This is a genomic window from Streptomyces sp. MspMP-M5, from assembly GCF_000373585.1.
Classification (GTDB): domain Bacteria; phylum Actinomycetota; class Actinomycetes; order Streptomycetales; family Streptomycetaceae; genus Streptomyces.
In genome coordinates this window covers 1-42,361 of the sequence record NZ_KB891921.1, presented here as the reverse complement: position 1 = coordinate 42,361, position 42,361 = coordinate 1, and the positions used below count along the sequence as shown (strand labels likewise).

The following is a 42,361-nucleotide window of genomic DNA, read 5'->3' as shown; positions in this document are numbered from 1 at the left end:
GACAGCCGGTCCGCCCCTGGTAGAGGATCGCGTTCACGATCTCCCGCATCGCATAGGCGCCCTGATGACCGCTGACCGAGCGGTGCCGGTCCTTCCACGCGGTGATCACCGGCTCGATCAACGACCACTGCCCGTCCGATAAGTCGCTGGGATATGACTTGCGTTCACTCACCCCGCCAACCCCAGCAGACCCCACACGACGGACCCGCGGATTCCGCCCACACCTCACACCATCGGGCGACCACAGAACGACTCAAAGACTCACGAACCGCCCACTAACACCGGACGGCGACCAAACCGAGAACGGCCCCAGCTGGCCCGCCACCTGGCCAACCAAGCCCGGAGCCGGGCCAGCATGCCCAAAACCCCACCCGGCTCTTTAGGCTGCCCGCCCGGCGCACCACTAACAAGACCTGTTCGAATTCGTGGTGCTGTCGGAACTCGTGAACAGAATCAGGTAGGGGAGCTCCAGCAACGAAGTGGCTGTCCTGTGAAGGCGAACCTTGCGGATTCCAGACTTACTTCGCGGAGACGTTTGCGGACGGACGAGCCTACCTTGCGGGCACCTGCGGGTTTGAGCGCGGAAGGGCCTGTCGGACGACGTCAGAACGTCAGTGGGAGACGACACGAGATGTCAGTGGCCGGCGACATGAGGTGTGACAGTAGGCGCCGGATGCGCGCTTCGCTCCGGGGAATTGCCAGTGGTGGGTGCCAGACTGACTTTTGGCCGGGACATCCCCGGCGACCACTCTGCTGAGGGGGTACCTCACCGTGCTCACGACCGATTTCGTCACCGGTTCGCCCAACTGGCTCGACCTGGGGAGCGTCGACCCCTCTGCGGCCGCCGCCTTCTACGGCGCGGTCTTCGGCTGGGAGTTCCAGTCCGCGGGTCCCGACGCTGGCGGCTACGGGTTCTTCCAGAAGGACGGCAAGACCGTCGCGGGGGTCGGCCTTCTCATGGAGGAGGACGCGAGCTCGGCGTGGATGCTGTACTTCCAGACACCGGACGCGGAGGCCACGGCCAAGGCCGTGGAGCAGAACGGCGGGCGGGTGCTCAGCACGCCGTGCGACGTCTTCGAGGCCGGGCGGATGGCCAAGTTCACCGACCCGGGCGGCGCGGACTTCGCCGTCTGGCAGCCAGCCGCGGTCAAGGGCCTGGAGAAGACCTCGGAGCCCGGCGCCCTGCACTGGGCCGAGCTCCACACCTGGGACCCGGCGGCAGTCTTCGACTTCTACCAGGCGGTGTTCGGCTGGCGCTCGCAGACGATGGACATGCCGGGCATGACCTACACGGTGCTCTCCACGGGCGAGGGGGACCAGCAGGACGCGTCGTTCGGCGGTCTCCCCGGGCCGCAGGACGATCTGGAGAAGTCGCGCTGGATCCCGTACTTCTCGGTGGACGACGTGTACGAGACCATCGCCAGGGTGCAAAACAACGGCGGTTTGGTCCTGATGCCAGCGGCCGACGTCCCGGACGTCGGCCTGACGAGCTGGCTGGCGGACCCGTTCGGGGCCCCATTCGCCGTGATCAAACCAGAGCCGACGCAAGCGGTGTAGGGACCACGGCCCTCAGTGCTCCCCACGTTCGCGGTGGTCCACCGTCCGGGAAACGACCGAGCCCGGCGCCTCTGCGTCGACCGCTCCACCCTGTACCGCACCCTCGCCGCGTACGACGAAGCCACGGCCACCACTGCCACACCCTTGCGGGCACCTGCGGGTTTGAGTGCGGAAGGGCCGTTGGCCGAGTCGCTGTCCGTCGAAAACTCGCCGCGCGCCGTGAAGACGCACTCTTCGTCTCGCTGGTCAGCCGCCCCGGGCCGCGCAACCTCCAGCCGCACCAGACAGTGGGGGCTGGGCACCGTGGATCCCTGTCACAAAATCCGGCGACGTGACGTTCCCCCCGATATGACGACCATGCCCGGCCTTCTGTCCCTGGCCCGCCACTACTACGAGACCCGCCGCGAAGTCCTGGCCGCCGCCGGCGCGCAGACCACGCCCTGGTACCGGCTCACCGCTGATGAACTCGGCGTCGCCGTCGCCGAGGCCCGGATCATCCTCGAAGCGGTGCGCAGGGCGAACGAGGAACACGCCGTGCTCCTGGACGGGATTTCCGGCTACCCGCTCGCGCCCGTGGGCAGCCCGCCGAGCCAGGTGTAACAGGATCCGGTTTCCGACGTACTACTAGTGCCGCATCAGGCAACGTTCGCCCTGTATGAGGCCCGGTTTGTCAACGGCTTCGGCCGCTGGCAATACTCGGCCGGTGACCACCATCGAACGCCGCGTGCCGCCCCTGAACGCTGACGAGCGCACTACCCTCGAAAGCTGGCTTGACTTTCACCGCACCACGCTCGCCATGAAGTGCGAGGGTCTGGACGATGAGCAGGCCGCCGTCGCGTCGGTGCCGCCGTCCGCCTTCACTCTGATCGGCCTCGTCCAGCACATGGCGGAGGTGGAGCGGAACTGGTTCCGCCGAGTGCTCGCTGGAGAACAGGCCCCGCCCATCTACGACCCGCAGGCCGACCCGTCTGCCCCCGACGGCGGTTTCGAACTGGCTGAGGGCGCCACCCTGCGCGACGCCCTCGCCACCTGGCACGCGGAGGTCGCCCGCGCTCGCGAGCACTGCGCTGATCGCGCTCTGGCCGACACCGGTCGCTTCATGGAGCAGGACGTCAGTCTCCGCTGGATCTACGTCCACATGGTCGAGGAATACGCCCGCCACAACGGACACGCGGACCTGATCCGGGAACGCATCGACGGCGCCACCGGTGTATAGCCCCGGAATCAGGCGAGTCCGCCGTGTTGTGGTGTGACGCGCCGCTCAGGTGACTACTCGGGCAGCGTCGTGCCGTCAAACTATGCGGATGGCCGAGCGAGTTCGGGTGCGGGAGATCGATGACGACGAGGGCAGACGTCTGCTGCGGATCGTCCGCCGCGGTACAGGGTCGGTGGTGACCTGGCGGCGCGCGCAGATGGTGCTGCTGTCCGGGTACGAACGGAGAGAGGCGGGCCACGTCCTCGTCGCGGACGTCGAAGCCGTCCGCGCGCAGCTGGTTCACCGCGGCGTCCATGTACCGCGTGGTGAACAGCACGAGCGCGTTGAGGACCAGTCCCAGGGCGCCGATCTGGTCTTAGAAGCCGTATCTCCATCGATCACGAGGTCGGTTCTGATCGAACACGGTCCTTGGTCGGGTGATCTCGGCCGGGTGGATGCATGAGTACAGGGCCCCTTGGTAGCTCGGGTTTGCGACCACTCGAGTGCCAGGAGGCCCTGTTGTTCCAGTCTTGCGTGCCGGTCCCTGTCTCGTCCAACTCCCGCGTGTCATCGTGCGATTGCCTCGCGCACAGGTTCGGGAATGCGGCCGACCGCCCGGAGAGGGTACCGGTGTATCCGTCGGACATGACGGACGCGGAGTGGGCGGTGGTGAGGGATGCGATGCCGGTGCGGCCTGGCTGGAGGGCCGGGGCGGGCAGCCGGAGGGCTACTGCCACCGCGTGATGCTGGATGCGATCCGGTACGTCACCGACAACGGCATCAAGTGGCGTGCGATGCCTGCCGACTTCCCTGCCTGGGAGCGGGCGTATGCCTTCTTCCGCAGGTGGCGGGAGCGCGGCCTGGTCAAGGAGTTCCATGACCGGCTGCGCGGCCGGGTCCGCGAGGCCGAGGGCCGGGATCGGGAACCCACCGCGGCGGTCATCGACTCGCAGTCGGTCAAGGGAGCGGCCTCGGTGCCCGCCGCCACGCGCGGCTATGACGGCGGGAAGAAGATCAACGGCAGGCGCCGGCACGTCATCACGGACTGCCTGGGTCTGCTGCTGATGGTGCTCGTATGCGCCGCCGACGTCACCGATCGCCAGGCCGCCCACGTGATGCTGCCGCGCCTGCGGTCACGGTTCCGCACGATCACGCTGGTGTGGGCCGACGGTGGCTACACCGGCCGCCTGGTCACCTGGGTGAAGGAGAAACTCCACGATGGTCAAGCGAAGCGACGACGTGAAGGGGTTCGTGGTGCTGCCCAGACGCTGGGTGGTGGAGAGAACGCTGGGGTGGCTGATGCGTTCGCGCCGTCTGGTGCGGGACTTCGAGACGTTGCCCGCCAGCAGCGAGGCGTTCATCTACTTCTCGGCGGCCATGCTCATGAGCCGCAGCCTCGCCCGCCTGGTCCCGCGGCCGAAGCCAGAGCGGTCCCGACGGGCTGCCGCGGCGTGAACAGTCCAGACAGCGACACGGCCAGCCAACTCCTTTCGGTCAGGCGCCTCGCTTTGGACCGCACGCCCTCGATCTTCGCCGGCACCAACTCCAGCGCCAGCCCGGACGTGATCTCCTTCGCCGACACCCCCTCACCACCGCCTGGACTGGACTCGACCAGCTCCACGATCCGCCGGTAGTCCGGCGCGAGCGCCTCCACCGTCATCCCCTCCCCGAAGTACGGCACGATCGACCCCGCGACCGGGACCTTCACCGCTTGGCCGCCGACACCGGCTCCGCCGCCTCCCGCACGGCCGCATCACTGGGGGCGGCCAGGGCCTCAGCCAGCTCCACCCGAGCGATCGCCCGGCGTTCCAACACCGCCTCAGCCGCGGCGAGTTCGAACAGGATCCGGTCCGCCTCCGCCTGAAGCTCCTCCACCCGGACCCGGGCCGCGGCCTCCCGCTCCTCCAGCAAACCCATCACCGACGCCATCGGCCACCTCCGCATCGTCGAGGACGAACTGATCGCCCAAACAGTCCCACGACGACACCGGAACCATGCCTGAGCAGCGGAAACTCAGTCATAACAACCGGTAAGACAACGGCTTCTGAGGTAACCGCTGTGCATGCCAGCGGAGTTGAGGGAAGAGGTGGTCCCAGCGTGTGATCAGGGCGCCGAAGACCGTGTTGATGTAGGTGGTCGCTTCGGCGCGGGGAGGGGCGGGGAGGAGTGTGGAGGAACACCGGACCCGACGAGCGGCCTCAGACCCGTCGAAGGTCTGAGGCCGCTGTCCTGTCGGGGTTGGACGGTCCGGTCAGGAGGCGGGGCCGAGGTCCTTCCAGGGTTCGTGGTCGGCGTCAGGGCCGGTTCCGGGGACGTTGTTCTGGGTCCACCACTTCGCGCGCCAGTAGTGGCCGTTGTACTTCACGGTGACGTCTTCGGGTGACTGTGTGGCCGGGTCGTATGACTTGGCGGCGTCCCAGTCGGGGGCGTTGCAGCCGGTGTCGGTGACCTCGCCGGCATCTTCCGCGCCGCGTCGGTTGTCCGAGGCGAGGGCGTAGGTGCCGCCGGAGGTGGTCAAGGTGGCGTTGGCCGGGCCGGTGATCGGCAGGTAGTACTTGATCGGGATGTCGATGCTCTTCCCTGCGGGGATCACCTGACAGTATTCGATCTTGGTGGTGACGCGGTGGAAGTCGCCCTTCAGTCCGGTTCCGGCATTGGGGCCGGTGTGTCCGGGAGTGAGTCTCCACAGGCCGTCGGGGGTGTCGCTGCCCTGCCAGTTGCCGTCTTTGACCAGCGGCGAGGTAGAGGTCGGGATGTCGAAGGAGAGTTCCGCACCGCCGCCGATCGGTTTGCCCGTGTTGTTGGTGACGCGGACCTTGGGCTCCAACGGGTACAGCTTGGCCGCCCCGGCCGGGTAGTCGACCAGGTTGACCTCAAGGTTCGCGGTCCGGGCGGGGAGTTGGGCCGTGCTTCCGGCGGCACGGGAGTTGCCGTAGTCACCGGCGTGGCCGAGCTTATCGTCCAGGCGGCTGGTCATCGTGTAGCCGATCCCGCACGGGTTGTCGGCGGTGGGGGTGGCAGGGCAGGAATAGTCGCCGGCCAGCTCCCAGACCATGACGCCGCCGGCGCCGCTGCGGGTGACGTAGTCGGCGACCGCATCGACGGCCTGGGTGTCGGTGGTCGACAGGAAGGTCTTCTTCTGCTCGTTCCACAGCCACGACGTCTTGGTGGTGTCGTCCCAGTGCCGGGCGTAGCTGCCGGTCAGCCTGTCGGACGCGTTGCGCTCGGGGTCCAGCCCCACCTGGGAGCCGTAGTTCGGCTCGATGTCGGCCTCCAGGTTCTTGGCGTGCCACATCGGGTTGGTGCCGGCCGGCAACTCGCCGCCGGCGTTGGTGGTGTCGTGCCAGATGTTGTCGATCCCCCGAGCACCCTCCCCGCACGGTCGGGTGCCGGGCGGCGCGCCGGGTCCGCTACCGGTCCCGGCCGGGCACTGGGACTGGTCGGGCATCTTCGAGGTGCCCCACAGGCCCTGGTTGCCACCGGACACCTCGCTCCACCCACGCGTGTAGTAGGGGACGCCGATGTTGATCCGGCCCGCCTGGAGCGCGCCGCGGAAGTGCTTGAACGCCCAGTCGGTGTTGAAGTACCCGATGCCTCCGTACTCCTTGGTGGAGTACACCCCGGCATCGGCCAGCTCGGTGTCCTTGCCGTCGTCGTACAGCGGGGCGTTGGGGCCGACATACCCGTTCCAGGTGCCGTGGAAGTCGTACGCCATCACGTCCACGTAGTCCTGGTACTTGGCCGGGTCGTGGTTCTCCATCCCGCGCACCAGATAGCCCGAGGAGGACACTGCCGAGGACAGCAGGTAGTACGCGCCGTCGGCCGCACTGGCCCGGTCCAGCTTCTCCCGCAACGTCTTCATCAGCTTGCCGTATCCGGCCATCAGCTCCCCACGCACCGGGTTGGACACCGGCCAGTCCTCGGGGTTTCCGGTGTTCTCCAGCGACGTCGGGTACTCGAAGTCGATGTCGACGCCGTTGAAGTGGTTCTGCCGGATGAACGCCACCGCGGAGTCCGCGAACGTGTCGATCTTCGACTGGGCGTCGCTGCCGGTCACCAGCGTGTAGAGCCCGCGGGTCTGCGACCAACCACCCACCGAGATCAGCGTCTTGACGCGCGGGTGCTCGGCCTTCTGCTCGTTCAGCAGCCGGATGTTCTCCACGTCCTGGTCGCCGACCGCCAGTTTGTTGTCGGTGACGTGCGCGAACGCGTAGTTGAGATGTGTGATCTGGCCCCAGGGGACGTTCTGCGGCCGGTAGGCCGGGCTCCCGTCCTTGCCGGTCCGCCATCCGGCGAAGTATCCGATCACCCGCCGGTCGTGAGTCTTGCCCATCCACTCCCGGCCCTCACCGGTATAGGCAAGGCAGTACGGCGTATCCACCCCCGGCGTGCGCGGCATCCCGTCCGGACGGCACTTCTCGTTGTCGTCCGACGCTCCCGGCGGCGGCCCGATCCTCGGCTCTCCGTCACGCGGCACGGGCGCGATCCCCACTCGTCCGTTCCGCCGCGGCGGGGGCTTCAGCGTGGCAATCCGCCTGGCAATGTCCAGGTAGGAGAGGAAGTAGCGGAACGTGTGTCCGTGCTGGGTGTTTTCAAAGGTGCGCCTCTGGGTGAACTCTGCTCCCTCGGCTCTGGGGTCGTTCTGAGCAGTCTGCCGGACGAGGTCGGACAGGGTGGCCCAGTTGTGGATCAGGTACTCGACCCAGGTGTCCCCGGCACGCGCTGCGTCCAGGCGGAACGTCTGGTCCCCGCCCCGCATCGCCTGGGCGATACGGCCGGCGAAGATGCCGAACCTGGCGCCCTCGGCGATCGGCATGATCACACGCTCGAAAGACTCCCGAAGGTCGTCCAGGGTCCCGCCGTTGAATGCCGCGATATACCGCACCGCATTGCGCAGCGGTGTTGCGCCCAGCTCGATGCCGTACACGTTGCCGTATCTCTCGGCGAAGGACAGGCGCTGCAGCGTTGGTTGCGGATCGAAGGAATCCCGGATGACATCCCGCGGGATATAAACTTCCCCGTTGGTCTGACCGTTGCGGGTATAGGCATACAGCACGTTCCGCTTCCGTACGTAAATGCCCCGGACGTAAAGGTCGTTGGGATCGATGACCAGTTGCACCGCGTTCTGATCCAGGCCCCCGAGCGCTCCGATGCCGATGACCTGCCAGTTCGGCTGCTGCATCACCCGCCCGGCGCCCGGAGTGTCCGCGACGGGCTGGGCTTGCCCGTTGCGGTTCCGGGTCATGGTGTTGCGCAGATTCCCGACGATCTCCAGATACCGGTTCGCCGTCTCATGCCCGTCATCTTGCTGGGCGTGGGGTTGTGTGGGTGTGGCTGCCTGTGCGCTATCGGGTCCCGAGCTCACAGCCAGGGACACCAGCAGGGCACCGATCGCAGCCCACGCCGCGCCGCGCCACCTCGCCCCGCGCCGCCAGAGAGACTTTCGGGAACGGTGTCTCACCATGTCAAGGCTCATGTGGTCACGCCCAGAAGGTGTAGGTCGCGCGCAGTGTTCCGTTGCTCGAGGATCCGCCGTCGGAGTAGTAGGCAGCCGTGTATTCCTTGCCGTGGGTCAGTTTTCCGGTCGCGACCACCGTGGCGCCGAACGCCTCCCCGCATTGCTCCTTGTAGTCGGAGCTGGGGCAGGTCCAGTCCCAGTAGACGCGCGTACCCGAGGTGCCGTCCCCCTCGTAGACGCCGATCCAGTCGTTCTTGTGCTTGTCGTAGGCCGCGCGTTCACTGGGGATCTGCCAGATCACCGCGACCCCCATGTCCGTGAGCCGGAACGGCGGCGCCGGGACCGTCTTGTACCAGACCCGCGAGGTGGTGACGGCGGTGTTGACGATCGAGTAGTCAGTGTTGACCGTCCCGTCGTCCGCGGCGGCGAGTCTCGGCGACCGCTGCGAGGTCAGCCGCCGCGCGTCCGCCTGTCTGTCCTTGCCAGTTGGACCTGACGTAGCGTCAAGAGCCGACGCAACGCTCACAGTTGTCGGAGTCGAACCTGATGAAGTGTCGGCGAACGTCGTCACCCCCACGGTTGCCAGAGCGGCCAGTCCGGCCATCACCGCCGCGGCACGCGAACGGAGCCCCATCGGACGCATGGATGGTCTTCCTCTCAGCGAGTTGAAAGCCGGTCCTGCCGCGTGTCCGCTACCCGGAGCGTGTCTGGGACAACGTCACACAAACACGTTGAATGCATGACAATTCTGTGGCCGGACCGAGGCGCGGCGTCCTGCCGCCGCACCCCCACCAGTCCGCCAGAAAACGATGAATTTCCCATAAACATTGAATCAACGCGGCGTAGGGCGACATCACGTGTATCTCGGTCATCCGTACGGCATCGCACGCCGGCTGCGACCATCACACGACAGGGCACACGCCAGCGATGCTCGTGAAGGACATACCGCCGACATACGGGTGCCCGCGCGCCCCGGCCGGGTTCACCGGTCCGCGGCAGCAGCGCCGCCCGCGGTGACGGCAGTGCCGGTGCTTCGTATGCTCGCGGTGCGGGGAACCGGAAGCCGACCACCTTCGGAGGCGAACATCCATGTCAGAACAGCGAGTTGTCCTGGTGACGGGCGGCGGAACGGGAATCGGGACCGCCACCGCCCGGCTGCTGCGCACCGCCGGGCACCAGGTCGTGATCTCCGGACGGCGGCCCGAGCCCCTGCGCCGGGTGGCCGAGGAGACCGGAGCGCTGGCCCACCCTTCCGACGCCGCCGACCCCGAGGCCGTGCGCGAGCTCGTCGAGACGACGGTGACGGCCTACGGGAGACTCGACGGTATGGTGCTCAACGCCGGAATCGGGCGGGGCGGCGCGGTCGGCGACACCTCGGTCGAGGACTGGGAAGAGCTGACACGAACCAACCTCACCGGCCCGTTCCTGCTGCTGCGTGCCGCGCTGCCACATCTGCTGGCGGCCCGCGGCGCGGTGGTCGCGGTCGCCTCGGTCGCCGCACGCCGCAACAGCGTCGGCAACGCCGCCTATGCGACCTCCAAGGCGGGTCTGCTCCACCTCTGCAGCTCCCTCGCCGTCGACTACGGACCGCAAGGGTTGCGGGCCAACGCGGTGTGCCCGGGCTGGGTGCGTACGGAGATGGCCGACCAGCGGATGGCACGGTTCGCAGCGGAGGCGGGGCTGGCGGGCGGTACCGAGGCGGCCTACGAGGAGGCGAACCGGTTGACTCCCGCCAGGCGGCCGGGCGATCCGGAGGAGGTCGCCGAGGCAATCGACTGGCTGCTGTCGCCCGCCGCGTCCTACGTCAACGGGGCCGTCCTCACCGTCGACGGCGGGGTGACCCAGGTCGGCGTCGGCGGCGCCGCATTCGACTACCGGATCGAGGCGCGCACCCGCGCCCGTAGCGGACTACCGGACGGGCCCGTTCCACAGGCCCCGTAGCGGGGCTGCAACCCGTGACGGGGCCAGAGCCCCAGAAAGACGAACCGCGAGCAGGATGCCTGTCAGGGATTTGGACCACACCTGGTCACCGGCGTTCGGGCGGGCCAGAAGCTGTGTCGGGGTGTCTGGGAGCGGAAGCTGTGGCCGAGTTCCGGCCCGAGTCCGTAGTAGTGGCGGAAGTTGTAGATCAGCGGACTCCAGGCGCCGGGGTCGACGTGCTGGGAACCAGGGATGACGATCGCCGGATCGGCGTGGACCTTGAGCACATGGGCTTCGACGATGAGGAACGCTCCGGTCGCGTCGGTTCGGACCTGGACTGCGCGGGCTTCCAGCTGGATGGGGCATTCGGCGACCCGGGGCGGCCGAACCAGCTCGGACGGCTCAGGCCGCAGGCCGGCAGCGGCGAACTTGTCCGGCTCGAAGCGGAAGGTGGCGCGCTTGTGCCGGGGTATCGGCGTGCGCCCGGTCAGCCGCGCGAGCCGTTCCACCGCCGGCCACTGAGCGGGCGCGGGGAGGCTGACCACCAGATCGTGACGGCTGCGGAGACGTCATCCGCCCTGGCCTTCCATGGATGCTCACCCGCACGCACCGATATTTGGCCACCGCGACGGCGGAGATTCGGGACCCCGACGGCTTCGCGCGCCTGCACCGACTGGCCGAGTCCAGGCAAGCCGGCTCCGGCAAAGATGCCCAGATCGCCGCGACGCGGATCGCCACCCTGCTGGCGTGCAAGGGCGGGCTGATCCACGACATCACGGTCGGCGACTGCGTCGAACTCGTCGACGTGCAGCGCCAGGTCCACGCCCGCGGTGGGCAGAAGAAGGTCGACTTCTATCTGCGACTGCGAGCCCTGGGCATCTTTCCAGAGGATGCCCCGACGACGATTCGGGCGTTCGGGCAAGCTCTCGGCCAGCTGAGCATCGAGCAACTGGTGGACCGCTACCAGCTCCAGTACCAGCCGGTCCGCGACCTGATCGTGGACTACCTACGCGAGCGACAGCCATCGCTCGACTTCGCCAGCCTGGACGCCATCTCCCGCACCCTGGCAGGGCTGTTCTGGGCCCGGATCGAAGCCCTGTCACCAGGAATCGACTCACTACGGCTGCCGCCAACAGTGGCCCGCGCCTGGAAGGAAGACCTGAAGACCAAGAAACGCACCACCACCGGGCCCAAGGCCACGAAGTTAAGCGGGATCAGCCAACGCCAAGTGGGTCGGTGGGATTGTGTGGAGGATTCCGTCATCGGTGCGGCATGGGTACACCCGCAGCGCGGAGCTTGGCCTCGGTGAGCGCAGTCAGCCGGGCCGCGACCGGCGCCTGGTCCTCGCGGTGGTTGTTGATCAGCTTGTACTGGGCCGAAGCCTTGGTCCATGCCCGCAGGCTGGCGTGATCCCCCTGCAGCGCCGGGTTGGCGAGGTAGCGGTCGGCCATGGCGGTCGCGAGTTCTTCGATCCTCGGGTCGTCCGGTTCCCAGGTCTCCGCCTCCCTGCCGCGCTTGATCAGATCGACGTGCTCGGGGTCGTCGAGCCCGTGTTCGAGCTGGGCCAGTAAGCCGTCGAAGCCCTCCGGCACCAGCGCCCGGGCCAGTACCAGGGCCTCGCGTTGCGCGGCCACATAGTCGGGGCTGAAACCGAGGCCGGGCATCCGGTCCAGGATCGCGCAGGCACGGTCGGGCAGCAGCGCCCGGTCGCCGTCAGCGAGCCGGTGCAGCGTGTCGCGGCGGGCGACCAGCTCATCGATGCGCTCGGTGAGCTGCCGCCCGACGTCGGCGAGCGCGGCGCCGAACTGCGCGGCGCTGGCGTTGAGCATGGGCCCGATCTCGGCCAGCGGCACGCCCGCGGCGGCCAGCGTCCGTACCTGCACCAACTGCAGCAACTCACCGGATCCGTAACGCCGGTAGCCGGAGCTGTCACGTTCTGGCTCCGCTACGAGGCCGAGCTTGTGATAGTGCCGCACCGTCTTCACCGTGACGCCGACGAACGCCGCCGCCTGCCCGATCGTGACTCCGTTCCTCATCAGCCCAGCTTGCCGCAGAACACCTGGTCGACGAACCGCTGTTGGGCGGTCTGAAATGCTGGTGCTATCGACAGGTCGGCGTCGTCCACCCAGGTAAGCCCGGCGGTCAGGGTTTTGGTGCCGTCGGGTGTGCCGTACATCAGCGCCGCGGAGCCCATGGTGGCGCCGTTGTGGTGGAAGACGGTGCCGCCCTCCGTTTCCTGCGCGAACACCCCCAGCCCGTAGCCGACGGTCGCCTCCGGCGTGCGCATCTCGGCCAGCAGCTCGGCCGGAAGGAGCTTGCCACCCATCAGTGCGGAAAAGTACATGTGCAGGTCCCGAGTGGTCGAGATCATGTCACCACCGGCTCCGACCCAGGAGGGGTTCTGACGGGTGACATCGACCGTCCACTCCTGCCCGGCGTCCTCAAAGCGGTAGTAGCCGTGGTTGTGCGGCTCGGGGATCTCCGGCGTGGCGCCCGGCGCCACGGTGTCGGTCATCCCCAGCGGCCCCAGGATCAGCCGCTGCAACTCCTCGGCGAACGAACGGCCGGTGACCTTCTCGACCACCAGCCGGGCCAGCACGTAGTTGGTGTTCGCGTAGCTCCAGCCCGTACCCGGCGCGAACCGCGCCGGCTTGGACAACGACAGCCGTACCAGCTCTTCGGGCAGGTAGGTCTTGAACCGGTTGTCCACCCACTCCTTGCCCTGCCAGGGGACCCCCAACACGATCGTCCCGTCCTCGTAGAGCTCGCCGGTGTGGTTGAAGATCCCGCTGGTGTGCTGCAGCAGCATCCGCACCGTGATCCGCCGGTCGAGACCGAACTCGGGCAGGTAGTCATCGGCCGGGGCGTCCAGACCGATCTTTCCCTCGGCCACCAGCATGAGCACCGAGGTGGCGACGAAGCTCTTGGTGCTGCTGCCGATGCGGAAGTGGCCGTTCGTCAGCGGCTTGGCGCTCTGGCCCAGCTCGCGCACACCGGCGCTGCCGGCCCACTCGCCCTGCTCGTCGTTCACCCGGAGCTGGACCCCGATGAAACCGGACTCGACCAATTCCTCGATCGCCTTCTGCAGCTCCGCGCGATCCTGCCCCTGGCCGGAAACAGTGGTGGACATGCTGGTTGGCTCCTTCACATCGGTTGTGCCCAAGTCGGCGTCATGCCGATGCGACGAGCCTCCACCCTGCCCCAAGGTCAACCTCAACCGTGACCTAGCCCACAGTCGGCACGGCTGACAGCGAGAACCCCTGGCCCCACTCCGGATCCTGGCCGCCCGCCTCGCGGACCCGCGATGCGATTCACCCGACCAGGGCCTCACGGGGACACCTCTGGTCACATGCCCATCCAGCACCCTGCGGGCCAACTCCGACGCCAAGCCCGGTCAACTACAGCGCTCAGGGGCGCTCGGTCACAGATTGGCGGTTGTTCCGGTGGAATCGACGGAGCCTCTGGTAGGAGGGGTGATCCGCCAAGATCAGTCCATCCTCCGAGGCTCCCTTGCGCCGCCAGTCCGCCACCAGCACGCTCACACGAACCCTGACCGTCGCCGCTGGGGTCTTCGCCCCGGGCCACCTGGGCGAGTTGACCGAGTACCTTCCCTTCGAGCTGGTCGACGCCGTCCTGGCGGAGACCGGGGCCGTCCAGCGCCGGTTACGGTCTCTGCCCTCGCGGGTGGGCGTGTACTTCGTGCTCGCCCTTGAGCTGTTCCCGCACCTGGGCTACGCCAAGGTCTGGGACAAGCTCGTCGTCGGTTTGACCGGACTGACGGTCCCCGCACCGTCGGAGAAGGCACTGCGCGATCTGCGCCGACGCCTCGGGGCAGCACCGGTGAAGGCCCTGTTCGAGGTCGTGGCCGGGCCGCTGGCTCAGCCGCGGACACCAGGAGTGCGCTACCGGTGCTGGCGCACTGTGGCGTTCGATGGGTGCAGCTCGATCACGGTGCCCGACGCCGAACGCAACCGCGGCTGGTTCGGCCGGCCCCACAACCGGTACGGCTGGACCGGCTACCCCCCTCCTGCGGCTGATGGCGCTGGTGGAGACCGGAAGCCGCGGCCTTCTCGGCGCCGCGTTCGGTACCAGGAGTTACGGCGAGAACCACTACGCCCAGCGCCTGCTGCACTCGGCCCCGACATGCTGGTTCTCGCTGACCGCGGCTTCGACGACGGCAAGTTCCTGGCCAAGGTCGCCGGCACCGGCGCGCAGTTCCTGGTCCGGCTCACCTCCAACCGCCGGCCACCGACAGTGGGCCGGCTGCCACACGTGCACATAGCGAAAGTGCCTCAGAAACAGGCTCTGACCTGCATGTTTTCTGCCCCACCTAGGAAGATCGTAGGGTCCCCCAGGGGCATGCAGGTCTACGGCCGCGGTGGCGCACTGGCCTACCTTGCCGCCTACGACGTCCACCGCGCCCGCGTGTTCGGCCGCACCACGATCTGCTGGCCAGGATCGACCGGCACACCGCCGATCACCCGGAAGAATCCTCTTTCCTCCTCACCGCGTGATCAACCCCCGGGTGCAAAGCGGGCTGGCTCGATACCGACGTCCGTCACCAGCCGATGCCGATCTGCTTGCGCTGCGTGCCGGAGTAGGTGGGGCCGCTATAGCGGTACATGATCTTAGTGGTGGCGTTGGTGGCGAGCAGGTCGGTAGTGCCGATGCCGGGGATCGCGACGAGGTTGGTCATGGTGTTCCAGTTGGTGCCGATCTGCTTGCATTGCGAACCGCGATAGTGCGGCGCGTAGTAGCGGAATAGCTTGCCGGCGCCATCGACAGCGAGGATGTCGGCGGTGCCATTGCCGGAGATATCGCGTATGCCGACGATGGTCTTCATGGTGTTCCAGTTGGTGCCGATCTGCTTGCGCTGCGAACCGCGATAGTGCGGCGCGTAGTAGCGGAACAGTTTGCCCGAGCCATCGACAGCGAAGATGTCGCCAGTGTCGTCGCCAGCAGCGGTGACCTGGGTCATGGTGTCCCAGCCCGTACCGACCTGGGTCCTTTGGGAACCATAGTAATTCGGGCCATAGTAGCGGTACATGTTCCCAGAACTGTCGATCGCCAGGATGTCCTCGGCTGAGTCCCCGATGGCGACCAGCTTCTTCATCACTTTCCAGCCGGTGCCGACCCGAGTCTTCTCTGAACCGTAGTAGTTCGGCGCCAAGTACCTCCACAGATTCCCCGACTGGTCCATTGCGAGGATGTTTCCCCCACCCACACTGACCAGGTTCGACATCGACTGTGTCGGCACCTCGTGGTACAGGTTCCCTGCATGCGTCTTCAGCGCCATCTTCAGTTCAGTCCGCTGTCGGTCCGTCATCGGTCCAAGGACGCAGACGGGGATTCGCCCGGCTCGCCCGCTTCTGCGGATCGCAATCTTTCCTGGATGCGATGGGGGCCACCCTGCCGGACGAGATGGGGACGAGCTCGCCCCATCGGTGGTGAACTGGATGTGGATGCCGGTGTACTTATAGAGCTTCACGGTGAAATCGGCGGCATCGAAGAATTTCATGGGTGCGACGATCTCTTCAATGGTGACCCCTCGCACGTGGTTCCACCGGTATTCACACCGGCCGGAGGAGCTGGTGGTCGCGATGCCCTGGGGCCCAACACGCAGGGACCAGCCGTTGGTCCTGAGCCGGTACGTCACTGTAGAGAGCCAGAGGAGAATCCCAAGCGTGAAGAGTCCGAGGACAATTGACAGCACGAACCATGCCATCCAGCCGTCGTCCTGTCCGGTCCCGGACGTGATGCGGTGCATCAGCAGCGGTATGAGAACGCCCGGCGAGGAGACCGCCAGCCCAACCTTGGCAAAGCCATTGAGGCAACCCATGCCCGAGGAATTAGTGTAGGCGGACAGGGGATCCTTTCCCGTCCACGAGATGGTGAACGGAGCTGCTGGTTTGGACGGATACTGTGTGACGTCCGAGGTGCCCGTGTGCGGTGGAGATGGCGGCTTCCGCACCGTGGTCGGCGGGATCGGTTTGCTTGTTGCCTCTTGCCGGGCAGCTGATGCATCCGTCGAGTCACGGCCATGCCCCGTCGTAGAGGGCTCATCAGATACGTTCCTGGCAACCGGGCATTGATCGGCGGTATCCGTGCCGCGCTGGTTGGGATGCGGCAGGTTGCGGGCGATCAGCCTCTGCCGCAGGTGGGGGTACAGCTCAGCGAAGGTCAGCACAGGCGGGCCGCCAGCGACGCCCGTCCCAATCAGGCCGAGCAGTTCGCCGGTGAAGGCGGTGTAGGTGTCGGCTTGCCCCGCGTGAGCGAGGTGGTCGGCGGCGGTGAGGGTGTAAGTGCCGCGTATATCGGCGATATCGGCCAAGTCCTGCCGATCCCCGGCGAGCACATCGATGGCGCGCCCGGAGTAACAGCAGTCCAGGACAACGGCTTTGACCTTGGCGGGGCTTCCCAGGAGCGCACTGCGGATCTTGGAATACTCCAGTCCCGTAACGTCCGGTTCGTCGGCGACGGTGTCGCTCACCGCCAGGACGAGATCCCCAGTCATGGTGACGGTGCCGTGGCCAACGAAGTACAGCAGCAGCACACCGCTAGTGCCCTGGGCGAGGCGACGCAGATCACTCATCACACGGCGGCAGTCGACAGGGTTGGAGATGGGGGTGACTTGTTCATCTGACCAGCCACCCAGTTCCTCGTCGACGAGCATCCGGTACACGCCCCGCAGGCTCTTTTCCGCGGCAGCAACCTTCGGGAACGACGGATCCTGGTAGGCAGAAACACCGATCAGCACCGCATGGGAGCCGGACCGGTCGATTCGCTCAGTCCCCGGTGCCATCGTCGCCGCCCAGCACCCGAGTAATGAGGCCGACGGGGTCGCTGACGCGCCGAGCGTCGACCTCGACCGTGCGGCCGTTGGCAGTGACGGTCACTTTGACGTCCGAACGCCGAGTGCGCAGCCATGCGGACAGCGACTGAGCCAACGCCACGCCGACACCGCCCGAGCCCACAGCGACACTCAGCACGTCAAGCCCACTGCCCAGCTCAGTCTCTTCAACGTCCCTGCGCACGAGCCGGACTACGCCCTGCAACTCGCGCTCCCGGCGGAGCCATCCGACAAGCGCCGCTAGCTCCCCAACCCTGTCGCCACCCTCGATATCGATAAATGCGTCCACGACCGTCCATCATTTCAAGGAGATCGCCCGCTGGTGGGAACTTGGCCTCTTTGGGCCCCCGATGACCTCTCGGCTGCCGCAGTAAATCCGGATTTACTGCGGCAACTCTGATACGGCCCCCCTCGACACTCCATCCATCCGGAGTCTCCTCCACACGGCCGTGCCCCTTGAGCTGAGTGGTCGCCTCGGCGCGGCGTCGTCCCGCCCCGCGCGCAGCGCCGTCGGGGGCTGACCGCGATGCTCAGCGCCCCCGAAGGACTTCCGGAGCCGACCACTTAGCTTGACATTTAAGGTCGGGCGTCCAGCAGTGCCTCGGACTTGACCAGGCTCGTTGCGGTTGGCGGAGCTATGGGCGCTTGTTCCACCCGGCTGCTGGCCGGATTCGCTGGTTGACGCACCTGGCAGCATGGCTGACATGCCTGCTTACGTGATCTCTGAGGTTGAGGTGCTGGACGAGGAACTCGCTGACGCCTACCGGACGTTGGCGGAGGCTTCCATCCGTCGCTACGGCGGTCGCTATATCGTCCGCGGTGCTCTGCCCGAAGCGGTGGAGGGTGCCTGGCCCTCTTCCCAGCGGGTGGTCGTCGTCGAGTTCCCGGATACGGATCGGGTCAAGGAGTGGTACGCGTCTGCCGAGTATGCGGAGGCGCTTGAGGTCCGGAAGACGGCCCTAGAACGGCGGCTTCTTCTCGTCGAGGGGGTGTCTGAGTAGCGGTCGCTATCGTCCGGCGTCGAACGTTGCGTCGAACTTGATCAGTTTTTTTGCAGTTCAGAGGACATGAGGGCGGCCTTCGTCTGATCCTTTGCTTCGTCACAAGGCACAGGAAGAGCGCGAAGGCGTAGTCATGAGTGTGAGGGATCAGCGCGTCCCGCGGGAGGCGTTCGCGGAAGTGTCACGCTTCCGGACGGAGTTGTACGCGTGTCTGATCACGTGGGGCGACGCGTTGTTTGAGTTGCGTGACGCGGTGCTGTGCACCGATGGCCCGGTCCGGTCGCTCGTCGAGCTGGCGCTGGCACCTGAACACCGTCGTGGACACGGCTCGCTGTATGGCGGCCTCAACGACGGTCATATCGACGTCACCAGGCTCCGACGAACCTTGGCCGGGTTGCCGCTGCCCAGGGCGGCGGACGGACGGCTGGTCCTGGCGGTGGATGTCTCGCCGTGGCTACGACCCGATGCGGGGACCTGCCCGGATCGCTCGTTTTGCCATACCTACGGCCGCGGGGAGGCGAAGCATCAGATGATGCCCGGCTGGCCCTACTCGATCGTGGCGGCCCTGGAGACGGGCCGGACCTCCTGGACGGCGATCCTTGACGCCGTTCGCCTGGTACCTGGCGCCGACCTCGCCGCCATCACCACCGCCCAGATCCGGGAGGTGGTCCAGCGACTGATCGCCGCCGGCCACTGGCAGGAGGGTGACCTGGAGATCCTCATCGTCCTCGACGCCGGTTACGACGCGCCCCGCATCGCCCACCTGCTGGCGGAGCTGCCGGTGGAGATCGTCGGCCGACTCCGCTCAGATCGGGTGATGCGGCGGCCGGCACCGCCCCGAGTCTACGATCCCAAAGGCGGCCGACCGCCCAAGCACGGCAGCGAGTTCGTTTTCGGCGACCTGGCCACCTGGGGAACAGAGCAGGCGGTGACCGTCACGGACACCCGCCTCTACGGCACGGCGACGGCACGGGCATGGGACCGGCTCCATCCGCGGTTGCCCCGCCGGGCCGCCTGGATCGACCACGATGGCCCGTTGCCCATCATCGAGGGGACCGTCATCCGCCTGGCCGTGGAGAGGCTGCCGTCCGGCGGGGTGAACAAGCCGGTGTGGTTGTGGTGGTCAGGCACCGGCGCCACCGCAGCGGATGTCGACCGCTGTTGGCAGTCTTTCCTGCGGAGATTCGACGTGGAGCACACGTTCCGGATGCTCAAGCAGACCCTCGGGTGGGTCCGACCGCGGCTTCGCGATCCGGCTGCGGCGGACTGCTGGACGTGGCTTGTGGTCGCCGCACACACCCAACTCCGGCTCGCCCGACCGCTGTCGGGTGACCTTCGCCGACCGTGGGAGAAGCCCGTCCCACCGAACAAGCTCACGCCGGCCCGGGTCAGGCGGGGGTTCAGGAACCTCCGCGCGAGGACGGGGAGGCTGTCGCAGGACTCTTGCTCGGTGGACGTCAAGAGCGGCTCCGGGACGCGTGTTTGATCAGCTTGTTGAGGTTGTGGACCGTTCCGAGGAGCTTGATCTCGGTGTCCACGGCTTGGCGGCCGCGGTAGTTGAGGTGGCGCCCGAAGCGTTGGAAGAGCTGGGCGAACCCCGGCTCGACCAGGGCACTGCGTTGACGGTATTGAGTCCGGCCGGTCGGGGTGGTGAGGCGGGCTGCCATGTCCTGCTGGCCGGCGGGTGCCTGTTGGCGTTTCGCAGGGAAGCCCCGCCTGGTGGGCTTCGCTGGTGACGAGACCAGCAGGGGGAGATCGGCGAGAGCCTTGAAGGCGTCGGCGGACGCGTATCCGCTGTCGGCGAGCCACAGTCGGATCTCATCTGGAAGTTCGGCGGCCTGGTGATTGTGCTGGGTCTTCTTCACTATCGGAACAAGGGCCGTCCTGTCCGAGGGATTGTCGTGCGCTTCGATGGCGAGCAGGAACTGACGGCGGGCACAGACGATCTGGATTTGTATCCCTGCAGGTAGCCGCCACGTTTGCCGAGGATGAGACGGGAGTCGGGATCGCTCAGGCACGCACGAGCTTCCTGGGAAGGCACCGGCCGGGGAGTACGGGCCCGTTCAAGCCAGGCACGTGCTTTCACCAACCGGTTCCGCTGCCGGACGAGGACGGTCTTGTGGTCCGTCGAGACCGGTGGCCGTCCGTTCGCTCCACGACGGCCTGCCGCCCGGTCTTCCCGAGCGCGGGCTTCGTATCTCCTGAGCTTCTCCCGGTGAGCCGCGGTCTCGGCAGCCAGGCGTTTCTCCGCGCGGGCCACCATCCGCTTGGCGGCTTCGACCTTGATCCGGATTTCTGAGGGCGAGGGCATAGCCCGTTCATGCAGTCTGTCCCTGGCCAAGTGGGCCCGGGTGAGCCGGTCACTCAGCCGGGACAGGCGAGGCCAGTCATCACCCGCATCCTCGCCGTCGCAGTGGGCCGAGGTGTCGGCCTCGACGGTCCGCGTGTGGGCGAGTGCATCCTCCATCAGCGCCTGGATCTCGTTCTCGCACTGGGAGATGGTCTCCTCCAGGCGCGGGAGCCGGTGGTTGGCGTCGCGCGAGGCGTTCGCCTCCATCGGTGAACCGTCCACAGCCACAGCCGAAAGATCCACCAGGCCACGTCGGCCGCACAGCGACAGCACCTGCACGAACAGCGCATTCAAGGCGGCACGGTGGCGTCGCACGAACCGCGCGACGGTGGAGTGGTCCACTCTGCGGTTCACGGTGATGACCCGGCAGCCCACGTCGTCCCAGCATGCCTGCTCGATCCGACGCGAGGAGCGCATTCCTTGGGTCTGCTGCACGATCGGGTGACATCTGAACTGGCTTGCCCTGTGGGGCGGGTGGAAAGGATGCCGCTGTGCCCAAGCCTTATCCGGAAGAGTTCCGCCAGGACGTCGTGCGGGTCGCGAAGAACCGCGGCCCGGGTGTCACGGTGGAGCAGGTCGCCACCGACTTCGGGTCCACCCGATGACGTTGTGGAAGTGGATGCGCCGGGCGGATGCCGAGGACGGGACCAAGCCCTCGGTGACCAGCCAGGAGAGTGCGGAACTGAGGGAAGCACGTCGGCGGATCAAGCTGCTGGAGCAGGAGAACGAGGTCCTGCGCCGGGCCGCGGCCTATCTGTCGCAGGCACATCTGCCGGGAAAAGGATCTACCCGCTCGTGAAAGAGCCGGCCGTGGACGGGGTGCCCGTCACGGTGACGTGCCGGGTCCTGAAGCTCGCCAGACAGCCCTACTACCGCTGGCTGGGCAAGCCGGTTGCCGACGCCGTCCTGAAGGAGGCACATCGCGCGAACGCGCTGTTCGACGCCCACTGCGACGACCCGGAGTTCGGCTACCGGTTCCTGGCCGATGAAGCGCGTGGCGCCGGGGCGGGCATGGCCGAGCGCACCGCGTGGCGGATCTGCCGGGACAACCGCTGGTGGAGTGTCTTCGGGAAGAAGCGTGGCAGGGCAAGAAGGCCGGCCCGCCGGTGCACGACGATCTCGTGAGCCGCAACTTCACCGCGACCGGCCCGAACCGGCTATGGCTCGCCGACATCACCGAACACGCCACCGAGGATGGGAAGTTGTATCTCTGTGCGATCAAGGACGCCTTCACCAAAAGGATCGTGGGCTACTCCATCGATGCGCGGATGAAGTCCCGCCTGGCCGTGGCCGCTCTGGACAACGCCGTGGCCCGGCGTGAACACGTCGACGGGTGCATTCTGCACAGCGATCGCGGATCGCAGTTCCGGTCCCGGAAGTTCGTCCGGGCGCTCGACCGGCACCGCATGGCCGGCTCGATAGGGCGGGTCGGGGCGGCAGGCGACAATGCGGCCATGGAGTCCTTCTTCAGCCTGCTGCAGAAGAATGTCCTCGACCGCAGAAGCTGGACCACCCGCGAGGAACTGCGGATCGCGATCGTGACCTGGATCGAGCGGACCTATCACCGACGCCGCAGACAAGCCTCGCTCGGCCGGCTGACCCCCGTCGAATTCGAGACCGTCATGACCACACCGGCCCTCCAGGCCGCGTGACCGAACCTGTCACCCGAACCTGCATCAGACCCAAGTGCTGGCGCGCCTATGGCCGCCCGGTACCGCTGTCAAAGGTCCATGCTCCACGAGTCGTGATCCATCGGAATCCGCCGATCCTGTTGACCACCGTCGCAAGGAGGGGACAGAGTTCAGACGCGAGGAGTACATCACCGGCCAGGCATGCGTCGCCGCGCGGATCTTCCGCCTGGGGCCCCGCCGGCCGCGCTGTCGGGATCCGGGCCAACGGACCGGGTCGACACAGCACTGATCAAATAGCTCCTGTGCCGGGCCGCAGGCTGGCCCTGGTCGGCCAGGACAACCTTCGACGCAGCCTCCTCCGCGAACGCGAGCGGCCCAGCGCGGCAAACATCGGCCCGCTCGACCTGACGGTCCGCTACTCCCCGGTCGCCGCGTATCACGCCGGAGAAGGACTACCAACGGTCGGGGTCTGACCTTGCCCCTGTCGTGCTTGCCCCGGCCATTGTGCGCCTATGCGCTGGTGGTGCTCCCTCATCTACTGGGTATCAACAGAAGGAGCGTACGGCGGTTGAAATTACGGCTGTTGCAAATCATCCCCTAGACGCGGACCGGATGGCGAACCATGCAGGGAGGTGGCGAACATGCCGTTGAAGGCTTCGCCTACCCGCCCCACGCCCAGCACCACGGTTGCGTAGAGTCCGCTGGCGGGTTGGGCTCGCGAGCATGGCCGATCACGATCCGCGACGATGATGCAGGCGCCCGCGGGACTGCGGTTCGTGTTCTACGGCCGGGTCTCCACCGAAGACCACCAGGATCCCGCTACTTCGCGGGCCTGGCAGCTGCGGCAGGCGCAGGCGGTGACGTCCGGGTACGGGCGGGTGGTAGCGGAGTTCTTTGACATCGGTTACAGCAGGGTGCTGCCCTGGTCGCGCCGCCCGCAAGCGGCTGCCTTGCTCGCGGCGATGGCCGATCCCGACCGGGATTTCGATGCGATCGTCATCGGCTCTTGTGAGCGTGCCTTCTATGGCAACCAGTTCGCGACGATGGCGCCGCTCTTCGCGCACTACGGCATAGCGCTGTGGGTGCCGGAGCTGGGCGGAGCCATCGACCCTGCCCTCGTCGGCCACGAGGAACTGATGATCCTCCTGGGGATTCTCTCCAAGCGGGAGATCGCCCGCGCCCAGATCCGGGTGCGCAGCGCGATGACCGTGCAGGCCCGCGACCAGGGCCGCTATCTGGGCGGGCGTCCACTGTACGGATACCGGCTGGTGGATGCTGGCCCGCACCCGAACCGCTCCTTTGCCCGCCGCGGGGTCCGGATCCAGCGCCTGGACATCGATGCGGAGTGCGGCCGGATCGTCAGATGGATCTTCTCCCAGCGGCTGGCCCGACACAGTGTCGCCCGCATCACCCGGGCCTTGAACGACGCGGGCGTGCCCTGCCCTTCCGCGGCCGACCCTGAACGCAATCCGCACCTCTCGGGTCAGAGGTGGAGCCTGACCTCGGTACGGGCCATCCTCGGCAATCCCCGCTACACCGGCCGGCAGGTGTGGAACCGCCAGCGCACCGACCACGAGCTTCTCGATCCGGACAACACCAGCCTGGGGCATCGTGACGTGATGCGCTGGAACGCCCTCGAGGACTGGGTCATCTCCACCAAGCCCGCGCATCCGGCGCTGGTCAGCGAGGCCGACTTCGTCGCCGTGCAGCACATTCGAGCGGCCAGGGAGACGACCCCGGGCCGGACCTATCTTCTGGCGGGACTGCTGCGCTGCGGGGTGTGCGACCGACGGATGGAATCCTGCTGGTCGAACCACCGACCCGCCTACCGCTGCCGCCACGGACACACCAGCGCCACCCCGCCCGACCTTGGCCGGCCGCGGAATGCGTATGTGCGCGAGGACCACATACTGCCGCACCTGCCCGCCCTGCTCATCCGGCTCACAGCCACCGCCGTGGACGGAAAGCTCCCGCAACCAGGCAGCAGCACCCCACCCCCAACCGAAGCCGATGCTGTCGGGTACCTCCAGGCCAAGGCACTCACGCTGACCTTCGACCCAGCGACCAGGGCACTGGCCGCCGATACCCAGCGAGCAGAAAGGATCACCATCGGCTGAACACGGCCAGCAACGCGCACGAGAAACCGGAGGGAGGGGAGAAGGAGGCACTGAAACAACAAGCACCCGCTCCCAGGCGGAAGCTCGAGGCGGGTGCCGGTTGCGCCTGCCCGCGAAGCGGGCACCATGTGCGATAGGTGTGTCCGAGGTCCGAGTTGCACCATTCACCAACCAGCCGTGGGCCACCGGCGAAATCGAGCTTTCCTCATGAAACTACAGCGCCAGTCACGGCAAAGCATTCCCTCAATCAGACTTGGTGAATCCAGGAGTTGCGAGCCCAGCATTCCCCCTCGGCCTGGACATAAGGGTGAGTCCGTCGAAGTCGGTGGGGGCCCAACGGTCTTGGCCGGCTGTGCGGACTGTCCAGCCTTGTTCGGTCCGGGCAGGCTCGATCATGACTGCCTGGCCGTCGCAGATGCGGTCTGCCAGGATTTTCCACAGCCCGTCACGGATACGCGTGTTGGGGCTTCCAACGAAGACGCCTGGGGCGACTTCGATGAACCAGCGGGTGAGGTGGCCCCGGAGCCCGGGTGGGGCGGCGATGAGGACCACGACCGTGGTGGGGGCGCTCATGGGGCCGTGCTCCCGCCCGGGTCTGGGATGACGTCAAGGTGGCTGTCAGGGTCGAAGGGGTCCGGATCCCAGTTGCGGCCGCCGCTGACGACGCCGTCTTTCTCGTCCCACAGTCCTCCCAGGTCTTCCTCCAGTAGCGTGGCGCCTTCCGGGACCAAGAGGTCCTTGACATCTGCGACAATGCGGGGCAGCAGCTTGCCCTGGACCACGGCATCGCGGAGAGCCGTGCGGGCGTCGCGCTCCGAGGTCAGTCCTCTGGCGGCAAGGTCGAAGGCTAGCGGGATGGTGAACTCAGCCTTGTAGAGGTCGGCGACGTCCAGGACGAAGGACAGTGCGGAGCCCGTGTGGACGAAGCCGAGGGCCGGGCTGGCGCCGATGCCCGTGATAACGGCGTGACAGATCCCGTACAGAGCGGAGTTCGCCGCGGACAGGAGTCGGTTGACGTCGTCGCCTTCTGCGAAGGCGTCTCCGGTTTTGTATTCCCGCTTGGTCCAGGGCACTCCGGTGCGTTGGGAGTGCTGGGCGTAGAGCCGGCGGATGCGTGTGCCTTCCCGTCCTCGTAGTTGCTGGAGCGTGAGGCCGGAGGTGTCTTCGTGGGGGAAGCGCATGTCGTACATGCGGCGGGCGACCGCGACGCGTTCCTTGGGGCGGGTGACGAGCCATGCCTGCCGGAGCTGGAGTTGGGAGCCGCGCGCGACGCCGTGGCCTGAAGCGTAAAGACGGACGCCATGCTCGCCGACCCAGCACAGGGAGGTGCCGGAGTCGGCGAGCAGCGTGACGGCTGCGTGAGTGATGCGGCTTCCGGGGCCGATGAGGAGGACGGCGAGCCAGGCCGCTGGGACGTGTACCACTCGCGCTTTGTTGACCAGGACGACGGCGTTGTCGTCGCGGTCGATACGGCAGCGCTCGACGTACAGACTGGAGACGCGGTCCTCCAGCCGGTGCACTTTCTGCGGGCCGGCCCGCCACCACGGCTCACGCACTGGTCACCACCGCCTGTGCCTTTACCGGGGCCAGGGTGAGCAGGCCCTGCCCGTATCCCTTGGCCGGCCCGATGCCTCCCAGCAGCGCCGCGCGCAGCGCGTCGGGGTCAGTGACTCTCAGTCGCCCTTCGAAGGTGGCCGTCGAGAGAGTGATCCGCGGCCCATTGCGGTGCTTGTTGAAACGCAGGATGTCTCGGCTGACGATCGTCACGGCAGATCCGGCAGCAAGGGAGCCATCCGTCTTGAGTCCTGGGGCTGGCGCGTCGAAAGAAGTCTCGGGGACGGTGAAGCCGTGGCGTTCGGCTCGGGTGAGGAGCCAGTGGAGTTGTTGAGCTGCGGTTCGGTGGGCCACGCGGAAGCCGCGTGGGCGGCGGTCAGCTGCGTGGGGTTGTTCTGTGTGGGCTTTGAGGCGGGCGTTTTGCTGCTCGCTCGGCTTTGTGGGACGCGGCACGCTCTGGACAGGGTTGGCCGTCAGGCGAAAGCCGAACTCCCTGCCGAGTGCGATGCGTTCGAGTAGAGGTGTGTAGTCGGCGATGAGCGGTTCGCCGCCGTCGGCTCCGGGCCAGCCGGCTTCGTCCACGAGGTGCTGCCAGGAGGGCCGACTTTCGGTGAGGATGAGGATTTCTGCGCGATGGGGGGTGTTGCTCTCCGTCCGCCACAGGACGCGCTCGGTGACGGGCTGCACGGCGAGGCCGGCGAGGATCGCCGCGTGCAGGCGCTGGGGGTTGGACAGCAGGGAGACCGCTTTGCGGCGGCGAGGGTTCAGGGCGATTTTCGACAGGTAGGGCATCAAGGTCACCAGCCCAGCAGGGCGAACGGGTCGTGGCCGGGGTTGGCCGGAGGGGATTCCCCCTCAGCCGGTTCTGCTGCTTGCCGACCGGTGGGGAGGGTGACCCACAGGTGCCGGACAGCGCGTCGGCCGAAGAGGGTGCCGGTCTTGAGGTCATAGGTGTCGGGGACATCGACGGCGAGCTGGTCGCCGGCAAGATCCTCAACTGTGGCCTCCAGCGTCACCTCCGTCGCGCGAACTTGGCTGCGGCGGTGGGCGGATGCCTGCCACGGTACGGCTGCCAGCGCATCCGGGAGTTCGGCGTCGGCCTGCAGCCCGAGGCTGACCGGTCCGGTGGGTGGGCAGGAGCGACGACCGAGGGAAAGCGAGTAGACGGGGTGGCGTACCGCGTGCTCCAGGCGCGCCAGAAGGGGTGCCGGTCCGCGCAGGACGGCGACGAAGACGGCGTCTTGGAGGTAGAAGCGCTGGGTCACGCCGGTGTACTTGGGTGGGCTGGTCTTGGTCTGCACGCCCTTGGCGTTCACTTTGGCGGAGGGCAGCGGTATGCCGCGGTGGTCGCTGTAGGTGTGGTAGTCGCGCAGCAGGGAGCCTGGCTGGTCGACGCGTACGCCGAGCCGAAGGTCGAGGAGGTCGGTGATCGAGGCTTCGCGGGCGCGGCCCTCGGCGGCCGCGAGGAGACCGAGGACGCCGGACTTGGTGGGTTGAGGCCGGGTCTCGCGCCGGTTGTAGCGGGACGGACCGCCCCAGGACTGCAGTGGCGCGGCCAGCCTGAGGATGAGGACGGCGTGGTCGGTCATCAGGCACCGGCCTTGGTGGTCTCGCTGTCGGCGAGCCATTGCCCGACCAGCTCACCGAGGGAGTCGAGCAGTGTCGGGAAAGTGGTGGACGGGCCGAAGACCTCGGTGAGCTTGTCCGCCTCGACGTTGTAGGCGGCCAGCGTGCTGACCGGTTCGGCGCCCCAGGTGGCGCTTACGGCCTTCAGCTCGTCGGCCAGCCGCACGGCGGACTCGGCCGCCAGGCCGGTAACGCCCACGACCGGCTCCTCAAATGCGGAGACCAGATTCACCGGCTGGTCCGTGCGGAGGGTGAGGAGCACCAGGTGAGGCAGGGTGCGGTGGGCGAAGGAGTTCTGGTGACCGGTGGGCATGGAACGGGTGAAGGCGTCGACGAACCGGATGGCGGTCTCGCGCGTGTCCTGGGCGGAGCTGAGGTTGTCGCGCAGCTGGTGTACGCCGAGGACCGCGTAGCGGTAAAGAGTGGAGGAGTTGAACTCGACGGTACCGATCATGCCCGCGCCGTGGTCCTCGGTGTTCTCATCGTCCACCGCGGTGTAGTAGTCGAATTCCGTGCGCACGGCATGGGTGGAGAGGGCATGTGCGACCTGGACCGCGGCGTCCACGTTGAGGGTGGGCAGGTCGGCGACCATGCGACCGAAGAGCGCGACCTCCGCCGGGTGACCGGTCGAGAGGGTGGCGACCACCGGGAGTTTGCCGACCGCTGCCTTGAGGTCTGCGTCGGACAGGGCGACGAGTTCCGCGGCGCGGCCGCCAAGCAACTTGACGATCTCATCGAGCTGGCGCTTGCCGAAGAAGAGGAGGTAGGCCGACTGTTCCTCCTTCTTGGACGACTTGGTGATCCCAAGGGGCTCCAACAGGGCAGCGGTCAGACGGTCGGCCTGGGCGACTTCGAGGCCCGCACCCCCCTCGGCGACCGGTGCGGTGAGCCGCTCGGCGAGCAGCGCGGCGATCCGCTTGGTCCGCGTCGCGCGGTCGGTCGGCTCGACAGCCTTGGCGAACTCTGTGCGGGTGGCCCGCTTCCATGCCTGGGAGGAGACCCGGGCACGGCGGGCGCCGCCGTAGAGCGCCTGCTTCGGAGTCCCGGAGTCGTCCCGGTTGGCATTGGAGGGGGGCAGACTCTGCAGGATGTGGACCTCGACGAACAGGGTGGGCTGAGTCATGAACGGGCTCCTCGGTGACATGAGGCGTCGCCGTGCGGCGACACGGAGCTGGATAAGAGGCAGGTGATGCGGCGCCGGACGAGGAAACGGCTGTCCGGCGCGGGCGTCAGGAGTTCTTGACCGTGGGCGCGACGCGGAAGTCGTAGTCCCAGCGGTCACGAAAACGGCCCTGGGCGTTCGGTCGCTTGGGGTCGTCCCACGTCCGCAGAGCGGTGCGCAGGATGCTGTAGTCGAGTCCGATTTCGGCCCGGGAGAGCAGGGTGACCAAGCCCCGCAAGTGCATCGCGAGCTCGCCACTGTCGATCGAGGTGAGGAGGGCGCCGAACCGGCGTTCCAGTGCTGCCTCTCCGTTGACGGTCTTTGCCAGCAGCAGGCGCGCGGCGGTGCCGGGGGTGTTACCGGGGACGTGCATCGTCCGTCTGCGACCCTGTTGGTGTCGCCCGAAGAGGGTGAGTGCGGCGTGCTCAGCGATCAGGTCCCTGGTGAGGGCGCCCTGTTCACGCAGGTCGCAGGACATGCGGGTTCGGTAGTACGGCCACATCGCGGGGACGGTACCGGCCTCGCGGCCTGTGCCGGACCTCAGGGCGGCGAGCTGTGCGCCGTTGTCCATCTCGTCGGGTGCGAAGCAGGTCCAGTACGGGGCGGCATGCGCGTCGTCATCGGTAGCGGGTGGTGCGATGTACTGCAGCCCCCAGGACCGCAGGACCCGGTCTCGGCCCGGGCTCTCCCAGGCGGCAAGGTCGTACATCAGCCGGGTGTAGTCGAGGCCGATGCCCTCCTGCCCCAACAGCGGGACGAGTCGGTGCAGGTGCTGGACAAGCTCACCGAGGTCCTGTGCGGTGGCCGCCGCAATCAGCCGCTGCTCCACAGCACTTGCCGAAAACGCTTCGGCGCTGCACAGTTTCCGGCAGGCCGTGCCCAGGCCGGCCCTCGGGCAATGTGCGGGTTCGACAGCTGCTTGCTGGTGCCGGCCGAAGAGGGTGAGTGCGGCGTGCTCGGCAACGTAGAGGTCAGGCAGACGGTCCGAGTCCCGTGCTGCGTCCGTCAGCCGCACCCGGTGGGTGTCCCGCATGGCGGGGACGGTACCCGGCTCGCCGATGATGCCGTCACGTAAGCCGCGCAGCTTCCGTGTGACATGCTCCGAGAATCCGGGGCGGCCTTCCGTCATACGTGCGTGCCAGTCGGCTGCGACCTCGTCCCAGAAGTAGGCGGGCAGGCCACTGCGGGTCCTGCCGGTTGCGGTGCTCATGCCGCCGCCTCCCCGTTGTCCGAGCCACTCCCGGGGAGCCGGGGCAGGATCTCGGCGAGCTTCTTGTAGAAGATGCCGGCGGCCTTGCCGCTGCGGTACACGACCTCTTTGCCGTTGCGCTTCTCAACACGTCCCACCACCGCACGCGGCGGCGCGGCAGCAAGGAGCGCTTCGGCCTCCGCGACGGCTGCGGCCCGCACCGACAGCTCCCAGGCCACCTGGGCTCGCTCCAGCAGATCGTCGTCCTCACCGACGGTGCGCAGCCCGGCGAGCAGCCGGCGCATCGTTCCGTCGAGGCTGTGCAGGAAGGGGGAGGAAGGGCGCTGGCCCTTGTCTCGTGGCAGTGGATCTCCGCCGGAGGCACGCCGGAGATCGTTGTTGAGGTTGTCCAGTGCGCGGCCGACCTGGTCGGCCTGGCTGACGCATTCCAGGATGGCGGCGCGCAGCCAGTCGTCCTCGGCGAGCAGGGAAGCCACCGGGAGCGGCAGGCTGTCACCGACAGCGTTTTCAACCACGGAGGACTGAGTGCCGTATTCGAGTCCGCAGATCTCCACGCCGAGCGGGTAGTCGGCGGGCAGGACGTCTTCGGCACGCAGATCACCGGCCTGACGCAGGAGGACGGAGGTGTACGGTCCGTCGCCTTCGATGGGCAGGGCCAGTGCAAGCAGCGTGCTGAGTCCTTGCCAAGCCGAACGCCCGGAGGCATGACGGCGCGGGCGCCGCCGAGGCTGGCCTGCCTTCGGTTTGGCGGTGTGGGACCAAGCTGTGTGCGGGTCCCATTCCGGAGTCTGGGCGAGGCGGTCGCCGGCGGAGACGATCGCTCGATGCACACGCGGCTCCCGCTGCGTCTCGCACGGGATCAGTCGGATGCGGCGGGCCTGGAAGGTGAGCAGGTCCAACAGTCCGCCGGCCGGGCGCGGCGACCACCGGGGACTGGCCGGTGACTTCCAGCCGAGCGATGCCGGTCGCTCGTCCCACGCCCACTGGGGGCGGTCCGTCGGGCCCAGGCCGTCGGGTACGATCGGTGTGTTCAGCATCAACGTCTCGAATAAGCTCCGGCCCACCGGGATGGTCACCCCGAGCTGGCCGAGCTGCCCCGTCAGGTTTCCAGTGGTCTTGCCGTTCTTCGCCTGCGGATCACCGACGGCTCCGGTCTTGATGGAAGCCGTGTCCCAGCAGTGTGCATGGAGCAACCACAGCAGCGCCTGGCCAGGCGTCAACAGGAACTCATCACCCTCGGAAACCGCACTGAACAACGGCACGTTGTTGCCAGAGGCGATCGACGGCACGAGCTGCGCGGCCGACTTCGTCTCTCCATTGAGCGCTTCCAGGCAGGCGACCTGCGCAAACGGGCGCTTGTCGTCGAAGAGCCGGAAACGGTCGCCATAGCGGCCCCCAAGGTAGTCGGTCAGCCGCGCCACCTCGGCGTCCGAGAAACGGCCGCGATCGAACCGCTCCGCCCACTCCTGCCGCGAGCGCGGCACGCCAATGGCATCAATCACCACCGGTAAAAGCATCTGTCGTAGCAATGCGGGCAGCATCGTCGACACCGGCGACTCCAGCCTCCGGACCGTGTGCGCGTCCCTCAGCGTGGCGAATAAGCCGGCAGTGCGGACTGCTCCGTCGGCGTCGACTGTGGCGAGCCAATCGCCGTGAACGAGATCTCCGTCGGCGTCCATCGTGGTTCCCCCCCTCCGTGAATCATGCGCGCATCTCCCCAGACGCGCAGGAAGGCAGACCAACTCACCTTTCCATCAGGGAAGTTGATGTACCCGCCCGATCGCAATAAGGCTTCCACACAACGCTTAATGCTTACAACAGAACCGGCGCATCCGCACGGCCCGCACGCCCCCCAGCCGGCGCGAACGGCGACCCTGTACCCTGCCCGGCGGCGCACGGAGCTGCCCCTCCCCGAGTTCGGGGGTGTTCCCGCTTAGTGCTTCACGTCGTCCCCGCACCGCGGGGTGAGAGGACTCCGGGCCCGGCTCCACGCGCCGTTCAACCTCGTTCGACGACCAATCCCAGAACGTCGTCGTAGGAGACCCTGTCCTTGCCCAGCACGGCCGTCCCGTCTTCCTCCAGTACAAGCGCCGGCGCGTACCGGAGCCAGGGATGAACGACCCACCCAGGCAACGGAACCAAGCCTGTCTCCTCTGCCTCCGCAGCCTCCGTCAGCCGTGAAGGCAGCCGCACGGTGCCGCCCAGAAGCCGGCCGATCACGGTTTCGTCGTCCACCTCACCGTGCACACCGATCCAGGTCCCGTCGATCGCCCGGTACCCGCTGGCCGAGCGCCTGACGATCACGGCCTCTACCGACCGCTTCCCGTCCCGCACCACGGCGTCGAGGTCCTCTTCAGATGCCACCGAAATGCCCCCGTAGTGGAGCCCCTCCAACGTTGACGCCCCCCACTCCCGGGGGCGGGTCAACAGGAATCCCTCCGCGCTCTTCTCCCGCTGCTGCTCCTTTGCCTGCCGCTCCTCGCGAGCTGCGGCCTCGTCCCAGTCCGGTGGGCAGACCTCCGCCTCCTCGTAGGCCCTGGCAACCAGACCCGGCACATCGGCCGGAATGCTCCATCCGTCCTTCTGCCGTATTTCTCCGCTCAGCGGCCCCGCGGCTTCAGCGACCAGGGCGGCCGCCCTGAGCAGCGCCCACTCCCCATAGATCGCCTTGGACGCGGGCAGGAAGCGCGGACGTCCTCTCTCGCCGGCCACCACACCCGTCACCAGAACACGCGGTTCGGCGAACGCGGATGATCTGCGGGTGCCACTGTGCCGGTGGAGGCGCCCGATGCGCTGCAGCAGCAGGTCGACGGGGGCAAGGTCTGTGATGAGCAGATCCGCATCCACATCGAAGGACTGCTCGGCAAGCTGTGTGGCGATCACCACCATCCGGTCAGGTCGCTCCCGCTTGGCCCCTGGCCCCAGTAGCCGCAGGCACTCCTCGGTTCGCTCCGCCCGGTGGGCCGAGCACAGCCGACCGTGCAGCAGCCGCACCTGCCCCTCGAACCCGGCCTTCGTCAAGGCTCGGTACATGGCCTGGGCACGGTCGACCTGATTCACCACCACCAGCGCTACCCCGCCGTCGGCAACCTCTTCCCTCACCGTCGAGGCGAGCAGCTCCCCGTCCTGGGCGACATCGGGCAACCAGTCGATCCGTATCGATGTCGACGCACGCCACGACGGGACCACTTCACGGGAACTCTCCGCGATGGAAGCCCCGTTGAGGGAATAGGCCACGGTGACACACGGGTAACCGGCTGGCTCTGGCACCGGGCAGACCACGTCCGCCGCGCTCATCGCACCCGTCAGGTATGCATCGACGCATGCCTGCCGCTGCGCCGGCGGAAGTGTCGCCGAGAGCAGGACCACCGGGACCTTGGCCTGCCCGAGCCAGCGCAGCGCCTCCAGGAGGAACTGCCGCATATAGACGTCCGCGGCGTGCACCTCGTCCACCACCACGACCTTGCCGACCAGGCCGGCGAAGCGCAGCATCACGTGCCGCGTGCGGGTCGCCGCGTGCAAGAGGTGATCCACGGTGCCGACAGCAAACGCCGTCAAAAGACCCCGCTTGTTCCCCAGGAACCACCGGGCCGGGCCGTCACGCCCCTCCTGCACTCCGCAGCTTTCGTCTGATGCCCAGGAAGACATGCCGTACTCGGCATCCTCCTCGGTCGCCCCATAGACGTCGAACGGATCCAAGGCTGCCGACTCGTCACCCCAGCCGGATTCTCCAACCGCGCCTACCCGCTTGCTTTCCCAAATCTCCCGCCACGTCGGGTTGAAGCGGCGCTTACCGTGTAGCAGGGCGACCTGAGCCTCCAGGTCTGGGTCGAACGAGCGCACCCACTCCAGCACCTGCTCGTACATCGGGTCACATGTCGCCTGCGTCGGCATAGCGACGAAGACACCGTCCAGCCCGAACCGGGCTGCCAGCACCTCGGCCGCCGCCAGAGCGGCCTTCGTCTTGCCCTCCCCCATGGGAGCCTCAGCCACCATCAGCCCCGGCGCCGGCATCGACCACGCCCGCTCGACCAGTTCCCGCTGCGAGGCCCTCGGGACGACTCTCAGCCGCCCGGTCAAAGGAGCAAGCCGATCGTCGGGAATGGTGAGTTCGTTCCATCCGCCTCGCAGACCGAGCCGCTGCCACGCCGCCTCAGCCCTCTCGCGAGCCAAGTCGAGAGACACCGCCCGCGCATCCGCGATCCCCTCGAACTGCTCGCTGTCACTGGCGATCCAGTCCGCCATCACGATCAGCCCGGACAGCCCCAGTTGCTCCGCCCTGGACAAGACGCCCACGGGCCGGGCATCGGCCAGATCCGCAAAACCGATGGCCCGGGTGAACACGTCTACGACCGCCCTCTGCGCCTCCTCCCACGCGGCTCCGCGCCCCTGGACTTCCCGATGTTTCGGCTTCAGCCCCTGGACGGACGGGAACGTCCCGTGATGGCCAGCCACCAACGGCCACACCCATGCCGCGCTCTGCGAGCTCCCCCACTCCGCGACCAATCTCGGCCGCAACAACGCGGCGCCCGCCACGTCATGCCGCCACCGCTGCCGCCGGTCCGCCGGCAACCTCCCCCACACCAGACCCGCTGCCCTGACCGGGGCGGCCTCCGCATCGTCCAGCGCCTGAAAAGCAGGACACGCCTTTCCGCAGTCGTGAATCCCACAGATCCACATGAACCACAGACGCCCACGTCCGCCACTGACCTCCTCCAGCCGGCGCCGCATCGCGACCGACAGATACCGCTCCCACATCACCTCCGCCACGGCGGCGGTGTCCAGCAAGTGCCCGAGTAGCAGGTGGGTCCGTCCCCCGTTCCGCGCCGCGGACTTCCCCCATAACCGCGACACCCTGGCAACGGTCTCCTCCGACAGTCCCATCTCCCGCATCAGGTCGGCAATCGACCGCATGTGCTCCACCAGCGCAGTCCTCTCCGTACAGTGGACCCGCACCATAGACCCGCCCACTGACAATGGCCCTGGACCACATGCCCCGACCGCCGATCCTGCTGAATGAAAACCGGCCCCAGCGATAGCATCCGCGCAGGTCAAGAAGTGTCGTCCCCGCACCCGCGGGGGTTGTCCGTGCACGAACAGAGGTAGTGCAGTGCAGGCTGGGTCGTCCCCGCACCCGCGGGGGTTGTCCGCCCATGTGTGGTGAGCTCCTTTCGCACGTCCAGTCGTCCCCGCACCCGCGGGGGTTGTCCCTGGGCCTGCTGGCCTGGGTCGAGCACGGATCCGTCGTCCCCGCACCCGCGGGGGTTGTCCCTGAACTGCTGTCCCCTCTAGGGGACGCGGGTCGTCGTCCCCGCACCCGCGGGGGTTGTCCCCGAGGAACGCGCCTGGCGGGCCGCCCGGGAGAGTCGTCCCCGCACCCGCGGGGGTTGTCCCCGCCGTGGCGCTCACCGCCACCGGTGCCTTCGGTCGTCCCCGCACCCGCGGGGGTTGTCCGTCCTCGCCGAAGACGAGCACAGCCTGCTTGTCGTCGTCCCCGCACCCGCGGGGGTTGTCCGTCGCCGCGGTGCCGAGCGGTCGCGGCAATGAGGTCGTCCCCGCACCCGCGGGGGTTGTCCGCCGTCGCGCCGGGCGAACGTGGGCAGCGGGCCGTCGTCCCCGCACCCGCGGGGGTTGTCCCCACCCGACGGAGCACGTCGAGGGACACCACTTGTCGTCCCCGCACCCGCGGGGGTTGTCCTAGAATGCCCAGTGGTTGGCGTAGCGAGTCAGGGTCGTCCCCGCACCCGCGGGGGTTGTCCCCCGCCACGGTGTCATCCACTTCCGCGGCGAAGGTCGTCCCCGCACCCGCGGGGGTTGTCCTCGACACTGCACTTCCCCCTTCCCGGGCACATAGTCGTCCCCGCACCCGCGGGGGTTGTCCCGTAGATGGATGCTCCATTGACATGCCGTTGTCGTCGTCCCCGCACCCGCGGGTTGTCCCGCACTCCACGCCCTCGACCCGGACATGGACGCGTCGTCCCCGCACCCGCGGGGGTTGTCCTCCCGTGCGCTTCATGCTGTTCCACCCGAGCGCGTCGTCCCCGCACCCGCGGGGGTTGTCCGGGTCAGGTGGAGGTTCCACCCGTTTTCGGCGTCGTCCCCGCACCCGCGGGGGTTGTCCTACTTCATACGTCTCCCTCGGATTTTGTGAGAGGTCGTCCCCGCACCCGCGGGGGTTGTCCTCCCGCAGAACAGGCTCCGTCACGTAACAGCACGTCGTCCCCGCACCCGCGGGGGTTGTCCTCCACGTCTGACCTGCACTGCCCGGCCCGGCCGGTCAAAGTCGTCCCCGCACCCGCGGGGGTTGTCCTGCGCCGGACCACCGGCGGACCTTTCCCCACCAGGTCGTCCCCGCACCCGCGGGGGTTGTCCGCTACTGGCCGAGCTGTTCGACATCGACCCCAAGCCGTCCCCGCACCCGCGGGGGTTGTCCCCGCTACAGCACCTCGTAAGCGCCATGGCCTCAGTCGTCCCCGCACCCGCGGGGGTTGTCCGCGGTCTGCGGTGACCAGCATGCCCTTGTCGAGGTCGTCCCCGCACCCGCGGGGGTTGTCCGTACGCCAGCGTCGTCGCGTCGCTGAGAACGGTGTCGTCCCCGCACCCGCGGGGGTTGTCCGCCGGGGAGGGCCGTTGAGCCTGTGGACCCAGAGTCGTCCCCGCACCCGCGGGGGTTGTCCCGTCCCCGGCCCGATGCAGCCGGGGACGATGGGGTCGTCCCCGCACCCGCGGGGGTTGTCCCCTCGTCTGGGCCGGCAACTCCTTGTGGCCCAGGGTCGTCCCCGCACCCGCGGGGGTTGTCCCAGCGCGAGGACATCGTCCGCGCCACCGCCCCCGTCGTCCCCGCACCCGCGGGGGTTGTCCGAACTCGACGGTCGGCGGGCCGACGAGGACGAGGTCGTCCCCGCACCCGCGGGGGTTGTCCGCCACCGAGGCCAAACGTCGCCGCGACTTCAGCGTCGTCCCCGCACCCGCGGGGGTTGTCCGGTTCCGGCGGCCTCCCGCAGGTCGTACGCGCGGTCGTCCCCGCACCCGCGGGGGTTGTCCGCATCCGACGTTCCCCACAGGTCGGCAGCCCCAGTCGTCCCCGCACCCGCGGGGGTTGTCCGCAGACGATCCGGGACGCCATCGGCGTCCTGTCGTCGTCCCCGCACCCGCGGGGGTTGTCCGCAGACGATCCGGGACGCCATCGGCGTCCTGTCGTCGTCCCCGCACCCGCGGGGGTTGTCCCACCACATCACTTCGCGTTTTGAGAGCGGGGGTGTCGTCCCCGCACCCGCGGGGGTTGTCCCTTGGCTGGTCACGTGCGGAGTTGCACTACTTTGTCGTCCCCGCACCCGCGGGGGTTGTCCGGAGCCCGCCGTGTCCGCACTCGTCGACCGCCTGTCGTCCCCGCACCCGCGGGGGTTGTCCGATCTGCTGGACTCCCAAGCAGCCCTTCGGCGCGTCGTCCCCGCACCCGCGGGGGTTGTCCCGTGGCATTCTCAGATGCCGCTGCCGCATCCGCGTCGTCCCCGCACCCGCGGGGGTTGTCCGTCGACGTGTAGCCGCGGCGGGTCACCCCGCCTGTCGTCCCCGCACCCGCGGGGGTTGTCCCTGACGCACGGTCAGCGGCTTACCGGTCTCGGTGTCGTCCCCGCACCCGCGGGGGTTGTCCCGCAGCTGGTCCACCCTCGCCCTCTCCGTCCCCGTCGTCCCCGCACCCGCGGGGGTTGTCCGGCCACCGACCGTTAGACCGCCGCGCCGGATCCGTCGTCCCCGCACCCGCGGGGGTTGTCCGACCGTGGCGTGCTTGTGCCAGTCGTGATAGGTGTGTCGTCCCCGCACCCGCGGGGGTTGTCCCTCCCTCCCGGACATACGGATGTCCTGAACCTCGTCGTCCCCGCACCCGCGGGGGTTGTCCCAGCGGGCCGTTGCCGAGCGAGCCTGCGGCGCGGTCGTCCCCGCACCCGCGGGGGTTTTCCGCCCCCGCCTGGTGGGTCTACCTCCGCGAATCCGTCGTCCCCGCACCCGCGAGGGTTGTCCGCCGCATCTCGTACGTGAGCATCCTCGCGCTCGGTCGTCCCCGCACCCGCGGAGGTTGTCCCGTTGCCCCGGGGCGGGTGGTGGCCCGCTGCATGTCGTCCCCGCACCCATGGAGGTTGTCCCGGGGTGACCACCAGGAACACGGCCGGTGGCCAGTCGTCTCCGCACCCGCGGGGGGTGTCCCTACCCGCACACGCTGACCCGCCGCGCGGTCCAGTCGTCCCCCCCGGGGGTTGTCCGTCGCGTCCTTCCTCCTCGGCGCGCTCGGCGGCGTCGTCCCCGCACCCGCCAGAGTTGATCCCGAGCGTGCGAGGCAGAAGGGTGAGGAGTGCGTCGTCCCCGCAACTGCGGAGGGTGTCCCTCCGTCCCGGCCGGACACGCGGTGCTGTCGGTGTCGTCCCGGCGCCCGCGGGGGTTGTTCTGGGACCACGACGAACTCTCCCGGGCACTCACCGCCGTACCCTCACCGGCGGTGGTTGTCATCAGCACAAGCACCCGGTACGCGGCCTCCGCAGGTCGCCCCCGCACCCGCGGGGGACACGGAGCCGGAGGCCGAACGGGTGCGAGTTGTCCCCGTACCTGCGGGTTTCCTGGGTGCAACTCGGGATCACCCCCGGTCCGAAACTCCGCCCTCTCTACGAGCGGATCCTCCGCGCTGCCCCACTCTTGGCCTCCCCCGTGCCGGACACTGGACCGCCGCCACCTGGGGCAGCGCCGCCGCCCGTGTACCTGGCTCCTCGGTTGGTGCTGACTGCTTCTTGACGAAGAAGGATGAGTTCTCGTCCGACGCCGTGGGTACCAGGCGGGAACCTGGCGTTCGTCAGGCGACAATGGCAGGATCTTGTGGCCGTTCAGCTCCTCCGAGCCGCCACGGTGTCCATGACCTCTGTGAAGCCGACCTGCCGCAGCTTGACGGTGGTCGCGAACGCTCATGGCCGGCCGCGGCCCTGTAGGCAGACGTCCCCCAGATCGGCCACGATGACGGGGCGCCCATCGTGCCCTCGCACAATGCGATGCTGGTGGAGGTCGCCGACTGGAACTACCCCGGGCAGGGGATACGAGATGTCGCCCTGCCCGGCGTGCTCATGCAACATGGCGTCGCTTTTCAGTTGCACGGCGAGGACATCGACTCCGTGGAGAAGTCCACCGACACTCGGCCGCGCTTAACGGCGAGTCGTTCCAGGAGCGAACCTGGTGAAGATCAAAACGTCCTCGTGCTGCACCACTGAGAGGGGGAGGCCTTCGCGGCGGGCGTCGCGGACGTTCTTCATCTGGAAGAACGACGGGCGAGTGACCAGGCGGCTGTTGCGGATGCCGGCGAGGAGGGCGACGCACCGTTCGGATGGCGTGAGGCCGGCTGCTTTGCCGGCGGCGAGGACGGCGGAGGGCAGGTCGATGAGTTCGCCGCGTTCGCGCCAGGGGCGGGTGGTGACGACGACGGTGCCGCCGGGGCGGAGCATGGTGCGGCACTGGGCGAGGATCTCGGTGAACGCCTCCAAGAGGTGGGCGGTGGAGACGTGGGCGAGGTTGGCGCGGTCGTGGCCGTAGCGGAAGTCCTTCTTGACTACCCCGGGTTCGCCGGTCTCCCGGGAGGAGCGGACCTGCCCGTGGACGCTGGGCCCGTACGGGGGTGAGGTGACCACGAGAGCCACCTTGCCGCGGGCGTCGGCGGGGGCGAGGTCGGTGAGGTGGCGGGCGTCGCCGCAGCGGACGATTCCGGTGCCCGTGCCACTTGTTTGTGCGGCAGAGCGGGCGTTGAGCGAGGCGAGGGTGGCCCACTTGGGTTCGTATTCGACGCCGAGGGCGTTGCGGCCGAGGTGGAGGGCTTCGACGAGGGTGGTGCCGATGCCGCACATCGGATCCAGAACCAGGTCACCGGGGCGGGTGTAGGTGGTGATGGCGTGGGCGGCGATGCCGGGGTGCATCTTGGCCGGGTGCGCCGCCGAGCCGGCAACGTAGCGGCCTTTGCGCTGGGCGGGGGCCGAGGTGGGAGCGGTGTTCCACACCGAAGAGGAGCGCGTCATGAGAGATTCTCCTTGGCTCAGGCGTGGATGGCGGAGAGGGCGATCAGGTCGCTGTGCGCCACCCCGGGGCTGGCGTCGACGGGCGGGGTGGGGATGAGGCGGTCGTCGGAGGGGTGGGCGTGCGCGACGATGACGTGCTGGAGATAGCGGAATCCGGCGGTGCGGGCGCAGGCGATGAGAGAGCCGAGCGGGTCGGTGAGGATGCCCTCGTCCCGCCGCTGACGGGTGGCCAGCAGAAGCAGTCCGTCGGCGGGCAGGAGCCGATGGGCGCGATGGAAGAAGCCCGACCAGCCCTCCTCCATCGCGCCAGGCATCTCACTCACACCGCCGCATGCCGGAATGTTGGTGGGGTCAGGGAGAGCGTCGGGGTGGAGTTCGGCCAGCAGCATAGAGAGTCTGCTGGGGGTGCCGTCGGTGTAGGTGAGGACGGGGATGCGGGCGTCCATGCCCGGCTCGGTGTCCCTTACGGAAAGCTTCAGCAGGGGCGCGGGCCGTTGACCGACGCGGGTGGTGAACACGGTCCGGGCCCGCTCGATGGCCCACTCGGGAAGGACGCTGCCGGGGGTGGGGGTGGTCTTCGGCTCGTCGGGGGCGGGGAGCCAGAGGGTGGTCGGCAAGGGGCGGGTGGCGCGAGGCCGGGTGGTGTGCGAGGTGACGGGCGAAGTGGTGCGCATCGGTGAGTGGCGCCCGGAAAGTGGGATCGAATCCGTCTGGTGCTGACATGAAGTAAAGAGAAACGGCAGGCCGAAATTGTCATCCACGGCAGGAATGTTCGAGGCGCTGCTGCGGCAGCAGCCTGCCCCTGCATCGACATGGATCTGACTGATCATCTGGTGGTATTTGCCCAGCTCAGTCGCGTAACGAGCCAGTGCCGAGCCACCAGCGAGCCACTGCCGAGCCTCCCCTTCCGCCACCCGACGGCCGGGCTGGGGCGGCACGAAAAGTTTCCTTTGTTCGATATCGAATGGCGCAATGCAGATAGCCCGATTCGTCTTCGGCGTGTGGTCGGTGTCCATGTGTCAGCCGGCGTCGAGACCTGGGCGGGCGGGTGCGGGAAGCGGATAGCGAAGGTGTGTCCCGATCGATGCGTGGTGCCCACCGGATCGGCTGACGAGCTGGTCGACGGCGCGATGCGGGCGCTCGGTGTGGCCGCCCGCTGGAACAGCTCGGCCATGGCGCCTCCGAGCCTGAGGGCTCGGCTGAGGTGGCCGGGCGGTCCGGGGCGATCCAGGCCTCGCGCCACAGGAACGCACGGCACTCCTCCGCCAGCGAACGCGGGAACGCTTCGGCAAATGGGCCCAAGCTGTCCATGAACTGAGTTGCAGTCAGCTCATTCCTCATACAGCCGGTTCCCGTCGTGTCCGCAAGAGATCAGCCACCGAGTCTCCACGCGGGCGCGGTCGTGGCCGGCGGCGACGGTCCGCTGCTGTCTGGTGCAGCCGCAGGCTGCGCCGCTGTATGGGGGTGATCAGCGAGGCGAAAAGTGTGTCTTCGGGGCGTGCATCGAGGTTGTGAAGTCCTACCTGTCGTTTTCGACGGGCGGCGGTTCGGTTCGTTCGCTCTTCCTGTCAGTGCTCGTAGGTGTCACGAGGTCTCGTTGTTGAACCTGGACCTGAGATTTCAGCCCTCGTGGTCGTGTGAGGTGTATGGGGAGAGGCGGCGGCACTGGGGAGGTGCCGCCGCCTTGGGGAACCGGCTTAGTCGGCCCGGTTCTTCGTGTGCTTGGGCAGGAAGAACATCAGGGCCCACATCAGGGCGAGGAGGCTGCCGACCCACCACAGCACGGTGATGAACGCGTCGCGGTTGAGTCCGGCGTCGGGCGAGCCGCCGGTGGTGGCGAAGAACACCAGGGCGGTCAGCGCGGTNCCGAGGGCGATGCCCAGGTGGATGGCGGTGTTGAANANACCGGAGGCGGCTCCGGCGTCCTNGTGCTGGACGCGGGCCAGCGACAGGTCGGCNAGCGGGCCGCTGACCATGCCGAGGCCGAAGCCGATCAGTACCACCGGAGCGGTCATCGCCAGCAGGGTCAGGTCTGCCTGGCCTGCGTCGGCCTGGAGTCCGTAGGNGGCCATCGAAGCGGNNGCGATGAGGGCTCCGGNCTGGGGAAGGCGGCGGGCGAAGCGCCCGCCGCTCTTCGCCGCGATCGTNGCGCCGGCCAGCTCTCCGAGGGANAGCAGTACGAAGGCCAGGGCTGCGTGGAAGGGGCTCATGCCCAGCCCGCGCTGGAGGTAGAGGGTCCAGGTCATGAAGAACAGCCCGCACAGCAGGCCGTGCATCAGCTGCGCGGCCGTGCCACCGGAGAACTGCCTGCCCCGGAAGAGGGACAGGGGCACGAGGGGNGCCTTGTTCTGCTTGCGCTGCTGGTGGCGCAGGAAGACGCCCAGNGCNAGGAGACCGGTGGCGAGCANGGCGAAGCACCACAGCGGCCAGTGATGGAGGTGNNCCTCGCTGAGCGGGAAGACGATCAGGACGATGGCCAGTGCGGACAGCAGCATGCCGGTCAGGTCCAGCCGGGCGGCCTTCTTCACGGTCGACTCGGGGATGAATCGGCGTCCCAGGAGGAGCACGGCGAGGCCGACNGGCACGTTGACCAGGAAGATCGGCCGCCAGGACAGCCCGAACAGGTCGGCCTCGGTGAGCAGGCCGCCCATCACCGGGCCCAGGACATTGGCGAGCGACATGAC

At 68.0% G+C, this 42,361-nt stretch carries 30 protein-coding genes, 6 pseudogenes and 2 CRISPR repeat arrays; of the genes and pseudogenes, 13 read left to right on the top strand and 23 right to left on the bottom strand.

Features of this window, described 5'->3' with window-relative positions; translation table 11 throughout:
* The coding region (locus B073_RS41680; RefSeq protein WP_037811757.1) for a transposase at positions 1-172 on the bottom strand (172 nt) is incomplete at its 3' end.
* A 599-nt stretch (positions 173-771) separates the two neighbouring features.
* Here B073_RS41680 and B073_RS0130895 point away from each other — a divergent pair.
* The 4 genes and pseudogenes from B073_RS0130895 to B073_RS49130 form a co-directional block, all read left to right on the top strand.
* Positions 772-1,557: a VOC family protein gene (locus B073_RS0130895; RefSeq protein ID WP_018541953.1), complete on the top strand. Its 786-nt coding sequence runs from the start codon at positions 772-774 to the stop codon at positions 1,555-1,557.
* Between the two features lie 348 nt (positions 1,558-1,905).
* Entirely contained in the window at positions 1,906-2,157 is a 252-nt protein-coding gene (locus tag B073_RS0130890) for a hypothetical protein (protein WP_018541952.1), read from the top strand.
* Positions 2,158-2,260: 103 nt separating this feature from the next.
* Positions 2,261-2,773 (top strand): DinB family protein, encoded by a 513-nt coding sequence (locus tag B073_RS0130885; protein WP_018541951.1) that lies wholly within the window; start codon positions 2,261-2,263, stop codon positions 2,771-2,773.
* 88 nt (positions 2,774-2,861) lie between these two features.
* Positions 2,862-2,988, top strand: a pseudogene (locus B073_RS49130) (IS630 family transposase); the annotation flags it as partial.
* 5 nt (positions 2,989-2,993) lie between these two features.
* On the opposite strand, the pseudogene B073_RS46010 reads toward B073_RS49130, so the two are convergent.
* A pseudogene (locus B073_RS46010) lies at positions 2,994-3,128 on the bottom strand (Tn3 family transposase); the annotation flags it as partial.
* Between the two features lie 367 nt (positions 3,129-3,495).
* On the opposite strand from B073_RS46010, the gene B073_RS49430 reads away from it, so the two are divergent.
* Positions 3,496-4,386 (top strand): transposase, encoded by an 891-nt coding sequence (locus B073_RS49430; RefSeq protein WP_420706472.1) that lies wholly within the window; start codon positions 3,496-3,498, stop codon positions 4,384-4,386.
* Between the two features lie 70 nt (positions 4,387-4,456).
* On the opposite strand, the gene B073_RS48340 is transcribed toward B073_RS49430, so the two are convergent.
* The 3 genes from B073_RS48340 to B073_RS46810 all read right to left on the bottom strand — a co-directional run bounded on the left by B073_RS48340 (position 4,457) and on the right by B073_RS46810 (position 8,736).
* Positions 4,457-4,681, bottom strand: a complete 225-nt coding sequence (locus B073_RS48340) for a hypothetical protein (protein ID WP_018541949.1) — start codon at positions 4,679-4,681, stop codon at positions 4,457-4,459.
* Positions 4,682-5,003: 322 nt separating this feature from the next.
* Positions 5,004-8,216, bottom strand: a complete 3,213-nt coding sequence (locus tag B073_RS41665; protein WP_078508260.1) for a glycosyl hydrolase family 18 protein — start codon at positions 8,214-8,216, stop codon at positions 5,004-5,006.
* Positions 8,217-8,232: 16 nt separating this feature from the next.
* The gene (locus tag B073_RS46810) at positions 8,233-8,736 is read right to left on the bottom strand and encodes a hypothetical protein (protein WP_158690264.1); all 504 of its coding nucleotides are present in this window, start codon (positions 8,734-8,736) and stop codon (positions 8,233-8,235) included.
* Positions 8,737-9,299: 563 nt separating this feature from the next.
* Between B073_RS46810 and B073_RS0130850 the strand changes: the two genes are divergently transcribed.
* Complete coding sequence (locus B073_RS0130850; RefSeq protein WP_051094271.1) at positions 9,300-10,151, top strand: SDR family NAD(P)-dependent oxidoreductase; 852 nt, start codon at positions 9,300-9,302, stop codon at positions 10,149-10,151.
* A gap of 62 nt (positions 10,152-10,213) precedes the next feature.
* On the opposite strand, the pseudogene B073_RS41655 reads toward B073_RS0130850, so the two are convergent.
* Positions 10,214-10,696 (bottom strand): annotated as a pseudogene (locus B073_RS41655) (flavin reductase family protein); the annotation flags it as partial.
* Positions 10,697-10,722: 26 nt separating this feature from the next.
* On the opposite strand from B073_RS41655, the gene B073_RS0130840 reads away from it, so the two are divergent.
* Positions 10,723-11,439 (top strand): hypothetical protein, encoded by a 717-nt coding sequence (locus B073_RS0130840; RefSeq protein WP_018541944.1) that lies wholly within the window; start codon positions 10,723-10,725, stop codon positions 11,437-11,439.
* On the opposite strand, the gene B073_RS0130835 is transcribed toward B073_RS0130840, so the two are convergent.
* Entirely contained in the window at positions 11,390-12,166 is a 777-nt protein-coding gene (locus tag B073_RS0130835; protein ID WP_018541943.1) for a MerR family transcriptional regulator, read from the bottom strand. The two genes, B073_RS0130840 and B073_RS0130835, sit on opposite strands and share 50 nt — an antisense overlap.
* Positions 12,166-13,260 carry a serine hydrolase domain-containing protein gene (locus B073_RS0130830; protein ID WP_018541942.1) on the bottom strand — a complete coding sequence of 365 codons (1,095 nt, stop codon included), beginning with the start codon at positions 13,258-13,260 and terminating at the stop codon, positions 12,166-12,168. Before B073_RS0130830 ends, B073_RS0130835 begins: the two co-directional genes overlap by 1 nt.
* A gap of 380 nt (positions 13,261-13,640) precedes the next feature.
* Between B073_RS0130830 and B073_RS44705 the strand changes: the two are divergent.
* A pseudogene (locus B073_RS44705) lies at positions 13,641-14,399 on the top strand (transposase); the annotation flags it as partial.
* A 289-nt stretch (positions 14,400-14,688) separates the two neighbouring features.
* Here the strand turns inward: B073_RS44705 and B073_RS43015 are convergent.
* Both B073_RS43015 and B073_RS41645 read right to left on the bottom strand, forming a co-directional pair.
* Positions 14,689-16,887, bottom strand: a complete 2,199-nt coding sequence (locus B073_RS43015; RefSeq protein WP_018541941.1) for a caspase family protein — start codon at positions 16,885-16,887, stop codon at positions 14,689-14,691.
* Positions 16,888-16,915: 28 nt separating this feature from the next.
* Positions 16,916-17,269, bottom strand: coding sequence for an effector-associated constant component EACC1 (locus B073_RS41645; RefSeq protein ID WP_018541940.1), 354 nt, complete (start codon positions 17,267-17,269; stop codon positions 16,916-16,918).
* 415 nt (positions 17,270-17,684) lie between these two features.
* Here B073_RS41645 and B073_RS0130815 point away from each other — a divergent pair, with 415 nt between their 5' ends.
* Positions 17,685-17,981 carry a DUF1330 domain-containing protein gene (locus B073_RS0130815; protein WP_026247885.1) on the top strand — a complete coding sequence of 99 codons (297 nt, stop codon included), beginning with the start codon at positions 17,685-17,687 and terminating at the stop codon, positions 17,979-17,981.
* Positions 17,982-18,114: 133 nt separating this feature from the next.
* Positions 18,115-19,407 (top strand): annotated as a pseudogene (locus B073_RS0130810) (NF041680 family putative transposase); the annotation flags it as partial.
* Between the two features lie 31 nt (positions 19,408-19,438).
* On the opposite strand, the gene B073_RS0130805 reads toward B073_RS0130810, so the two are convergent.
* Together B073_RS0130805 and B073_RS48335 are read right to left on the bottom strand one after the other, a co-directional pair.
* Positions 19,439-19,894, bottom strand: a complete 456-nt coding sequence (locus B073_RS0130805; protein ID WP_234025209.1) for a transposase — start codon at positions 19,892-19,894, stop codon at positions 19,439-19,441.
* The gene (locus B073_RS48335) at positions 19,846-20,766 is read right to left on the bottom strand and encodes a hypothetical protein (RefSeq protein ID WP_234025211.1); all 921 of its coding nucleotides are present in this window, start codon (positions 20,764-20,766) and stop codon (positions 19,846-19,848) included. The genes B073_RS0130805 and B073_RS48335 overlap by 49 nt, the downstream gene beginning before the upstream one ends.
* Positions 20,767-20,822: 56 nt before the next feature.
* Between B073_RS48335 and B073_RS41635 the strand changes: the two are divergent.
* The 3 genes and pseudogenes from B073_RS41635 (at position 20,823) to B073_RS0130785 (ending at position 24,079) form a co-directional block, all read left to right on the top strand.
* A pseudogene (locus B073_RS41635) lies at positions 20,823-21,983 on the top strand (IS3 family transposase).
* A gap of 281 nt (positions 21,984-22,264) precedes the next feature.
* Positions 22,265-22,435 (top strand): hypothetical protein, encoded by a 171-nt coding sequence (locus B073_RS46805; RefSeq protein ID WP_158690263.1) that lies wholly within the window; start codon positions 22,265-22,267, stop codon positions 22,433-22,435.
* 273 nt (positions 22,436-22,708) lie between these two features.
* Positions 22,709-24,079, top strand: a complete 1,371-nt coding sequence (locus B073_RS0130785; RefSeq protein ID WP_018541933.1) for a recombinase family protein — start codon at positions 22,709-22,711, stop codon at positions 24,077-24,079.
* Between the two features lie 243 nt (positions 24,080-24,322).
* Here B073_RS0130785 and cas2e read toward each other — a convergent pair whose 3' ends face one another.
* The 11 genes from cas2e to B073_RS41620 form a co-directional block, all read right to left on the bottom strand.
* Complete coding sequence (cas2e, locus tag B073_RS0130780) at positions 24,323-24,652, bottom strand: type I-E CRISPR-associated endoribonuclease Cas2e (protein WP_018541932.1); 330 nt, start codon at positions 24,650-24,652, stop codon at positions 24,323-24,325.
* On the bottom strand, positions 24,649-25,635 hold the full coding sequence (gene cas1e, locus B073_RS0130775) for a type I-E CRISPR-associated endonuclease Cas1e (protein WP_018541931.1): 987 nt from the start codon (positions 25,633-25,635) through the stop codon (positions 24,649-24,651). Before cas1e ends, cas2e begins: the two co-directional genes overlap by 4 nt.
* Positions 25,628-26,425, bottom strand: a complete 798-nt coding sequence (gene cas6e, locus B073_RS41630) for a type I-E CRISPR-associated protein Cas6/Cse3/CasE (RefSeq protein ID WP_037813257.1) — start codon at positions 26,423-26,425, stop codon at positions 25,628-25,630. Before cas6e ends, cas1e begins: the two co-directional genes overlap by 8 nt.
* 5 nt (positions 26,426-26,430) lie before the next feature.
* A complete protein-coding gene (gene cas5e, locus B073_RS0130755; protein WP_018541927.1) occupies positions 26,431-27,222 on the bottom strand; it encodes a type I-E CRISPR-associated protein Cas5/CasD in 792 nt (263 codons plus the stop codon).
* On the bottom strand, positions 27,222-28,382 hold the full coding sequence (gene cas7e / locus B073_RS0130750) for a type I-E CRISPR-associated protein Cas7/Cse4/CasC (RefSeq protein WP_018541926.1): 1,161 nt from the start codon (positions 28,380-28,382) through the stop codon (positions 27,222-27,224). Before cas7e ends, cas5e begins: the two co-directional genes overlap by 1 nt.
* A 106-nt stretch (positions 28,383-28,488) precedes the next feature.
* Positions 28,489-29,631 (bottom strand): type I-E CRISPR-associated protein Cse2/CasB, encoded by a 1,143-nt coding sequence (gene casB / locus B073_RS0130745; RefSeq protein ID WP_018541925.1) that lies wholly within the window; start codon positions 29,629-29,631, stop codon positions 28,489-28,491.
* The gene (gene casA / locus B073_RS41625; RefSeq protein ID WP_063740921.1) at positions 29,628-31,310 is read right to left on the bottom strand and encodes a type I-E CRISPR-associated protein Cse1/CasA; all 1,683 of its coding nucleotides are present in this window, start codon (positions 31,308-31,310) and stop codon (positions 29,628-29,630) included. Before casA ends, casB begins: the two co-directional genes overlap by 4 nt.
* 319 nt (positions 31,311-31,629) lie before the next feature.
* Positions 31,630-34,545, bottom strand: coding sequence for a CRISPR-associated helicase/endonuclease Cas3 (locus tag B073_RS0130735; protein ID WP_106732009.1), 2,916 nt, complete (start codon positions 34,543-34,545; stop codon positions 31,630-31,632).
* 146 nt (positions 34,546-34,691) lie between these two features.
* A CRISPR array of direct repeats spans positions 34,692-35,512; the repeat unit is 28 nt; unit sequence GTCGTCCCCGCACCCGCGGGGGTTGTCC.
* A 91-nt stretch (positions 35,513-35,603) separates the two neighbouring features.
* Positions 35,604-37,836: direct repeats of the CRISPR family, unit length 28 nt; unit sequence GTCGTCCCCGCACCCGCGGGGGTTGTCC.
* Between the two features lie 980 nt (positions 37,837-38,816).
* Entirely contained in the window at positions 38,817-39,677 is an 861-nt protein-coding gene (locus B073_RS0130725) for a TRM11 family SAM-dependent methyltransferase (protein WP_018541921.1), read from the bottom strand.
* 17 nt (positions 39,678-39,694) lie between these two features.
* Positions 39,695-40,351 carry a hypothetical protein gene (locus B073_RS0130720; RefSeq protein WP_018541920.1) on the bottom strand — a complete coding sequence of 219 codons (657 nt, stop codon included), beginning with the start codon at positions 40,349-40,351 and terminating at the stop codon, positions 39,695-39,697.
* Between the two features lie 1,023 nt (positions 40,352-41,374).
* On the bottom strand, positions 41,375-42,361 hold a 987-nt coding region (locus B073_RS41620; protein WP_018541919.1), incomplete at its 5' end, for an MFS transporter.

What these genes read in the sequence shown, in the direction of transcription:
- casA (WP_063740921.1), bottom strand. Translation starts at nt 31,310, where the DNA reads ATGGACGCCGACGGAGATCTCGTTCACGGCGATTGGCTCGCCACAGTC.
- B073_RS0130840 (WP_018541944.1), top strand. Translation starts at nt 10,723, where the DNA reads ATGCTCACCCGCACGCACCGATATTTGGCCACCGCGACGGCGGAGATT.
- B073_RS0130720 (WP_018541920.1), bottom strand. Translation starts at nt 40,351, where the DNA reads ATGCGCACCACTTCGCCCGTCACCTCGCACACCACCCGGCCTCGCGCC.
- B073_RS0130735 (WP_106732009.1), bottom strand. Translation starts at nt 34,545, where the DNA reads ATGCGGTCGATTGCCGACCTGATGCGGGAGATGGGACTGTCGGAGGAG.
- cas6e (WP_037813257.1), bottom strand. Translation starts at nt 26,425, where the DNA reads ATGCCCTACCTGTCGAAAATCGCCCTGAACCCTCGCCGCCGCAAAGCG.
- cas5e (WP_018541927.1), bottom strand. Translation starts at nt 27,222, where the DNA reads ATGACCGACCACGCCGTCCTCATCCTCAGGCTGGCCGCGCCACTGCAG.
- cas7e (WP_018541926.1), bottom strand. Translation starts at nt 28,382, where the DNA reads ATGACTCAGCCCACCCTGTTCGTCGAGGTCCACATCCTGCAGAGTCTG.
- B073_RS0130835 (WP_018541943.1), bottom strand. Translation starts at nt 12,166, where the DNA reads ATGAGGAACGGAGTCACGATCGGGCAGGCGGCGGCGTTCGTCGGCGTC.
- cas2e (WP_018541932.1), bottom strand. Translation starts at nt 24,652, where the DNA reads ATGAGCGCCCCCACCACGGTCGTGGTCCTCATCGCCGCCCCACCCGGG.
- B073_RS0130830 (WP_018541942.1), bottom strand. Translation starts at nt 13,260, where the DNA reads ATGTCCACCACTGTTTCCGGCCAGGGGCAGGATCGCGCGGAGCTGCAG.
- B073_RS0130785 (WP_018541933.1), top strand. Translation starts at nt 22,709, where the DNA reads ATGATGCAGGCGCCCGCGGGACTGCGGTTCGTGTTCTACGGCCGGGTC.
- B073_RS49430 (WP_420706472.1), top strand. Translation starts at nt 3,496, where the DNA reads ATGCTGGATGCGATCCGGTACGTCACCGACAACGGCATCAAGTGGCGT.
- B073_RS0130890 (WP_018541952.1), top strand. Translation starts at nt 1,906, where the DNA reads ATGACGACCATGCCCGGCCTTCTGTCCCTGGCCCGCCACTACTACGAG.
- casB (WP_018541925.1), bottom strand. Translation starts at nt 29,631, where the DNA reads ATGAGCACCGCAACCGGCAGGACCCGCAGTGGCCTGCCCGCCTACTTC.
- B073_RS0130725 (WP_018541921.1), bottom strand. Translation starts at nt 39,677, where the DNA reads ATGACGCGCTCCTCTTCGGTGTGGAACACCGCTCCCACCTCGGCCCCC.
- B073_RS48340 (WP_018541949.1), bottom strand. Translation starts at nt 4,681, where the DNA reads ATGGCGTCGGTGATGGGTTTGCTGGAGGAGCGGGAGGCCGCGGCCCGG.
- B073_RS41665 (WP_078508260.1), bottom strand. Translation starts at nt 8,216, where the DNA reads ATGGTGAGACACCGTTCCCGAAAGTCTCTCTGGCGGCGCGGGGCGAGG.
- B073_RS0130850 (WP_051094271.1), top strand. Translation starts at nt 9,300, where the DNA reads ATGTCAGAACAGCGAGTTGTCCTGGTGACGGGCGGCGGAACGGGAATC.
- B073_RS0130815 (WP_026247885.1), top strand. Translation starts at nt 17,685, where the DNA reads ATGCCTGCTTACGTGATCTCTGAGGTTGAGGTGCTGGACGAGGAACTC.